At 66.6% G+C, this 57,671-nt stretch carries 53 protein-coding genes and 1 pseudogene (2 of these 54 cut by a window edge); 34 read left to right on the plus strand and 20 right to left on the minus strand.

What is annotated here, in order from left to right; genetic code table 11:
* On the plus strand, positions 1-670 hold the 3' portion of the coding sequence (gene whiA / locus MJO58_RS11210) for a DNA-binding protein WhiA (protein ID WP_090608811.1). 308 nt of this gene lie to the left of the window's left edge; only the last 670 of its 978 coding nucleotides appear in the window; the start codon falls outside the window, past its left edge; the stop codon is at positions 668-670.
* A 20-nt stretch (positions 671-690) separates the two neighbouring features.
* Positions 691-2,079, plus strand: a complete 1,389-nt coding sequence (locus MJO58_RS11215) for a WS/DGAT/MGAT family O-acyltransferase (protein ID WP_239722864.1) — start codon at positions 691-693, stop codon at positions 2,077-2,079.
* Here MJO58_RS11215 and MJO58_RS11220 read toward each other — a convergent pair.
* From MJO58_RS11220 to MJO58_RS11230, 3 genes are read right to left on the minus strand one after another with little or no spacing between them, the layout of a single operon-like run.
* Positions 2,076-3,332 carry an alpha/beta hydrolase gene (locus MJO58_RS11220; RefSeq protein WP_239722865.1) on the minus strand — a complete coding sequence of 419 codons (1,257 nt, stop codon included), beginning with the start codon at positions 3,330-3,332 and terminating at the stop codon, positions 2,076-2,078. The genes MJO58_RS11215 and MJO58_RS11220 overlap by 4 nt on opposite strands.
* Positions 3,332-4,960 carry an acyl-CoA ligase FadD12 gene (gene fadD12 / locus MJO58_RS11225; RefSeq protein WP_239722868.1) on the minus strand — a complete coding sequence of 543 codons (1,629 nt, stop codon included), beginning with the start codon at positions 4,958-4,960 and terminating at the stop codon, positions 3,332-3,334. Before fadD12 ends, MJO58_RS11220 begins: the two co-directional genes overlap by 1 nt.
* Before the next feature lie 3 nt (positions 4,961-4,963).
* The gene (locus MJO58_RS11230) at positions 4,964-5,704 is read right to left on the minus strand and encodes a lysophospholipid acyltransferase family protein (RefSeq protein WP_239723230.1); all 741 of its coding nucleotides are present in this window, start codon (positions 5,702-5,704) and stop codon (positions 4,964-4,966) included.
* A gap of 233 nt (positions 5,705-5,937) precedes the next feature.
* Between MJO58_RS11230 and MJO58_RS11235 the strand changes: the two genes are divergently transcribed.
* From MJO58_RS11235 to MJO58_RS11270, 8 genes are all read left to right on the plus strand, one after another.
* Positions 5,938-7,209, plus strand: coding sequence for an RsbRD N-terminal domain-containing protein (locus MJO58_RS11235; protein WP_239722869.1), 1,272 nt, complete (start codon positions 5,938-5,940; stop codon positions 7,207-7,209).
* A 351-nt stretch (positions 7,210-7,560) separates the two neighbouring features.
* On the plus strand, positions 7,561-7,854 hold the full coding sequence (locus MJO58_RS11240; RefSeq protein ID WP_239722870.1) for a hypothetical protein: 294 nt from the start codon (positions 7,561-7,563) through the stop codon (positions 7,852-7,854).
* Positions 7,855-8,021: 167 nt separating this feature from the next.
* Positions 8,022-9,041, plus strand: coding sequence for a type I glyceraldehyde-3-phosphate dehydrogenase (gene gap / locus MJO58_RS11245; protein WP_090601568.1), 1,020 nt, complete (start codon positions 8,022-8,024; stop codon positions 9,039-9,041).
* A 3-nt stretch (positions 9,042-9,044) separates the two neighbouring features.
* Complete coding sequence (locus MJO58_RS11250) at positions 9,045-10,295, plus strand: phosphoglycerate kinase (RefSeq protein ID WP_090601569.1); 1,251 nt, start codon at positions 9,045-9,047, stop codon at positions 10,293-10,295.
* Positions 10,292-11,077 carry a triose-phosphate isomerase gene (gene tpiA / locus MJO58_RS11255; RefSeq protein ID WP_239722871.1) on the plus strand — a complete coding sequence of 262 codons (786 nt, stop codon included), beginning with the start codon at positions 10,292-10,294 and terminating at the stop codon, positions 11,075-11,077. The genes MJO58_RS11250 and tpiA overlap by 4 nt, the downstream gene beginning before the upstream one ends.
* Before the next feature lie 54 nt (positions 11,078-11,131).
* Positions 11,132-11,365: a preprotein translocase subunit SecG gene (secG, locus tag MJO58_RS11260; protein ID WP_036468630.1), complete on the plus strand. Its 234-nt coding sequence runs from the start codon at positions 11,132-11,134 to the stop codon at positions 11,363-11,365.
* A gap of 52 nt (positions 11,366-11,417) precedes the next feature.
* Positions 11,418-14,237, plus strand: coding sequence for a phosphoenolpyruvate carboxylase (ppc, locus tag MJO58_RS11265; RefSeq protein WP_239722874.1), 2,820 nt, complete (start codon positions 11,418-11,420; stop codon positions 14,235-14,237).
* Between the two features lie 37 nt (positions 14,238-14,274).
* A complete protein-coding gene (locus MJO58_RS11270) occupies positions 14,275-15,087 on the plus strand; it encodes a DUF1206 domain-containing protein (protein ID WP_090601572.1) in 813 nt (270 codons plus the stop codon).
* A gap of 4 nt (positions 15,088-15,091) precedes the next feature.
* Here MJO58_RS11270 and MJO58_RS11275 read toward each other — a convergent pair whose 3' ends face one another.
* From MJO58_RS11275 to tkt, 7 genes are all read right to left on the minus strand, one after another.
* Positions 15,092-16,381 carry a cytochrome P450 gene (locus MJO58_RS11275; RefSeq protein WP_239722875.1) on the minus strand — a complete coding sequence of 430 codons (1,290 nt, stop codon included), beginning with the start codon at positions 16,379-16,381 and terminating at the stop codon, positions 15,092-15,094.
* A gap of 3 nt (positions 16,382-16,384) precedes the next feature.
* On the minus strand, positions 16,385-16,783 hold the full coding sequence (locus MJO58_RS11280; RefSeq protein WP_090608817.1) for an ATPase: 399 nt from the start codon (positions 16,781-16,783) through the stop codon (positions 16,385-16,387).
* A gap of 175 nt (positions 16,784-16,958) precedes the next feature.
* Positions 16,959-17,708: a 6-phosphogluconolactonase gene (pgl, locus tag MJO58_RS11285; protein ID WP_239722876.1), complete on the minus strand. Its 750-nt coding sequence runs from the start codon at positions 17,706-17,708 to the stop codon at positions 16,959-16,961.
* Positions 17,705-18,616, minus strand: a complete 912-nt coding sequence (opcA, locus tag MJO58_RS11290) for a glucose-6-phosphate dehydrogenase assembly protein OpcA (RefSeq protein ID WP_239723231.1) — start codon at positions 18,614-18,616, stop codon at positions 17,705-17,707. Before opcA ends, pgl begins: the two co-directional genes overlap by 4 nt.
* Positions 18,613-20,154, minus strand: coding sequence for a glucose-6-phosphate dehydrogenase (gene zwf / locus MJO58_RS11295; protein ID WP_090601575.1), 1,542 nt, complete (start codon positions 20,152-20,154; stop codon positions 18,613-18,615). The genes opcA and zwf overlap by 4 nt, the downstream gene beginning before the upstream one ends.
* On the minus strand, positions 20,151-21,269 hold the full coding sequence (gene tal / locus MJO58_RS11300) for a transaldolase (RefSeq protein WP_090601576.1): 1,119 nt from the start codon (positions 21,267-21,269) through the stop codon (positions 20,151-20,153). Before tal ends, zwf begins: the two co-directional genes overlap by 4 nt.
* 15 nt (positions 21,270-21,284) lie before the next feature.
* Positions 21,285-23,375 (minus strand): transketolase, encoded by a 2,091-nt coding sequence (tkt, locus tag MJO58_RS11305; RefSeq protein ID WP_090601577.1) that lies wholly within the window; start codon positions 23,373-23,375, stop codon positions 21,285-21,287.
* Between the two features lie 254 nt (positions 23,376-23,629).
* Between tkt and MJO58_RS11310 the strand changes: the two genes are divergently transcribed.
* Positions 23,630-24,556, plus strand: a complete 927-nt coding sequence (locus MJO58_RS11310; RefSeq protein ID WP_090601578.1) for a heme o synthase — start codon at positions 23,630-23,632, stop codon at positions 24,554-24,556.
* A 267-nt stretch (positions 24,557-24,823) separates the two neighbouring features.
* The gene (locus tag MJO58_RS11315; RefSeq protein ID WP_239722877.1) at positions 24,824-25,225 is read left to right on the plus strand and encodes a hypothetical protein; all 402 of its coding nucleotides are present in this window, start codon (positions 24,824-24,826) and stop codon (positions 25,223-25,225) included.
* A gap of 5 nt (positions 25,226-25,230) precedes the next feature.
* Here MJO58_RS11315 and MJO58_RS11320 read toward each other — a convergent pair whose 3' ends face one another.
* The gene (locus tag MJO58_RS11320; protein ID WP_239722878.1) at positions 25,231-26,205 is read right to left on the minus strand and encodes a quinone oxidoreductase family protein; all 975 of its coding nucleotides are present in this window, start codon (positions 26,203-26,205) and stop codon (positions 25,231-25,233) included.
* A 19-nt stretch (positions 26,206-26,224) separates the two neighbouring features.
* Between MJO58_RS11320 and MJO58_RS11325 the strand changes: the two genes are divergently transcribed.
* The gene (locus MJO58_RS11325; RefSeq protein WP_239722880.1) at positions 26,225-26,875 is read left to right on the plus strand and encodes a DcsG N-terminal domain-containing protein; all 651 of its coding nucleotides are present in this window, start codon (positions 26,225-26,227) and stop codon (positions 26,873-26,875) included.
* Here MJO58_RS11325 and MJO58_RS11330 read toward each other — a convergent pair.
* The 4 genes from MJO58_RS11330 to mptB all read right to left on the minus strand — a co-directional run bounded on the left by MJO58_RS11330 (position 26,822) and on the right by mptB (position 31,353).
* A complete protein-coding gene (locus tag MJO58_RS11330) occupies positions 26,822-27,805 on the minus strand; it encodes a COX15/CtaA family protein (protein WP_420845338.1) in 984 nt (327 codons plus the stop codon). The two genes, MJO58_RS11325 and MJO58_RS11330, sit on opposite strands and share 54 nt — an antisense overlap.
* A gap of 94 nt (positions 27,806-27,899) precedes the next feature.
* On the minus strand, positions 27,900-28,685 hold the full coding sequence (locus tag MJO58_RS11335) for an ABC transporter permease (protein WP_239722881.1): 786 nt from the start codon (positions 28,683-28,685) through the stop codon (positions 27,900-27,902).
* A complete protein-coding gene (locus MJO58_RS11340; protein ID WP_239723232.1) occupies positions 28,682-29,554 on the minus strand; it encodes an ABC transporter ATP-binding protein in 873 nt (290 codons plus the stop codon). The genes MJO58_RS11335 and MJO58_RS11340 overlap by 4 nt, the downstream gene beginning before the upstream one ends.
* A 74-nt stretch (positions 29,555-29,628) precedes the next feature.
* The gene (mptB, locus tag MJO58_RS11345; protein ID WP_090608831.1) at positions 29,629-31,353 is read right to left on the minus strand and encodes a polyprenol phosphomannose-dependent alpha 1,6 mannosyltransferase MptB; all 1,725 of its coding nucleotides are present in this window, start codon (positions 31,351-31,353) and stop codon (positions 29,629-29,631) included.
* 120 nt (positions 31,354-31,473) lie between these two features.
* On the opposite strand from mptB, the gene MJO58_RS11350 reads away from it, so the two are divergent.
* The 7 genes and pseudogenes from MJO58_RS11350 (at position 31,474) to MJO58_RS11380 (ending at position 37,784) form a co-directional block, all read left to right on the plus strand.
* Positions 31,474-32,223: a helix-turn-helix transcriptional regulator gene (locus MJO58_RS11350; RefSeq protein WP_434086340.1), complete on the plus strand. Its 750-nt coding sequence runs from the start codon at positions 31,474-31,476 to the stop codon at positions 32,221-32,223.
* Positions 32,224-32,274: 51 nt separating this feature from the next.
* A complete protein-coding gene (gene sufB / locus MJO58_RS11355) occupies positions 32,275-33,738 on the plus strand; it encodes a Fe-S cluster assembly protein SufB (protein ID WP_239722882.1) in 1,464 nt (487 codons plus the stop codon).
* The gene (sufD, locus tag MJO58_RS11360; RefSeq protein ID WP_239722883.1) at positions 33,738-34,922 is read left to right on the plus strand and encodes a Fe-S cluster assembly protein SufD; all 1,185 of its coding nucleotides are present in this window, start codon (positions 33,738-33,740) and stop codon (positions 34,920-34,922) included. The genes sufB and sufD overlap by 1 nt, the downstream gene beginning before the upstream one ends.
* Positions 34,922-35,719 carry a Fe-S cluster assembly ATPase SufC gene (gene sufC / locus MJO58_RS11365; RefSeq protein WP_090601584.1) on the plus strand — a complete coding sequence of 266 codons (798 nt, stop codon included), beginning with the start codon at positions 34,922-34,924 and terminating at the stop codon, positions 35,717-35,719. The genes sufD and sufC overlap by 1 nt, the downstream gene beginning before the upstream one ends.
* Positions 35,720-35,721: 2 nt before the next feature.
* On the plus strand, positions 35,722-36,975 hold the full coding sequence (locus MJO58_RS11370; RefSeq protein WP_239722885.1) for a cysteine desulfurase: 1,254 nt from the start codon (positions 35,722-35,724) through the stop codon (positions 36,973-36,975).
* An 18-nt stretch (positions 36,976-36,993) separates the two neighbouring features.
* Positions 36,994-37,456: pseudogene (gene sufU, locus MJO58_RS11375) on the plus strand (Fe-S cluster assembly sulfur transfer protein SufU); the annotation flags it as partial.
* On the plus strand, positions 37,437-37,784 hold the full coding sequence (locus MJO58_RS11380) for a metal-sulfur cluster assembly factor (RefSeq protein ID WP_096286845.1): 348 nt from the start codon (positions 37,437-37,439) through the stop codon (positions 37,782-37,784). The pseudogene sufU and the gene MJO58_RS11380, both read left to right, overlap by 20 nt.
* Positions 37,785-37,791: 7 nt before the next feature.
* On the opposite strand, the gene MJO58_RS11385 is transcribed toward MJO58_RS11380, so the two are convergent.
* Positions 37,792-38,313 (minus strand): DUF5666 domain-containing protein, encoded by a 522-nt coding sequence (locus MJO58_RS11385; RefSeq protein WP_239722886.1) that lies wholly within the window; start codon positions 38,311-38,313, stop codon positions 37,792-37,794.
* A 22-nt stretch (positions 38,314-38,335) separates the two neighbouring features.
* Between MJO58_RS11385 and MJO58_RS11390 the strand changes: the two genes are divergently transcribed.
* Together MJO58_RS11390 and MJO58_RS11395 are read left to right on the plus strand one after the other, a co-directional pair.
* Positions 38,336-38,548, plus strand: a complete 213-nt coding sequence (locus tag MJO58_RS11390; protein ID WP_239722887.1) for a hypothetical protein — start codon at positions 38,336-38,338, stop codon at positions 38,546-38,548.
* A 177-nt stretch (positions 38,549-38,725) separates the two neighbouring features.
* On the plus strand, positions 38,726-39,697 hold the full coding sequence (locus tag MJO58_RS11395) for a YihY/virulence factor BrkB family protein (protein WP_239723234.1): 972 nt from the start codon (positions 38,726-38,728) through the stop codon (positions 39,695-39,697).
* A 10-nt stretch (positions 39,698-39,707) separates the two neighbouring features.
* On the opposite strand, the gene MJO58_RS11400 is transcribed toward MJO58_RS11395, so the two are convergent.
* Positions 39,708-41,537 carry an acyl-CoA dehydrogenase gene (locus tag MJO58_RS11400; protein WP_239722888.1) on the minus strand — a complete coding sequence of 610 codons (1,830 nt, stop codon included), beginning with the start codon at positions 41,535-41,537 and terminating at the stop codon, positions 39,708-39,710.
* Between the two features lie 285 nt (positions 41,538-41,822).
* On the opposite strand from MJO58_RS11400, the gene trxA reads away from it, so the two are divergent.
* The 4 genes from trxA to MJO58_RS11420 all read left to right on the plus strand — a co-directional run bounded on the left by trxA (position 41,823) and on the right by MJO58_RS11420 (position 44,977).
* Positions 41,823-42,173, plus strand: a complete 351-nt coding sequence (gene trxA, locus MJO58_RS11405; protein ID WP_085221813.1) for a thioredoxin — start codon at positions 41,823-41,825, stop codon at positions 42,171-42,173.
* A 60-nt stretch (positions 42,174-42,233) separates the two neighbouring features.
* Complete coding sequence (locus MJO58_RS11410) at positions 42,234-43,043, plus strand: enoyl-CoA hydratase (RefSeq protein WP_090601590.1); 810 nt, start codon at positions 42,234-42,236, stop codon at positions 43,041-43,043.
* A gap of 21 nt (positions 43,044-43,064) precedes the next feature.
* Positions 43,065-44,687, plus strand: a complete 1,623-nt coding sequence (locus MJO58_RS11415) for an ABC-F family ATP-binding cassette domain-containing protein (RefSeq protein WP_239722889.1) — start codon at positions 43,065-43,067, stop codon at positions 44,685-44,687.
* A 116-nt stretch (positions 44,688-44,803) separates the two neighbouring features.
* The gene (locus MJO58_RS11420; RefSeq protein ID WP_175364626.1) at positions 44,804-44,977 is read left to right on the plus strand and encodes a helix-turn-helix domain-containing protein; all 174 of its coding nucleotides are present in this window, start codon (positions 44,804-44,806) and stop codon (positions 44,975-44,977) included.
* A 58-nt stretch (positions 44,978-45,035) separates the two neighbouring features.
* On the opposite strand, the gene MJO58_RS11425 is transcribed toward MJO58_RS11420, so the two are convergent.
* Positions 45,036-45,620 (minus strand): TetR/AcrR family transcriptional regulator, encoded by a 585-nt coding sequence (locus tag MJO58_RS11425; RefSeq protein WP_090601593.1) that lies wholly within the window; start codon positions 45,618-45,620, stop codon positions 45,036-45,038.
* A gap of 88 nt (positions 45,621-45,708) precedes the next feature.
* On the minus strand, positions 45,709-48,546 hold the full coding sequence (locus tag MJO58_RS11430) for an aconitate hydratase (RefSeq protein WP_139043264.1): 2,838 nt from the start codon (positions 48,544-48,546) through the stop codon (positions 45,709-45,711).
* Positions 48,547-48,807: 261 nt separating this feature from the next.
* Here MJO58_RS11430 and MJO58_RS11435 point away from each other — a divergent pair, with 261 nt between their 5' ends.
* From MJO58_RS11435 to MJO58_RS11460, 6 genes are all read left to right on the plus strand, one after another.
* Complete coding sequence (locus MJO58_RS11435) at positions 48,808-49,344, plus strand: Rv1476 family membrane protein (protein WP_090608837.1); 537 nt, start codon at positions 48,808-48,810, stop codon at positions 49,342-49,344.
* A gap of 240 nt (positions 49,345-49,584) precedes the next feature.
* The gene (gene ripA, locus MJO58_RS11440) at positions 49,585-51,021 is read left to right on the plus strand and encodes an NlpC/P60 family peptidoglycan endopeptidase RipA (protein ID WP_239722891.1); all 1,437 of its coding nucleotides are present in this window, start codon (positions 49,585-49,587) and stop codon (positions 51,019-51,021) included.
* A gap of 44 nt (positions 51,022-51,065) precedes the next feature.
* On the plus strand, positions 51,066-51,794 hold the full coding sequence (gene ripB, locus MJO58_RS11445; RefSeq protein WP_090601595.1) for an NlpC/P60 family peptidoglycan endopeptidase RipB: 729 nt from the start codon (positions 51,066-51,068) through the stop codon (positions 51,792-51,794).
* A gap of 165 nt (positions 51,795-51,959) precedes the next feature.
* Positions 51,960-53,093, plus strand: coding sequence for a chaperone MoxR1 (moxR1, locus tag MJO58_RS11450; protein ID WP_090608839.1), 1,134 nt, complete (start codon positions 51,960-51,962; stop codon positions 53,091-53,093).
* The gene (locus MJO58_RS11455) at positions 53,090-54,052 is read left to right on the plus strand and encodes a DUF58 domain-containing protein (protein ID WP_096286867.1); all 963 of its coding nucleotides are present in this window, start codon (positions 53,090-53,092) and stop codon (positions 54,050-54,052) included. Before moxR1 ends, MJO58_RS11455 begins: the two co-directional genes overlap by 4 nt.
* A gap of 46 nt (positions 54,053-54,098) precedes the next feature.
* A complete protein-coding gene (locus MJO58_RS11460) occupies positions 54,099-55,106 on the plus strand; it encodes a VWA domain-containing protein (RefSeq protein WP_090601597.1) in 1,008 nt (335 codons plus the stop codon).
* Here MJO58_RS11460 and qcrB read toward each other — a convergent pair.
* Positions 55,103-56,779: a cytochrome bc1 complex cytochrome b subunit gene (gene qcrB / locus MJO58_RS11465; RefSeq protein ID WP_239722892.1), complete on the minus strand. Its 1,677-nt coding sequence runs from the start codon at positions 56,777-56,779 to the stop codon at positions 55,103-55,105. The genes MJO58_RS11460 and qcrB overlap by 4 nt on opposite strands.
* A 200-nt stretch (positions 56,780-56,979) precedes the next feature.
* Here qcrB and MJO58_RS11470 point away from each other — a divergent pair, with 200 nt between their 5' ends.
* Both MJO58_RS11470 and fabG1 read left to right on the plus strand, forming a co-directional pair.
* Positions 56,980-57,588, plus strand: coding sequence for a TetR/AcrR family transcriptional regulator (locus MJO58_RS11470; protein ID WP_175364414.1), 609 nt, complete (start codon positions 56,980-56,982; stop codon positions 57,586-57,588).
* Positions 57,589-57,656: 68 nt separating this feature from the next.
* Positions 57,657-57,671 carry the beginning of a 3-oxoacyl-ACP reductase FabG1 gene (fabG1, locus tag MJO58_RS11475; protein ID WP_239722893.1) on the plus strand. The gene runs 741 nt beyond the window's last position, so 15 of the gene's 756 nt are visible here — the first part of the coding sequence; the start codon lies at positions 57,657-57,659; its stop codon lies off the right edge, out of view.

The following is a 57,671-nucleotide window of genomic DNA, read 5'->3' on the forward strand; positions in this document are numbered from 1 at the left end:
CATGCGGGGGCGTCCGGTGCGGGGGCTGCCGGCCCAGGTGGTCGGTGGCAGCATCGGGGATGCCGAAGCCGCGTGGCGCGGTGCCTTTTTGGCACACGGATCGTTGACCGAGCCCGGACGTTCGTCCGCGCTCGAGGTCAGCTGCCCCGGCCCGGAGGCGGCGCTGGCGTTGGTGGGCGCGGCGCGCCGCCTCGGCGTTAGCGCCAAGGCCCGCGAGGTGCGCGGTGCCGATCGGGTGGTGGTGCGCGACGGCGAGGCGATCGGCGCGCTGCTGACCCGGATGGGCGCCCAGGACACCCGGCTGGTGTGGGAGGAACGCCGGATGCGCCGAGAGGTGCGGGCGACCGCCAACCGGCTGGCCAACTTCGACGACGCCAACCTGCGGCGATCGGCACGGGCCGCGGTCGCAGCGGCGGCCCGGGTGGAGCGGGCGCTGGAGATCCTGGGCGATACCGTTCCGGACCATCTGGCCTCGGCCGGCAAGCTGCGCGTGGAGCACCGGCAGGCCTCGCTGGAGGAGCTGGGCCGGCTCGCCGATCCCCCGATGACCAAAGATGCTGTGGCGGGCCGCATTCGGCGGCTGCTGTCGATGGCCGATCGCAAGGCCAAGGTCGACGGCATCCCCGATACGGAGTCGGCAGTTACGCCAGACCTATTGGAGGACGCCTGACCGACGGCTACGGTCAGGTAATGAAACGGCTTTCGAGCGTTGATGCGGCGTTTTGGTCTGCAGAAACCGCAGGCTGGCACATGCATGTCGGTGCGCTGGCGATCTGTGATCCCAGCGGCGCGTCGGACTACAGCTTCGCCCGGCTTCGGGAAATGCTGATCGAGCGACTGCCCGAACTGCCGCAGCTGCGTTGGCGGGTCACCGGAGCGCCGCTGGGCCTGGACCGGCCGTGGTTCGTCGAAGACGAAGACCTCGACATCGACTATCACCTGCGGCGCATCGCCGTTCCCGCGCCGGGCGGGCGGCGCGAGCTCGAGGAGCTGATCGGCCGGCTGATGTCCTACAAGCTGGACCGGGCGCGGCCGCTGTGGGAGCTCTGGGTGATCGAGGGCGTCGACGGCGGCCGGATCGCGACGCTGACCAAGATGCATCACGCGATCGTCGACGGGGTGTCCGGAGCCGGGCTGGGCGAAATCCTGTTGGACGTCACGCCGGAACCTCGTCCGCCGCAACAGGAGACGGTGGGCTCGCTGGTGGGGCACAAGATTCCGGGGATCGAGCGGCGCGCGGTGGGCGCGCTGATCAACGTCGGCGTCAAGACGCCGTTCCGTATCGCCCGGCTGGTGGAGCAGACGGTGCGCCAGCAGGTCGCCGCGCTGGGTCTCACCAGCAGGCCGCCGCGCTTCTTCGAGGCGCCCAAAACCCGGTTCAACGCCCCGGTCTCGCCGCACCGGCGGGTGACCGGATGCCGCGTCGAGCTGGCCCGCGCCAAGGCCGTCAAGGATGCCTACGGCGTCAAGCTCAACGACGTCGTGCTGGCACTGGTGGCCGGTGCGGCCCGCGAGTATCTACAGAAGCGCGGTGAGCTGCCGGCCAAGCCGCTGATCGCGCAGATCCCGGTCTCCACCCGCACCGACGACAACAAGGACGACGTCGGCAACCAGATCAGCTCGATGACGGCGTCGCTGGCCACTGACATCGACGATCCCGCCGAGCGGCTGCGGGCCATCCACGAAAGCACGCAGAGCGCCAAGGAAATGGCGAAGGCGCTGTCGGCGCATCAGATCATGGGGCTCACCGAGACCACCCCGCCCGGCCTGCTGCAGCTGGCCGCGCGCGCGTACACCGCGACCGGCCTGTCGCGGAACCTGGCCCCGCTCAACCTGGTCGTGTCCAACGTTCCGGGTCCGCCGATGCCGCTGTACATGGCCGGTGCGAAGCTGGAATCGCTGGTGCCGCTGGGCCCGCCGGTGATGGACATCGCGCTCAATATCACCTGCTTCTCCTACACGGACTACCTGGACTTCGGTTTCGTGACGACACCGGAGGTGGCCAACGACATCGACGATATGGCCGATGCGATCGAACCGGCGCTGACCGAACTCGAGAAAGCGATCGACCGGGGCTAGTCGCGAGGCAGGTAGGTCGTCGCGTACACCCAGGACAAGAACCGCGCGACGGCCTCGGCCGATTTTTGCGCCCGCGGGGAACCGAAGATGTCGAAAGCGTGCTGGGCGTTGGGTAATTCGGCGTAGGCGACGGGCGACTTCGACACCGCCCGTAACTCTTCGACGAATTCGCGGGATTCGACCACCGGGATGAGTGAGTCGTCGGTGCCGTGCAGCACGAAAAACGGTGGTGCGTCGGCCCGTACATACCGGATCGGTGACGCATCGAAATAGATGTGCGAATGGGTACTCAGTTTGCGTTTGACGACCAATCTTTCCAGCACCTCGACGAACTCGGCGCGCCCCGGCTCATCGGTGGAATACCAGTCGTAACGGCCATAGAACGGCACGGCCGCCGCCACCGACGTGTCGGCCTCTTCGAAGCCGGGCTGGAACTTGGGATCGTTTGGAGTCAGGGCCGCTAGCGCCGTCAGATGGCCACCGGCCGAACCGCCGCTGATGGCAACGAAATTCGGGTCGCCGCCATAGGCCGCGATGTTCTCCTTGACCCACGCCAATGCCCGCTTGACGTCGACGATATGGTCGGGCCACGTGTACCGCGGAGCGACGCGGTAGTTCATCGACACGCAGATCCAGCCGCGCGAAACCAGGTGACTCATCAAGGGATACGCCTGCGGACGGCGCCACCCGATCATCCACGCACCGCCGGGCACCTGCAGCAGTACCGGCGCCTTGCCGTCGCGCGGCAGGTCGCGGCGGCGCCAGACGTCGGCCAGGTTGGAGCGACCGTGCGGGCCGTAGCGCACGATGTTCTCTTTCTCGACGAAGCGGCGCCGCGCCCCGGTGGTGCGCAGGGGTGGGTTGCGCCGGCCCCGGCGCGTGGGTTCGGCGGGCAACGCTTTGAGTTCTTCGGCGTAGTCTGCGCCGAGCTGTTCGGTCAGGCACGATTCCAGCACCGGGCCCGGCGTCGCGGCACCCCGGTAACCGATCACTGCCAGGATCGCCCAGGACGCGGCCGTCATCGCCAGCGCCGCTTTGCCTTTCGGTCCGGCGAAGTCCCCGCGGCGGGCGCGCCGCGCCGCATCCAGCATGGAGACGCCGGCGTACAGGCCCGGCACCTCCGAGGTGGGCCAGCCGAACCAGAACACCGCGACCGAGGCGTAGGGATTGCGGGTGACCGGATGTAATCCGTTGGCGGCGTTGAGCAGTTCGACTGCCGCGCGCACCAGCGGCCTTTTTTTGAAGACGCGCATCAGCCCCCCGCCCGTGATTGCAGTTCGGCCCGCTGGATCTTGCCGGTGCTGCCGCGGGGCAGCTCATCGAGAACCGAAATCTCGCGCGGCACTTTGTAGTTGGCGAGGTTGTCGCGAACGTGTTGTTTGAGCGTCTCGGGCGTGGCCGCCGAGCCGGGGCTCAGCACCACGAACGCCGCCAGCCGCTGGCCGTACTGCTCGTCGTCCACGCCGATCACCGCGGCCTCGGTCACGTCCGGGTGCGCGGCAAGCGTCTTCTCCACCTCGATCGGGTAGATGTTCTCGCCGCCGGACACGATCATCTCGTCGTCGCGGCCGACGACGAACAGCCGTCCGGCCTCGTCCAGATAGCCGACGTCGCCCGACGACATGAAGCCGGCGTGGAAATCCTTCGTGTTACCGGAGGTGTAGCCGTCGAATTGGGTGTCGTTGCGGACGTAGATGGTGCCGACCTCGCCGGTGGGCATCTCGTTGAATTCCCGGTCCAGGATCCGGATTTCGGTTCCACCGGCCGGCCTGCCCGCGGTGTCGGGCGCAGCGCGCAGATCCGCCGGTGTGGCCGTGGCGATCATGCCCGCCTCGGTCGCGTTGTAGTTGTTGTAGATCACGTCGCCGAACTGGTCCATGAACGCGATGACCACGTCGGGTCGCATTCGCGAACCGGACGCCGCTGCAAAACGTAATGACTTGCTGCTGTAGCGGTTTCGGACATCGTCGGGCAGTTCCATGATGCGGTCGAACATCACCGGAACCACGGCCAGGCCGGTGGCCTGATGGCGGTCGACGAGCTCCAGCGTGGCCTCCGGGTCGAACTTGCGCCGGGTGACGATCGTGCAGGCCATCGACGCGGCGAAGATCAGCTGCGAGAAACCCCACGCGTGGAACATCGGCGCGACGATCACGACGGTCTCCTCCGCGCGCCACGGCGTGCGGTCCAGGATCGCCTTCAGCGTGCCGATGCCGGCGCCGCCGCCAGATTGCTTGGCGCCCTTGGGACTTCCGGTGGTGCCCGAGGTCAGCAGGATCATCTTGCCCTTGCGTCCGGTGCGCTCGGGCCGCCGGCCGAGGTGATCGGCGATGAGCTTGTCGACCGTCACGTCGTGCGACTCATCGCGGAAAGCCACGATGCGGGTGGCGTCGGGCTTGTCGGCCAGCGCGCGGTCCACCGTCGCGGTGAACTCCTCGTCGTAGATCGCGGCGTCGACGCCCTCGCGGTTGACCACCTCGGCCATCGCCGGGCCGGCGAACGACGTGTTGAGCAGCACGACGTCGGAGCCGATCCGGTTGGCGGCTACCAGCGCCTCGATGAAGCCGCGGTGATTTCGGCACATGATCCCGATCACTTGCGGCTGGCCCGACGGCAGGGCCTGCAGCGCGGCGGCCAGTGCGTTGATCCGCTCGTCGAGTTGCCGCCAGGTCAGCGTGCCGAGTTCGTCGATCACGGCGGGGCGGTCCGGGCAGCGCTGGGCGGCGCCGGCGAAACCGACCGTCATGCCCATGCCCTCGCGACGCATCGCCGCAGCCATCTTCAGGTAGCGGTCGGGCCGCATCGGCGCGATCATTCGGGCGCGCCGCAACGTCGCCAAGACGCCCAAGACGCCACGAGCCTGGTCCAAGGGAGATGGCATGGCTCAGCCCAGAATCGGGAAACGGCGCTTGGCGGCGAGGTCTTTGAGAGCTTCCTGCATCACCGAGCGCACGTGCTCGTCGACCGCGTCGATGTCGGGGTCCTCGCCGAACTGCGCGGCGATGTCGATGGGTTCCAGCACCTGCGTGACGATCTTGGTGGGCAACGGCACATTCGGCGGCACGACGGCGCTGAACCCGAACGGGAAGCCGAACGAGACCGGCAGGATGGCGCTGCGCAGCAGCCGCTTGATCCCCAGCCGCTCGGCCAGCCAGGTGCCGCGGGTCAGGTACAGCTGGGTCTCCTGGCCGCCGATGGAGACCGCGGGAACGATCGGGACGCCGGCTTCGATCGCGGTGCGGACATATCCTTTGCGGCCGTTGAAGTCGATGACGTTCTCCGACGCGGTCGGCCGGTAGGCGTCGTAGTCACCGCCGGGAAAGACGACCACCACACCGCCGGACCGCAACGCTTTGGCGGCGTTCTCCCGGTTAGCCCGGATGTAGCCGGTGCGCCGAAACAGCCCGCCCGTCACGCCCAGGAACAAGATGTCGTGGCTCAGCGTGTAGACCGGCCGGTCGTACCCGAACTTCTCGTAGAAGTCGACGCTGAAGATCGGGACATCCATCGGGAACGTCCCCCCCGAGTGGTTACCGACCACCAGCGCTCCGCCCGGCGGGAAGGAGTCCAAGCCGTGCACCTCGGACCGGAAATACCTCTTCAAGACCGGGCGCATCACCGCCATCAGGCGCTGAGTCAGACCGGGGTCGAATTTGCCGATCTCGGGGTCGTCACTGTCGCTCGCGCCCACTTCGCTCACCGATGCCCCCTTTGGCGTCGCTCGAGAGTTCCCGCGTTGAGTCCCTCGATGGTAGCCAGGGCTTTGGATTGGATGGCTAACAGGCAAACACTCTTACCTTCGGAGTCCCGGTCACGCACAGTGGTGGGTGGGGCCTAACGGGATGGAAGGTGGCCGGCATGGTCGACGTCATTGCGGACCCGATGTCGGTGATCGCCCGGGAGATGGACCGCATCCGCGACGGCTTCATCGCCGAGGTCTTCGAAGAGATCAAGGCGGAGAACCGGGACCTCAACTACGACGCCGCCATGCTGGAGCTATGGCGGGCCAGCCTCACCGACAGCGTGGTCGCCGGCATCGAGTTCCTGGCCAAGGGTGCGCCGCCCGAGTGGTTCCAGGCCCCGGCGGCGTCCGTCGCCTACGTGCGTGCGGCCGCGCGGCGCGACGTTCCGTTGTCGGTGCTGGTGCGGGCGCACCGCATCGTGTACGCGCGTTTCCTGGAGGCGGCGACCCGGTTCGTGGCCCTGGTAGAGCCGGTACGGCAGGTGCCGACGATCGTCGATCTGGTGTCTCGCTCGGCGAGCTTTGTCGACGCGGTGGCCGATCAGCTGACGGTCTCCTATGAGCTGGAACGCGACGAATGCCTCGGCGACGGGGGCGGCCGTCAGCCGCTGTCGGACGAGCAGGCGCGCGACAACGTCCCGGTTGCCGCGCAAGTGGCCGACAGCGTCTTGACGTATCCGTTGCACGGTGTGCACATCGCCGCGGCGTTGTGGGTCGACGAGCTCGTGCCGGCCCTGGATGTGGTGTCGTCGTTCGATCGGGTGCGCCGCGCGGTCGCCGCCGCGGTGGGCGCGGTGAACGGCACATTGCTGGTGCCGACGCACCAGCGCGAGGCCCGGTTGTGGTTTGCGCTCGACGGTTCTGGCAAACCGGAGATCGACCAGTTCCGGGTGCGAACGGCTTTCGAGTCCGCAGGAGTTCGGGCCGGACTGGCATTTGGCCGTGTGGAAGAAGGGCAAAGCGGGTTCCGGGCATCGCTGAAACAGGCGGAGCGGGTGAAGGCGGTCGCTTTTGCCGGCCGAGGCCGATCGGATGCCCGGGTAATTTTCTACAGCGAGATCGCGCCAATTGCGTTGATGGCCGGCGACTTGGACGAACTGCGTTCCTTTGTCATCGATGTGCTCGGCGATCTCGGCCACGACGACGAGCGCTGCGGGTGGTTGCGCGAAACGTTGCGCGAATTTCTATCCAGAAACCGAAATCACGTCGTGACTGCTGAGGTAATGCGGTTGCCCCCCAACATCATTCAGGAAGCTGTGACGCGGGCCATGCAGCTGTGCGGCCACAGTCTCGGCGACCCCGACGCGATGTTGCAGGTGCAGATCGCGCTGGAGGCCTGCCGGTGGATGGCACCGGCGTTATTGCACATGGCCCACGAATGTCCTTAGCAGCCACCAGCTCTGAGCCGCCGAAGTAGTCGCCGCCTCCCAGCGGCTGACCTGGCGTTTATGCCGTGCTAGCAAAAGCGACCTAGGCTTCGTCGCCGAAGGATATGGCGCTGGTCGGATTCGGGGGGTTATGGTTACCGCGCTAAACACTGAACTGCCAGTTGAGAGAAAGAAGAGATGGACTTCGCTGGTTTGTCTGACGAGCGTGATGCGCGCTCGGTCGCAGCGCACAGCTCGAGTGGTGCCCGTGACCGTCGCGGGCACCACTCTCGCGGCGCCGCGGTCCGTCCTGGCCCGGGCCGCGTTCGTCAAGCGGGGTCGGCCGTGACCGCAGGCCGCACTGTCGGTGCTGTGAATCGCGCAACAGTGGTGGCCGACACCGCGGATCAGCGCCAGGCCGACTACTTTCTGCGTCTGCTGACTCAGAACCGCCGCCTGATCGCCCAACGGATCGAGGGCTACCACAAGGCGATTGCCGTCGCCGAAGCCAGGGGCGACGCCGAAAGCGCGGGTGTCTTTCGTCGCACCGCGCGCGCCGAGGAGCAGGAGCGTAAGACACTCGACAGCTTGATCGAGAACCTGCAGCGCCGATTTGTGGTCCAGCCGACAGCCGACCTTCGGGGACCGCGGCTGGTGGTCCGCTAGGGCCGCGATCACCGACCTCAATCGCCTGGCCCGCCTCGGCCGGCGCCTTCTAACTCGGCGTTTGGCCGTCGCGGGTTCGGGACTGTTACCAGTTCAGCAACCGTTGCCACTACTGATCTAGGCTGACGCCCAGGGGTTCAACACCAGACTTACCGAGGGAGACACCAGTGACAGTCCGAGTAGGTATCAACGGCTTCGGTCGAATCGGACGCAATTTCTACCGGGCGTTGCTTGCCCAGCGGGAGCAGGGCGGCGCCGACATCGAGGTAATCGCGGTCAACGATCTGACCGACAATGCCACCCTGGCGCATCTGCTGAAATTCGACTCCATCCTGGGCCGGCTGCCCCACGACGTGACCCTCGAAGGTGAAGACACCATCGTCGTCGGTCCGGCAAAGATCAAGGCGCTCGAGGTCCGCGAGGGTCCGGCCGCCCTGCCGTGGGGTGACCTGGGCGTCGACGTCGTCGTCGAGTCCACCGGCATCTTCACCAACGCGGCCAAGGCCAAGGGGCACCTGGACGCCGGCGCCAAAAAGGTGATCATCTCGGCCCCCGCGACCGACGAGGACATCACCATCGTGCTGGGCGTCAACGACGACAAGTACGACGGCAGCCAGAACATCATCTCCAACGCGTCGTGCACCACGAACTGCCTCGGTCCGGTCGCCAAGGTCCTCAACGACGAGTTCGGCATCGTCAGGGGCCTGATGACGACGATCCACGCCTACACCCAGGATCAGAACCTGCAGGACGGCCCGCACAAGGACCTGCGTCGCGCTCGTGCGGCCGCGCTGAACATCGTGCCGACCTCGACCGGTGCGGCCAAGGCCATCGGCCTGGTCTTGCCGGAACTGAAGGGCAAGCTCGACGGGTACGCGCTGCGGGTGCCGATCCCCACCGGTTCGGTCACCGACTTGACCGCCGAGTTGGCCAAGTCCGCCAGTGCCGAGGAGATCAACGCCGCGATGAAGGCCGCCGCCGAGGGCCCGCTCAAGGGCATCCTCAAGTACTACGACGCGCCGATCGTGTCCAGTGACATCGTCACCGACCCGCACAGCTCGATCTTCGACTCGGGCTTGACGAAGGTGATCGGCAACCAGGCCAAGATCGTGTCGTGGTACGACAACGAGTGGGGTTACTCCAACCGACTCGTTGACCTGGTCTCGCTGGTCGGCAAGTCGCTGTAAACCGTGAGCGTCCCAAACCTCGAAGACCTGCTGTCCGAGGGTGTTTCGGGTCGCGCCGTGCTGGTGCGCTCCGACCTCAATGTGCCGCTCAACGATGCCGGTGACATCACCGACCAGGGCCGAATCACCGCGTCGGTCCCGACGCTGAAGACACTGCTGGATGGCGGCGCCAAGGTGGTGGTGACCGCGCACCTGGGACGCCCGAAGGACGGGCCCGACCCGAAGCTGTCGCTGGCGCCGGTCGCGGCCGCGCTCGGCGAGCAGCTGGGCCGGCACGTGCAGCTGGCCGGGGACGTCGTCGGAACGGATGCGCTGGCGCGCGCCGAGGGCCTGACCGACGGCGACATCCTGTTGCTGGAGAACATCCGCTTCGATCCGCGCGAGACCAGCAAGGACGACGGCGAGCGGTTGGCGTTGGCCAAGAAACTCGCCGAATTGGTCTGGCCGGGAGGTGCTTTCGTCTCCGATGGCTTCGGCGTGGTGCACCGCAAGCAGGCCTCGGTGTATGACATCGCCACGCTGCTGCCGCACTACGCAGGCAAGCTGGTGGCCGACGAGATCGCGGTGCTCGAACAGCTGACGACTTCGACCAAGCGTCCCTACGCGGTGGTGCTCGGCGGGTCGAAGGTGTCGGACAAACTCGGCGTGATCGAGTCGCTGGCGACCAAGGCCGACAGCATCGTGATCGGCGGCGGGATGTGCTTCACTTTTCTTGCGGCACAGGGCTTTTCGGTAGGAAAATCGCTTCTCGAACAGCATATGATCGAGACTTGTCGTAGCCTGCTGGACACCTACGCCGACGTGTTACGACTGCCCGGCGACATCGTGGTGACCGAGAACTTCAGTGCCGATTCGCCACCACAATTCGTGGCCGCCAATGCCATTCCGGACGATCTGATGGGCCTGGACATCGGCCCAGGTTCGGTGAAGCGGTTCGCCACATTGCTGTCCAATGCTGAGACCGTGTTCTGGAACGGCCCGATGGGCGTCTTCGAGTTCCCGGCGTATGCGGCCGGCACCCGGGGGGTGGCCCAGGCGATCGCCACGGCCACCGGCAAGGGCGCCTTCAGCGTGGTGGGTGGTGGTGATTCCGCGGCGGCGGTGCGTGCGCTCGGGATCCCCGAGGACAACTTCTCGCACATATCGACCGGTGGTGGCGCGTCGCTGGAATACCTGGAGGGCAAGGAGTTGCCTGGCATCGAGGTGTTGGGACGTCCCCAGCCCGATCAGAACGAGGGGAGCGGAGACTCGTGAGCCGTAAGCCCCTGATCGCCGGCAACTGGAAGATGAACCTCAATCACTTCGAGGCCATCGCGCTGGTGCAGAAGATCGCATTTGCGTTGCCGGACAAGTACTTCGACAAGGTCGACGTCACGGTGCTGCCCCCGTTCACCAACCTGCGCAGCGTGCAGACCCTGGTCGACGGCGACAAGCTGCGGTTGACCTACGGTGCCCAGGACTTGTCGCAGCACGAATCCGGCGCCTATACCGGCGACATCAGCGGTACCTTCCTGGCCAAGCTGGGTTGCACCTTCGTGATCGTCGGGCATTCGGAGCGGCGCACCTACCACAACGAGGACGACGCGCTGGTTGCCGCCAAGGCCGCCGCCGCGCTCAAGTATGGCCTGACCCCGATCGTGTGTGTCGGCGAGCATCTCGACATCCGGGAGGCCGGCGAGCACGTCAGCCACTGCGAAAAGCAGGTGCGGGATTCGCTGGCCGGCCTGTCGGCCGAGCAGATCGGTCAGGTCGTGATCGCTTACGAGCCGGTCTGGGCGATCGGCACCGGCCGGGTGGCCAGTGCCGGTGACGCCCAGGAGGTCTGCGGGGCGATCCGCCGGCAGCTGGGCGAACTGGCGACACCCAAGATCGCCGACACGGTGCGGGTGCTCTACGGCGGCTCGGTCAACGCCAAGAACGTCGGCGAGATCGTCGCGCAGGACGACGTCGACGGCGGGCTGGTCGGGGGAGCGTCGCTGGAGGGCGAGCAATTCGCGATCCTGGCGGCCATCGCCGCCGGTGGACCCCTGCCCTGAACGCTTCGAGCGTCGGTTACGGCCGGTCCGGCGGTAGCCGGTAAGCTGTCGATCATGGTTTTGGCCCTACAGATCACCTTGGTGGTCACCAGCATCCTGGTGGTGCTGCTGGTGCTGCTGCACCGCGCCAAGGGTGGCGGCCTGTCCACGCTGTTCGGTGGCGGTGTGCAGTCCAGCCTGTCCGGCTCCACGGTGGTGGAGAAGAACCTGGACCGGCTGACGGTGTTCGTGGTCGGCATCTGGCTGGTGTGCATCATCGGCATGGCACTGCAGATCAAGTACCGCTGACCCGTCCCGTCTCGGCAGGCGGGTAACGCCGTCGGCACCGATACTGGATCGCATGGTTTCCGACCCGGCTGTTGAGCCCGCTTCCGACGCCGCGCTCGCGCCGATCGGTGCTGTGCAGCGGACCCGGGTCGGTCGCGAGGCGACCGAGCCGATGCGCGCGGACATCAGGATGCTCGGCAGCATCCTCGGCGACACCGTGCGCGAGCAGAACGGCGACGAGGTCTTCAACTTGGTCGAACGTGCCCGCGTCGAATCGTTCCGGGTGCGGCGTTCCGAGATCGATCGCGACGAGATCTCCCACATGTTCGACGGCATCGACATCCACCTGGCGATCCCGATCATCCGGGCGTTCAGCCACTTCGCGCTGCTGGCCAACGTCGCCGAAGACATCCACCGCGAGCGCCGGCGTCACATCCACGTCGACGCTGGCGAACCGCCGCAAGACAGTAGTCTGGCCGCCACCTACGCGAAACTGGATTCCGCGGAACTGGATTCGGCCACCGTGGCCGAGGCGCTCAAGGGTGCGCTCGTTTCGCCGGTGATCACCGCCCACCCCACCGAGACTCGCCGGCGGACCGTCTTCGTTGCGCAGCACCGGATCACCGAGCTGATGCGACTGCACGCCGAGGGGCACCGGGAAACCAGCGATGGCCGCAGCATCGAGCGTGAGCTGCGCCGCCAGGTGCTCACGCTCTGGCAGACCGCGCTGATCCGGCTGTCCCGGCTGCAGATCACCGACGAAATCGAGGTCGGCCTGCGGTATTACCAGGCCGCGCTGTTCGAGGTGATCCCGCAGGTCAATTCGGAGGTTCGCGCCGCGCTGCGCGCCCGCTGGCCCGGCACCGAGCTGCTTTCGGCGCCCATCCTGCAGCCGGGCTCGTGGATCGGCGGCGACCGCGACGGCAACCCGAATGTCACCGCCGAAGTCGTGCGGCGGGCCACCGCCAGTGCCGCGTTCACGGCGCTGGCGCATTACCTCGCCGAGCTCACCGACCTCGAGCAAGAGCTCTCGATGTCGGCGCGATTGATCAGCGTCACACCGGAATTGACGGCGCTGGAGCGCAGCTGCCCGGAGCAGGCCAGGGCCGACGAGCCGTATCGGCGGGCCGTGCGGGTGATTCGTGGCCGGCTCAGTGCGACCGCCGCCCAGATCTTGGACGACGAACCGCAGCACCTGCTCGACCTCGGCTTGGAACCGTATGCCACGCCGGGCGAGCTGCGGGCCGAACTCGACACCATCGACGCGTCGCTGCGCACGCACGGCAGCGCGCTGCTGGCCGAGGACCGACTCGGCCTGCTGCGAGAAGGCGTGCACGTCTTCGGGTTTCACCTCAGTGGCCTGGACATGCGGCAAAACTCCGACGTCCACGAGGAAGTGGTCGCCGAGCTGCTGGCCTGGGCCGGGGTGCATCCGGACTACCGTTCGCTGCCCGAAGACGAGCGAGTCGAGCTGCTGGCCGACGAATTGACCACGAGGCGCCCGCTGCTCAGCGACCGCGCGGAGTTATCCGAGCTGGCCCACCAGGAATTGAGTGTGGTCGAGGCCGCCGCGTTCGCCGTCAAGCGGTACGGCCCGGCGGCGGTGCCCAACTATGTCATCTCGATGTGTCAGTCCGTCTCGGACGTGCTGGAGGCCGCGCTGCTGCTCAAGGAGACCGGGCTACTGGATGTCTCCGGACCCGAACCCTATTGTCCGGTGGGAATTTCCCCACTGTTCGAGACGATCGACGACCTGCACAACGGAGCCGAGATCCTGCACGCGATGCTGGAACTGCCGATCTATCGAGCGATGGTCGCCGCCCGTGGCGACAGCCAGGAGGTGATGCTTGGCTACTCCGACTCGAACAAGGACGGCGGTTATCTGACCGCCAACTGGGCGGTGTACCGGGCCGAGCTGGCGCTGGCCGAGGTGGCCCGCAAGACCGGAATTCGGTTGCGGCTCTTTCACGGCCGAGGCGGCACCGTGGGCCGCGGCGGCGGCCCCAGCTATCAGGCCATCCTGGCGCAGCCGCCCGGTGCGGTGAACGGTTCGCTGCGCCTCACCGAGCAGGGTGAGGTGATCGCGGCTAAGTACGCCGAACCGCTTCTGGCGCAACGGAATCTGGAAAGTCTGGTGGCGGCGACCTTGGAGTCGACGCTACTGGACGTGGAGGGCCTCGGCGACGAGGCCGAGCCGGCGTACACGGTGTTGGAGGAGGTCGCGAGGCTGGCCCGTGAGGCATACTCCGAATTGGTCCACCACACACCGGGTTTCGTCGAGTACTTCAAGGCCTCCACGCCGGTCAGCGAGATCGGCTCGTTGAACATCGGCAGCCGTCCGACATCGCGCAAGCCCACCGAGTCGATCGCCGATCTGCGCGCCATTCCGTGGGTGCTGGCATGGAGCCAGTCGCGGGTGATGCTGCCCGGTTGGTACGGCACCGGGTCGGCATTCGAGCAGTGGATCGCGGCCGGCGACGAGGATGAGCGAGTCGCAGTCCTGCACGACCTGTACCAGCGGTGGCCGTTCTTCCGCAGCGTGCTGTCCAACATGGCACAGGTGCTGGCCAAAAGCGACCTCGGGCTGGCGGCGCGATACGCAGAACTGGTCGCCGACGAATCGTTGCGGCGCAGGGTGTTCGACAAGATCGCCGACGAGCATCAGCGGACGATCGCGATGCACAAGTTGATCACCGGTCAAGACGACCTGCTTGCCGACAACCCGGCGCTGGCGCGGTCGGTGTTCAATCGTTTCCCCTACCTGGAGCCGCTGAACCATCTCCAGGTCGAGCTGTTGCGGCGGTACCGCTCGGGCGATGACGACGAGTTGGTGCAGCGAGGAATTCTGTTGACGATGAACGGACTGGCAAGCGCGTTACGGAACAGCGGATAACGGGCATAGGGCAGGGGTGGGAGCTCAGCCTGACTCGATGTCGTCGCGCGAATCGTCGTCTGCCGTCCCGGCCCGGGTAGCCCAGAACGAGATCTTCGAACGGCTGGCCCGCGCCGGATTCGTCGTGAGCGGACTGCTGCACCTGGTCGTCGGCTACCTCGCCATCCGGATCGCTTTCGGCGAGGGCGGCACCGCCGATCAAACCGGCGCGCTGGCGGCCCTGGCGGGCACGCCGGGAGGCCCCGTCGCACTGTGGTTCGCCGCCGCCGCTCTGCTGCTGCTCGGCCTGTGGCGGCTCGTCGAGACCGCGCTCGGCCGATCCAGTGACCGGCAGGACGGCGCGTCGTCAAGCGCACTGGATCGGGCCAAAGCATTCTCGCTCGCGGTCGTCTATGTCGCGCTGGCGTATTCGGCCCTCGGTTTCGCGCGCGGCGCCGGCAAGTCTGCCGGTCAGCAGAATTCGACGATCAGCGCTCGGTTGATGCAGAGCACGGTCGGCACGATTGCGCTGGTGGTCTGCGGCGTGATCGTCGTCGCGGTGGGTGGCTACCACGTCTACAAGGGTGCCAGCCGCAACTTCCTCGATGATCTGAAAGGCAAGTCCGGCAACGTGGTCCGGCGTCTGGGCATCGTCGGCTACATCGCCAAAGGGGTGGTGATCGCCGGCGCGGGCGTGCTGGTCGTCGTCGCCGCATTGTTCTCGCAGCCGGAGAAGGCCACTGGGCTGGATGCGGCCCTCAAGACGCTGGGCGCTCAACCGTACGGCCGGGTTCTGCTGGCCGCCGCCGGTCTGGGCATCATCACCTACGGTTTCTACAGCTTCGCGATGGCCCGACTGACCAAGATGTAGCCGCTCACGGGGCCTTCACATAGTCGACCGGGCACGGCCCGGCCGCCCTGGCTACGCCACCGATCTGGGCGCCGACGGGCTGCGGATGTGACGTCCATCGCGGCGTCATCCGGTAGGCGCCCAGCAGATGAGTCATGGCGGCCGTCATCGCCGACAGCGAGAACGGCTGGGCCGGGCAGGAGTGCCTGCCGTGCCCGAAGGCCGTGACGAGCATCGGCGAAGGAAGAGCGTCCTTGTCGGTCAGATGGTGGCGGGTCCATCGATCGGGGTCCCAGTGCTGTAATCCCGGCGCCGCCGAGGTGTTGAGCAAGGGGAGCAGGGTGGCGATGGTCCAGCCCGGCGGCACCCGGTAGGTAATGGCCCCGGTGTCCAGCGAGACCGGCGACAGCACGCTGCGAGACATGATGGAGCGTTGCGCGATACGCGTCGACTCCAGCGCGCAGCTCTGGGCAAAGGCATTGTCGCCCAACCGTACTCGCCGCAGCTGGGCCGGGTGCTCGAGCAGGTCGACCAATGCCCAGCCCAGCGCGGCGGCCAGGTTTGACATGGACGCGATGTGGATCAGCGCGACGTCGAACGCGATCCCGCGCAGCCGGGAAGGCGGCGACGCAGTCGACCAGGCGTCCACGATCCGGCCGAAGAGGTCATGATCCCGTAGGTCCCCGTCGTCGAATCTGCGCACCGCGGCGGCGATGGCATCGGCAATCTCCTCGAGGGCGGCGCGCTCGGCACGTTTGTCGGTCGCCGCCACTGCCGCCATCCGATCGGGGTGGACGAATGCGTCGGAGCCGTCCAGGGTGTCGAAGGCCCGCACCAGACGCTCGAAGATCTCGCCGTCGGCCGACCCGGGTCCGGCCCACGAGGCCAGCCCCATCCGGTGGCCGAGCCGTCGCATCAGATCGAACACGTCGAACGATCCCGCCGATCCCAGCTCGGTCTGCTCGAGCGCGCGGTCCAGGTTGATCAGATAGGTGGCCACGTCGTCGCGGCGAAACAGCATGTTCGGCAGGGTGCGTCGCCCGGCAAAGATCTCGTCGGGCAGCTTGCGCCGCAGCATCAGGTAGTCGGCGACGCCTTTGCTCGCGGTCTCCTCGGTCAGCGCGTAGAACGATTCGACGCCGGTAGGCGAGAAGGTGAACAGGTAGCGATCGGGGCCGCTTTTCACGGCGAAGGTGTCGCCGAGTTGGGCCCGGGCGGCGGCGATCACCGCGACGGCGTCGGTGACGGGGACGTCCCACGGCAGACCGGTGCCGTCGGCGTAGGGCGGTGCGGGCACCGGCTCGGCGCCGGTCACGGCCTACCGCGGTGTCCGGATTCGCAGCCGGTCCACCACACCGCGGACCGCGTGCTCGGTCATCGATACCGGTGACATGATCGTCTCGCCCACGCTCACGATGTAGTCGATGCGCTTGACGATCGACTCCACCGGCTCGACCACCGCGATGAGTCGTTTGGCGAGCTCGTCCAGGCTTTCCAGGGTCCCTTCCAGGTGGTCCAGGCCGCCTTCTAGGCGCTCGACCGTGCCGTTCAGCCGGGTCAGGGAACTGCTCAGCTCGTTCATGGTCCTGCCGAGGCTGTCGAGGACGTCCTCGACCTGCTCGACCGTCTTGTCGGCGTTCAGAGCGGCCTGAGTGAGCGTCTTGATCCGGTTTCGCTCAGGCCCGTTGCGCACCGTTCGGTCTGCCATGTCCGTAATTATGACCGGGACGGAACCCGGGAAAACCCTTGTACATCGAATTTGATGTGCAAAGACAACACTGTGACGGTGGCCGGCGTAGCGGCCTGACCCGGGGCTGCGCGTGCGAGGTGACGCAACGACTGGCGGAGTACGCGGCCGGCTATGCCGACCGGAAGGCCCAGCGGGCTGGGTCCTAGGGCCGGGCGGGTAGTTTGGCGGCGGCGTCCTCGTCGAGCAGCCAGAGCGTCGTCTCGAGCCCGATGGCACCCGCGGCCGGGATATCCACCGGCTGGGCGCCGGCGATGGCGGCGGCGGCCGCGTCGCCCTTGGCGGCTCCCGAGACCATCAGCCACACCTCGCGGGAATGCCGGATCGCCGGGATCGTCAAGGTGATTCGCTGCGGCGGCGGTTTCGGGGAGTCGTCGACGGCCACCACCATGCGGGTGCTCTCACGCACCGCCGCGGTGTGGGGGAACAGCGAGTTGATGTGGCCCTCAGGTCCCATGCCCAGCAGATGGACATCGAAATTCGGTACCTGCTCACCGGCCTCGGCATTGGCGGCCAACAGTTGTTCGTAGGCCAGCGCCGCGGCGACCAGATCGCTGCCGAATTCGCCGTCGCTGGCGGCCATCGGGTGCACGTTGCTGGACGGGACGTCGATGTGATCGAGCAGGGCCTCTCGGGCCTGCTTCTCGTTGCGCTCGCTGTCGGCTAAAGGGACATAGCGTTCGTCGCCCCAGAAGAGGTGCACTTTCGGCCAGTCGATCTGATCGGCCTGGGCGCGCAGATATTTGAGCAGCCCGATGCCGTTACCGCCGCCGGTCAGCACGATCAGGGCGCGTCCGCGCGCCGCGATGGCGGCGTGGATGGTCTCGACGAGCCGACGGCCCGCCGCCTCGACCAGGCGGTCGCCGTCCGGGAAAACTTCTACGGTTGTGCTCACGCGTATTGCACCTTATCGATTCCTTCGAGCGCGCTGAAGTAGACCTCGTCGGGGTCCAAGCGACGCATGTCTTCGGCCAGGCATTCACGGGTTTCCCTGCGCGCCAACGGAACTAGAGCATCCGGTCGGCCGGTTCGGCTCAGGGTGGCCGTCGTACCCTCTTGCGGCCTGCTCAGGGTGATGGTTTCGCTCTTGCGCTCCAGCTCGACCTTGAGCTCGCCGACCTCGCGGCGTACCGGTCCGTCGATCCGGCTGGCCAACCAGCCGGCCAGGACGTCGAGCGAGGGTTCGGTGCGCAGACCGGAAACCAGCGCGGATTCGATCTTCTCGTGCGGTTTCTGGTCGACCGCGGAGGTGAGCAACGCCCGCCAGTAGGTGATCCGCGCCCAGGCCAGATCGGTGTCCCCGGGGGTGTATCCGGGCAGCCTGCTCTTGATAACCGACAACGGGTCGTCGGTGTTGGTCGCGTCGGTGATGCGGCGAATCGCTAACTTGCCCAACGGGTCCCGAGCGGGAACCGCAGGAGCGACATCGGGCCACCACACCACGACCGGGATATCGGGAAGCAGGAAGGGAATCACGACGCTCGCCGCGTGACCGGACAACGGGCCGGACAGCCGCAGCACGACGACCTCGCCGGCGCCGGCGTCGCCGCCGACTCGAACCTGAGCATCCAGGCGCGCATCGCGGGCGTCGGTGTCACCGGCCGCCACGACCAGGACTCGGCTGGGGTGTTCGTGGCTGGCGGCGTTAGCGGCCACGATGGCCTCTTCGAGCAGAGTGTCGTTGTCCGACTTGATGATCAGCGTCCCGACCCGGCCCATCATGACCACACCGGCCTCTTCGCGGAGCGCGTCGAGCTTCTTGTTGACCGCGGTGGTGGTGGTGTCCAGCAGATCGACGATCACGGCCGCCGCCATTCGCGGCCGGTGCGACGCAACATCTCATCCGCCGACGCCGGCCCCCAGGTGCCCGACTCATATGGGTCGGGCTTTCCGTCCGACGCCCAATGGTCGAGGACGGGATCGATTATCTGCCAAGCCAATTCGACCTCCTCGTTCACCGGGAACAGCGACGGCTCACCGAGCAGCACGTCCAGGATCAGCCGTTCATAGGCCTCGGGGGAGTCTTCGGCGAATGCCGAGCCGTAGGAGAAGTCCATGTTGACGTCGCGGACTTCCATCGCGCCCGGGACCTTGGAGCCGAACCGCAGCGTGATGCCCTCGTCGGGCTGTACCCGGATGACCAGCGCGTTGGCGCCGAGCTCGTCGGTCATGGTGGCGTCGAACGGCAGATGCGGGGCCCGTTTGAAGACCAGGGCGATCTCAGTCACCCTGCGGCCCAGTCGTTTCCCGGTGCGCAGGTAGAACGGCACCCCGGCCCAGCGGCGGGTGTCGACCTCGAGCGTGATGGCCGCGAAGGTCTCGGTGGTGGAGTCCTTCGAGAAGCCGTCTTCGTCGAGCAGTCCCACCACCTGCTGACCGCCCTGCCAACCGGCCGCATATTGGCCGCGGCTGGTGGTCTCGTCGATCGGCTGGGCGAGTTGGGTGGCCGAGAGCACCTTGATCTTCTCGGCCTGCAACGCCTTCGCGTTGAAGCTGACCGGCTCTTCCATCGCCGTGAGGGCCAGCAGCTGCATCAAGTGGTTCTGGATGACGTCGCGGGCCGCGCCGATGCCGTCGTAGTAACCGGCGCGTCCGCCCAGCCCGATGTCCTCGGCCATCGTGATCTGCACGTGGTCGACGTAGTGCGCGTTCCAGATCGGGTCCCAGAATTGATTGGCGAAGCGCAGCGCCAAGATGTTCTGGACGGTCTCCTTGCCGAGATAGTGGTCGATGCGGAATACCGACTCCTCCGGGAAGACCGAGTTCACCACGTGGTTGAGGTCGCACGCGCTCTTCAGGTCGTGGCCGAACGGCTTCTCGATGACGACCCGGCTCCATCGGTCTTCTTGGGGCCGCGCCAGCCCGGAGGCGTGCAGCTGTTCGCATACCACCGGGAAGGACTTCGGCGGAATCGCCAGGTAGAACGCGTGATTGCCGCCGATGCCGCGCTCGGCGTCGAGCTTGTCGAGCGTCTCGGCCAGCCGTACGAACGCGGCATCGTCGTCGAAGGCGCCCGACACGAACCGCAGCCCCTCGGCCAGCCGTTCCCAGATGGCCTGCCGAAAGGGGGTGCGGCAGAACTGCTTGACGTCGTCGTGGATTACCTGGGCGAACGCGTCGTGATCCCAGTCACGGCGGCCGAAGCCGACCAGCGAGAAGGTCGGTGGCAGTAACCCGCGGTTGGCCAGGTCGTAGACCGCGGGCACCACCTTCTTGTGCGCCAGGTCGCCGGTGACGCCGAAAAGCACCATGGCGCACGGGTCGGCGATCCTGGGCAGCCGCTTATCGTCCTTGTCCCGCAATGGGTTACGCCACTGCGCGCCAATAGCGCCCGCCGTCATTTGGAAAGAGAGCTCAGCTGTTTCTGTGTCTCGTCCAGCAGCTCGGTCCACGATTCGACGAACTTCTCCACGCCCTCGTTCTCCAGGACCAAGAACACGTCGGTCACGTCGATCCCGACCGCCGACAGTTTGTCGAACACGCCCTGGGCCGCGTCGGCGGTGCCGGTGATCGTGTCACCTGTGACGACACCGTGGTCGGCTACGGCATCAAGCGTCTTCTCCGGCATGGTGTTCACCGTGTTCGGCGCGACCAGCTCGGTGACATAGAGGGTGTCGGAGTAGTCCGGGTTCTTCACACCGGTCGACGCCCACAGCGGGCGCTGCACCCGGGCTCCGTTGGCCGTGAGCGCCTGGAAACGCTGCCCGCCCTCGAAGACCTCCTGGTACGCCGCGTACGCCAGCCGGGCGTTGGCGACGCCGGCCTGGCCGCGCAGGCCAATCGCCTCTTCGGAGCCGATCTTTTCCAGTCGCTTGTCGATCTCGGAGTCCACCCGGGAGACGAAGAACGATGCGACCGAGTGGATCTTGGACAGGTCGTGTCCGGCCTCGCGGGCCTTCTCCAGGCCAGCCAGGTAGGCGTCCATCACCTCGCGGTGCCGCTCGACGGAGAAGATCAGCGTGACGTTGACCGAAATGCCTTCCGCCAGAACGGCGGTGATGGCTGGCAGGCCGGCCTTGGTGGCCGGGATCTTGATCAGCAGGTTCGGCCGGTCGACGATCTTCCACAGCTCGATGGCCTGCGCGACGGTCTTGTCGGTTTCGTTGGCCAGCCGCGGGTCGACCTCGATGGAAACCCGGCCGTCGATCCCGTCGGAGGACTCCCATTGCGGCGCAAGCACATCGCACGCGGTGCGCACGTCGTCGGTGGTGATGGTGCGGATGGTGGCGTCGACGTCGGCGCCACGGTCGGCCAGCTCGGCGATCTGGGAGTCGTACGAGTCGCCGTCGGCGAACGCCTTCTGGAAGATCGACGGGTTGGTGGTCACCCCGACGACGCTCTTGGTGTCGATCAGTTCTTGTAGGTTGCCGGACTTCAGCCGCTCGCGTGACAGGTCGTCAAGCCACACGGATACGCCTGCGGCGGCCAGCGCCGCGAGGTTGGGGTTCTGGGTCATCTGAATCAGCCTTTCTCAGTTGTCGACTACTTCTTCCGCGGCGGCAGCGACGGCCTCCGCGGTGAAGCCGAACTCACGGAACAATGTCTTGGCGTCGGCGGACGCCCCGTAGTGCTCGATCGACACGATCTTTCCGGTGTCGCCGACCAGTTTGTGCCACGGTTGCGCGATGCCCGCCTCGACGGCCACCCGCGCCGAGACCGACGGCGGCAGCACGCTGTCGCGGTACTCGGCCGGTTGCGACTCGAACCATTCCACGCACGGCATCGACACGACCCGCGTGATAATGTCCTTGTCCGCCAACAGCTTTGCGGCCTCTACCGCCAGCTGGACCTCAGAGCCGGTAGCGATCAGCACGACGTCGGGCTCTTCGTCGCCGGCCTCACCCAGCACGTAGCCGCCCCGGGCGACACCTTCGATATTGGTCCCCTCAAGCACCGGAACGCCCTGGCGGGTCAGGATCAGTCCGACCGGGCCACTGCCGTTGCCGCGCGCCAAAACCGTGCGCCAGGCGTAGGCGGTCTCATTGGCATCGGCCGGACGCACCACCGAGAGCTGCGGAATGGCCCGCAGCGCCGCCAGGTGCTCGATCGGCTGGTGGGTCGGGCCGTCCTCGCCCAGGCCGATCGAGTCGTGCGTCCACACGTAGATGGTGTCGATGTCCATCAATGCGGCGAGTCGCACGGCCGGGCGCATGTAATCGGAGAACTGCAGGAAGGTGCCGCCGTAGGCGCGGGTCGGCCCGTGCAGCACGATGCCGGACAGGATCGACCCCATCGCGTGCTCACGGATCCCGAAGTGCAGGGTGCGCCCATACCAGTCGGCCGTGTAGTCCTTCGTCGAAATCGACGGCGGACCAAAGGATTTCACGCCATCCATGGTGGTGTTGTTGCTGCCCGCCAGGTCGGCCGAACCGCCCCACAACTCGGGGAGTTTCGACGCCAGCGCGGACAGCACCTTGCCGGACGCGGCACGGGTCGCCAACGGCTTGGAGCCGGGTTCCCAGTGCGGAATGTCGGCGTCCCACCCGTCGGGCAGCTTCTGGGCCAGCAGCCGGTCGAGCAGCGCCTTGCGTTCGGGTTCGCGCTGCGCCCAGGCATCGAACGACGACTGCCACTTCTGGTGGGCTTCCTTGCCGCGATCCACCAGCTTGCGGGTGTGTGCGATGACCTCGTCGCGAACCTCGAAGGTCTTGTCCGGGTCGAACCCGAGAATCTTCTTGACGGCCGCGATCTCCTCGTCGCCCAGGGCCGCGCCGTGCGCTTTGCCGGTGTTCATCAACTTCGGCGCCGGGTAGCCGATGATGGTGCGCAGCGAGATGAACGACGGCTTGTCGATGACGGCCTTGGCGTTGGCGATGGCCTCCTCGATCCCGACGACGTTCTCGCCGCCCTCGACCTCTTGCACGTGCCAGCCGTAGGCGCGGTAGCGCGCGGCGGTGTCCTCACACAACGCGATGTTGGTGTCGTCCTCGATCGAAATCTCGTTGTGGTCGTAGAACACGATCAGGTTGCCCAGCTGCTGCACGGCCGCCAGCGAAGACGCTTCGGAGGTCACACCTTCTTCGATGTCGCCATCGGAGGCGATCACGTAGATGTAGTGGTCGAACGGGCTTTCTCCCGGCGCCGCGTCCGGGTCGAACAGACCGCGCTCGTAACGCGCTGCCATCGCGAAGCCGACGGACGACGCCAGTCCCTGGCCGAGCGGGCCCGTGGTGATCTCCACACCCTTGGTGTGCCGAAACTCTGGATGCCCGGGGGTCTTAGATCCCCAGGTCCGCAGCGCCTCGATGTCGGCGAGCTCCAGACCGAATCCGCCCAGGTACAGCTGCAGGTACAGAGTGAGGCTGCTGTGGCCGGCCGACAGCACGAACCGGTCGCGGCCCAGCCAGTGCTCATCGCTCGGATCGTGGACCATGGCGCGCTGGAAGAGGGTGTAGGCCAACGGCGCCAGACTCATTGCGGTCCCGGGATGGCCATTACCGACCTTCTGAACGGCATCGGCGGCGAGTATTCGCACCGTGTCCACGGCGGCCGAATCGATTTCGGTCCAGTCGTCGGGGTGGTGGGGATCGGTAAGCGTGGAGATCTCTTCGATTGTGGTCACAGACTCATTCCTTGGCTGACGAAGCTGATCAATGCCCACCCTAGTGCGCGAGTGGCGGCGTTTGCAGTGCGGGATTGCGGGTATTCCAGGCCGCCCGCCTGGATATGACGTGCGGACGTCTCAGAGCTTGCGGCCAGTGCCGCCTTCGGGAAATTCTGTGTGAATAGACCCTCGAGGCTGGCCGCGGTGACAACGCGGTCTACCATCGTGCGTAGTAGATCCTGCGCCCCGCTGCGACCCCAAGGAGTTATTGCGTGAGCGTTCGCGGGCGCCTAGGGCCAACCCGAGCGTCGAGCCGAGTACGCGGCACGGTGCTTGCTTACGTGGCGCTGACGAAGCCGCGCGTCATCGAGCTGCTACTGGTCACCGCGATACCCGCGATGCTGCTGGCTCACCGCGGCCACGTCGACCCGCTGCTGATCCTCAACACGTTGATCGGCGGGATGCTGGCGGCCGGCGGCGCCAACACGCTCAACTGCGTGGCCGACGCCGACATCGACAAGTTGATGAAGCGGACCGCGCGCCGGCCGCTGGCCCGGGCCGCGGTTCCGACGCGAAACGCCCTGGTCCTAGGGCTGGTGCTGACCGTGGGCTCGTTCTTCTGGCTCTGGTGGACGACGAACCTGCTCTCGGGGCTGCTGGCGGTCGCCACCATCGCGTTCTACGTGTTCGTCTACACGTTGCTGCTCAAGCGCCGCACGTCGCAAAACGTCGTGTGGGGCGGTGCGGCGGGGTGCATGCCGGTGATGATCGGCTGGTCGGCCGTCACCGGCACCATTGGCTGGCCGGCGCTGGCGATGTTCGCGATCATCTTCTTCTGGACGCCCCCGCACACCTGGGCGCTGGCGATGCGGTACAAGGACGACTACAAAGCGGCCGGTGTTCCGATGCTGCCCGCCGTGGCCACCGAGCGTCAGGTCACCAAGCAGATCCTGATCTACACCTGGCTGACCGTGCTGGCGACGATGGTGCTGGCGCTGGCCACCGGCTGGCTGTACACGGCGGTCGCCGTGGTGGCCGGGGTGTGGTTCCTGGCGATGGCCCACCAGCTCTACGCCGGGGTCCGCGCCGGCGAGCCGGTCAAGCCGCTGCGGCTGTTCTTGCAATCGAACAACTACCTCGCGGTGGTCTTCTGCGCGCTGGCGGTCGACTCGGTGATCGCCTTGCCGACGCCGCTCTGAGCCGACGGGAACCCCACTTCGGTACCGCCGAAGTGACGACACCCTGTTTCGAAATCCGATAGCACATCCGATATCGCATTTGAAAACAGGCGTGTCCTGCTCCCACTGAGGCCACTGAGGCAGCTGTGGCGTGATTCTTGGGATCGGTAGCCGATCGTCGCGCATGTAATAGGCCGACCGATTTGCATAGCCAAAACCTATGCAGCACAACGGGCGCAGTTCGATACTGACTCTCAGCAGCAAAGCCTGCAGAAAAGGACGTGGGCCATGGCACGCATGCGCATCGTCAAGAAGGTGATCGCCGCGGCGCTGTTGTCGGGCGGTCTAGCGCTATCCGATTTCGGCCTTACCGCGGCCATCGCCGGGGCTCAACCGGGGCCGGTGCCGTTGGATGCCTGGCCCGGCTGTCCGAACGACCACCCGTCCGGGCCGTGCCATTGGTGCCCGGGGCAACCCTTGCCGCCGACCGGCAATCACGTCACCAACCCGGTTGTGTGGGACAACAACATTTGCCACACCTACTATTACGTGTATTTCGGGCAAGGCAATGTGGCCCAGAACATTTGGGACGGCGAGAATCCGCCGCCGCCACCTCCACCACCGCCGCCAGGCCTGATCAACAAAGACAACTGCCAGCAGATTCTCGGAATTTTTTGCCCTAAGGCGTGAATCGCTTACGGCAGCAGCACAATCGATCCGGCGGTCTTGCGGCCCTGCAGGTCCTGATGGGCGCGGGTCGCTTCGGCCAGCGGATAGCGGCCCCCGACTTCGATCTTGATGGATCCGCCGGCCACCGCCTCAAACAATTCGTCGGCGCGCCAGGTGAACTCCTGGCCGGTGCGCATGAAGTGCACCAGCGCCGGGCGGGTCAGGAATACCGAGCCCGCGGCGTTGAGCCGCTGCGGATCCACCGGCGGTACCGGCCCGCTGGAAGCGCCGAACAACGCCAGGGTCCCGCGCACGGCCAGGCTGGCCAGGCTGGCGTCGAACGTGGTGGCTCCGACGCCGTCGTACACCGCGGCCGCACCGAGACCTCCGGTGAGTTCACGAATCCGCTGGCCGAACTGCGCGGCGTCGTCGGGGTAGGACAGCACCTCGTCCGCGCCGGCCTTCTTGGACATCTCGGCCTTTTCAGGCGTGGAGACGGTGGTGATGACCCGGGCGCCGAGTAGGCGTGCCCATTGGGTGAGGATCAGCCCGACGCCGCCGGCCCCGGCGTGCACCAGCACCGCGTCACCGGCCTGCACCGGATACACCGACTTCAGCAGGTAGTGCGCCGTCAGACCCTTCAACAGCACCGAGGCCGCGATCTCGGAGCTGACACCGTCCGGCACCTTAGCAGTCAAATGTGCTGGTGCAGCAGAGAATTCAGCGTATGCTCCGGACGCGGCCGCGGACACCACCCGGTCGCCGACGCGGAAGTCGTCGGTTGCATCGCCGACGGCCGCGACGGTGCCGCACACCTCGGAGCCCAGGACGAACGGCAGCTCGCGCGGGTACTGCCCGGATCGGAAATACGTGTCAATGAAGTTGACGCCGATGGCCTCGGCCTGGATCAGCAGCTCGCCGGGCCCCGGCGAGGGTTGTGATGTGTCGACGTAACGAAGGACCTCGGGGCCGCCAGTTTCACTGACTTCGATTGCGTGCATGTGGATATCATGCCCGGGCATGAAGCTTGCCCGCCCGGACGTCTTTCACCCCCGCATTGTGCTGGCCGGATGTCGGCAGCACCCTGACGACGCCGGCCTGGTATCCGCGCTACGAACGCGGGGCCTGCACGCTCGCCGGCTGGAGTGGGACGACCCGGAGACCGTCGGCGCCGACCTCGTGATCCTGCGCCAAACCGCGGACGCCGACCGGCGCGACGAGTTCCTCGCCTGGACTCGCCGCGTGAAGAACCTGCTGAATCCGCCGGCGATGGTCGCCTGGAATCTGGATGCGCGGTACCTGGACGACATCGAGAAAGCGGGTGTGCCAACGCTGCCGGGCGCGCCGGCACAGTCGGTCTTGATCTTCTTCGGTGGGCAACCGTCCCACGCTTGGCCGGTCGAGCCGGAGTTCGAGACATGGGAGCTCGGTCATGCGGCGATGGCGGCGGCGGCCGGACGCGCCGATATCCGCACCAGCGAGCTGCTCTATGCGCGCGTGGACGTCAGCGACGCACGGGTGACCGCACTCGATGTGGTGGCGCCGTCGCTGGGCTGGGGACAGCTGGATGCCGGGGCTCGCGAGCTGGCCCAGCGCGCATTCGCCCTGGCCGTGGAATCAGCGTGCGAGCGGCTCGGCCTCGGCCCGTTCTCGCAACCGTTCTCGCATTGAGGCCCACAGCGCCGCGGTGGCGGCGGTACACGCCGCAGCGCCTGCCACGTGGATGGCGACCAGGGCGGCGGGAACACCGGTGAAGTACTGCGCGGTACCGACCGCCGCCTGTAAGCACACCAGCCCGAGCAGCACCCCCAGCCGCACCAGGATCGGCCGCGCCGCGCCGATCGCCAGCAGCCCGAAGCCCAGCCCGACCAACAGCGCGAGATAGGCGACCAGCAGCGACGAATGCAGGTGCACCAGCGTGGTGACCTCGACTTTCAGCCGTGGCACGGTCCGGCTGGGACTGCGGTCTCCCGCGTGCGGTCCGGCGGCGGTCACCAGCGTGCCGGCGACCAGCACCGCCGCCAGGTTCACCCCGGTCAGCGCCGTGAGTAGGCGCAGCGGCCTGGCCACCCGCTCGCGCACGACGCCGTCGTCCGGCTCGCCGATCTTGACGTAGAGCAGCACGGACAGCCACACCATCGTCATCGACACCAGCAGATGGATGGCCACCGTCCACCACAGCAGTCCGGTGCGCACGGTGATGCCGCCGATCACGGCCTGGACCACCGTCGACACCGGCATCAGCCACGCGTAGGCCAGCACCTCGGGCCGCCGGCGGGCCCGGTGTACGGCCAGTACCGCCAGCGCCGCGGTGACCACCACCGCGAGGCTGAACAGCCGATTGCCGAACTCGACGGCCTGATGCACTAACGGCACCTCGGCGACCGCGACCGGGACGAAACTGCCCGGGAAACACTGCGGCCAGGTCGGGCAACCCAGCCCCGACGCGGTGACCCGCACGATCGAACCGGTGACCGCGATGCCGCCCTGAGAAACGATCACGGCGGCGGCAATGATCCGCTGGACGCGCAGGCTGGGGTCGGGGAGCAGGTCCACCAACCGCATCAGCACTCGTCTTGCCACCGCCCGATCGTAAGCCAATGAAAACTACGAGATGTAGTAGGGCCACCAGCGCCGAGGCGGTGATTTCGCAGGTCGTGACGTGTCGGTGGCGTGGAGTGTCGCGGGCGGTCGCTCAGGTGAAGCGGAACCAGCGCAGCGCGCCGAGCGCGGCCACCGCGCCCCACACCGCCAGGACGACGACGCCGAACCAGTCGACCGACAGCGTCATCGCCTGCGACAGCGCCTCGGTCAGCGCGCCGGACGGGGTGAGCCGGGCCGCCCATTTGACCGCGGTCGGGATCATGTTCGTCTCGAGGGTCAGCGCGCCCAGCCCGGCGAAGACGAACCACATCAAGTTGGCGACCGCGAGGACGATCTCGGCGCGCAGCGTGCCACCGAGCAGCAGGCCGAGCGCGGTGAAGGCGGCGGTGCCCAGCGCGATGACGGCCGCGCCCAGCACAAGAGCCAGCGGTGCGGGCCGCCAGCCCAGCGCAAAACCAATGGCGCCCAGAATCATTGCCTGCAGGAACACCACCGTAATCACGGCCAGGGACTTGCCGGCGATGATGCCCCAGACCGGAAGTGGCGTGGCCCCAAGCCGTTTCAACGCCCCATACCTGCGGTCGAACGCGATCGCGATCGCCTGCCCGGTGAATGCCGTCGAAATCAGAGCCAGGGCCATGATGGCCGGCACGAACGTCGCGGCGCGGTTGTGGCCGAATGACCCGAACGGCAGCAGCGTCAGCCCGACCAGCAGCGTGATCGGGATGAACATGGTCAGCAGCAGCTGTTCTCCGTTGCGCAGCAACAGCTTCAGCTCCAGCCCGAACTGGGCGGCCAGCATTTTCGGCACGGCGCTGGGACGCGGATCGGGAGTGAAGGTTCCGGGGGGAAACACCGGGGTGTTGGTGTCGGTCACGATCGCAACTTCCGGCCGGTGAGCTCCAGGAACACATCTTCGAGGCTGCGTTGCTCGACGCGCATATCGGTTGCCAGCACGTCGATTTGGGCGCACCACGCCGTCACGGTCGCCAACACCTGCGGGTCGACCGGGCCCTCGACCAGGTACTCACCCGGGGTCACCTCGGTGGCCTTGTAGTCGTCCGGCAGTGCAGAAGCCAAGAGCGACAAGTCGAGTCGCGGCGGCGCGGTGAAACGCACCTGGTCTTTCGCGCCGGAGCGCATCAGCTCCGCCGGCGTGCCTTCGGCGACCGTCGCCCCCCGGTCGATGATCACGATCCGGTCGGCGAGCTCCTCGGCCTCCTTGAGTTGGTGCGTGGTCAGCACCACTGTCACGCCGTCGCGGCGCAACGCGTCGATCAGTTCCCACACCAGGAGCCGGGCATGCGCGTCCATGCCGGCGGTCGGCTCGTCGAGGAACACCAGTTCCGGACGTCCGACCAGCGCGCAGGCCAGTGCGAGCCGTTGCTGCTGCCCGCCCGAGAGTCGGCGGTAAGTGGTGCGGGCTGCATCGGTGAGGCCCAGGGTCGCCAGCAGCCACTGCGGGTCCAGCGGGTCGGCGGCGTACGAGGCCACCAGGTCGAGCATTTCGCCGGCGCGGGCGGCCGGGTATCCACCGCCGCCCTGCAGCATCACCCCGATACGGGCGCGCAGCCTGGTGTTGTCGGCGACCGGGTCCAACCCCAGCACCTCGATCGTGCCGGCGTCCGGGCGGACGAAGCCCTCGCACATCTCGACCGTCGTCGTCTTGCCGGCGCCGTTGGGCCCCAGCAGCGCCAGCACCTCCGCGGCGCGCACTTCGAGATCGAGATTGGCGACCGCGGTCATCGAGCCGTAGTGCTTACTCACCCCGCGCAGCCGCACCACTGTTCCGGGGGCTTGGGGGTCTTGGGGGCCCGAACTCACGTCGAGTCAGCGTAGGCGTCGGGTGCCGACTCGGATCGAGGGGTGGCCCGCGGGGTCTGGACGGTCGCGGTGGGCTCGGCGCCGGGCGGCCCCTCGTGGTTCGTTTCGCCGTTGTCGGTCGGCATGGACTGCAGTGGCCGCCACGGCAGGCGGGTGTAGGTCAGCGCGACCAGCACGGCCATCACCGCGGCGCTGGCCAGGGTGGCATCCAGGATCTGGAACAGCGCAAAGCGGTCGCCGTTGGCGGTCGGTCCGAAAATCCCGACGACGAGCGTGATGACGATGACCGTCTCGCGGAAGCCGGTGCGCGTCGCCCAGCAGGCCAGCGGAATGATCGCCCACAGCAGGTACCAGGGCTGCACGACCGGAAACAGCAGCACGCAGATGCCCAGCGCGACGCCCAGGCCGCCGATCGGGTGCAGCCGGCCGCGGAGAACCGCGACCAGCAACCAGCTGACCAGGACCATGATGATCAGCACGCCGATAAAGCGGGTCAGGGCCAGCACTGCGGTGGTGTGATCGCCCAGGCCCAGCAGAATTCCGACCTGCCCGGTGGCCAGGGCCAGCAGCGTTGGGGGCGACATCCAGCTGCGCACGACGTTGGCGGTGCCCAGCGTGAACATCCAGCCGAATCCGAGCCCGCTGGCCCAGCCCACCAGGCCCATCACCGCCAGCGACAGCGACCCGATCCCGCCGCCGGCCAGCAGCAGCGCGCGCAGGTTGCCGCCCCAGCGGTGAGCCAGCGCCATCGTGACGAATCCCAGCGCCAACAGCGAGGGCAGCTTCACCTGCGAGGACAGCGTGATCAGGATGGATCCGGCCAGCAGCATGCCCAACGGCTCCCAGTCGGGGCCCAACCGGCGCCACGAGGCCGGCCGCAGCCGCGGCGCATCGATACCGCGCAGTGCGTACTCGGCGCCGATCAGCATCAACCCGAGCATCAGCGCCTCGTTGTGGATGCCCGCGACCAGATGCATCAGCAACAGCGGATTGGCCACGCCCAGCCACAGCGCGCTGACCTCGGCGACGCCGCAACGCCGGGCCAGCCGCGGTACGGCCCACACGATCATCGCCACACCGGCCAGCACCACCAACCGGTGACAGAGCACTGCGGCGACGATGTTCTCGCCGGTCAGCGCCGAGATACCGCGCCCGATCCACAGGAACAACGGCCCGTAGGGGGCCGGCGTCTCGCGCCACACGCTGGGCACCGACAGGGTGAACACATGGCCGAGACCCAGCCCGGATGCCGGGCCGACCCGGTATGGGTCGAGGCCTTCCAGCGAAATCTGGCTCTGCGCCAGGTAGGAGTAGACGTCCTTGCTGTACATCGGCGGCGCGATCAGCAGCGGCAGCATCCACAGCACCAGGGTGCGATCCAGGTCGCCGCGCGACATCTGCCGCTTGCCCAGCGCGAATCGGCCCAGCATCAGCCAGGCCAGCGCCATCATGACCGCCCCGACCGTGGTCATCGTCAACGACACCGTCTGGATCCGCGACGGCAGGTTCAGCAGCCGCACGCCGAACGTGGGGTCCTGGACGACGGGACGGGCCCCGGCGCCCAGGGCGCCGATCCCCATCAGGACCGTTCCGGTGGCGCCGAACAGCCGGGTGCGCCGAACTGCGGTGAGTTCGGTCTCATTCAGCGGTGAGCCCACGGGCTTCTCGTCGCCGTGCAACGCGGCGATCGACGAGCTCAGCGAGTGGTGGCGCTCTGCCATCAGTGCAGCGTAGCGGCATGTCGCGAAGCCGCGGCCCGGTGCTCGCCGCGCGATCGGCATGATCCGCCACTGAGGGCAGCCTTGCTGGACCGTTTTCCGGAATTGCGTCACACTGGTGTTGTGAAAATCCGGACCGCAGCGGAAGCCCAGGAAGCCGGCGTCGCGCCGGCAACCGGTGCCGCGGCTCCTGCCGTCATGCCGGACGGTCACACCCGCCGCGCCATCGTGCGCCTGCTGCTCGAATCCGGGTCGATCACCGTCAGCGAGATCTGTGACCGGCTGGGTCTGGCGGCCGCGGGCGTGCGGCGTCACCTGGACGCGCTGATCGAGGCGGGTGACGCGGAATCGGCGGCGGCCGCGGCATGGCAGCAGGCCGGACGCGGGCGCCCCGCGAAGCGTTTCCGGCTGACGGCGGCCGGCCGGGCCAAGCTCGACCACTCCTACGACGATCTGGCGGCCGCGGCGATGCGCCAACTGCGCGAGATCGGCGGCCAGGGCGCGCTGCAGACGTTCGCCCGGCGCCGTATCGACACGATCCTGGCCGACGTCGCGCCCGCCGACGGCGCCGACGACGCCGCCGTCGAGGCCGCCGCCGAGCGGGTGGCCGGTGCGCTGACCAAGGCCGGTTACGTCGCCACCACGACCCGGGTGGGCCCGCCGCTGCACGGCGTGCAGATCTGCCAGCATCACTGCCCGGTATCGCATGTCGCCGAGGAATTCCCGGAGCTGTGCGAGGCCGAGCGGGAAGCCATGGCCGAAGTTCTCGGCACTCACGTGCAGCGGTTGGCGACGATCGTCAACGGCGATTGCGCCTGTACCACCCATGTCCCGCTCGCACCGGTTGCGAGCAGGGCACCCAGCCAGACCTAGCATCAAGCGGCGCCCAGTCCGCGCCGGCACCAACACCAAAGGAGCGTCCGAATGGCACTCACGCCAGAGGCAACCACGCCCCCGGTTACCGGAGCGCCCGCAGAGCCGCTGACCCAGGAGCAGGCGATCGCATCGCTGGGCAAGTACGGCTACGGCTGGGCCGACTCCGACGTCGCCGGCGCCTCGGCCCGACGGGGTCTTTCCGAGGCGGTCGTCCGCGACATCTCGGCGAAGAAGAACGAGCCGGACTGGATGCTGGAGACTCGGCTCAAGGCGCTGCGCATCTTCGAGAAGAAGCCGATGCCCAACTGGGGCTCGAACCTCGAGGGCATCCACTTCGACAACATCAAATACTTCGTGCGCTCCACCGAAAAGCAGGCCGCCACGTGGGACGACCTGCCCGCCGACATCAAGAACACCTACGACAAGCTCGGGATCCCGGAGGCGGAGAAGCAGCGCCTGGTGTCGGGCGTCGCGGCTCAGTACGAGTCCGAGGTGGTCTACCACCAGATTCGTGAGGATCTGGAAGCCCAGGGCGTCATCTTCCTGGACACCGACAGCGGTCTGCGCGAACACCCGGAGATCTTCAAGCAGTACTTCGGCAGCGTGATCCCGGCCGGTGACAACAAGTTCTCCGCGTTGAACACCGCGGTGTGGTCGGGTGGTTCGTTCATCTACGTTCCGCCGGGCGTGCACGTCGACATCCCGCTGCAGGCCTACTTCCGGATCAACACCGAGAACATGGGCCAGTTCGAGCGGACCCTGATCATCGTCGACGAAGGTGCCTACGTGCACTACGTCGAGGGCTGTACCGCGCCGATCTACAAGAGCGACTCGCTGCACTCCGCGGTGGTCGAGATCATCGTGAAGCCCGGTGGCCGTTGCCGCTACACGACTATCCAGAACTGGTCGAACAACGTGTACAACCTGGTCACCAAGCGGGCCCGCGCCGAAGCCGGCGCCACAATGGAGTGGGTCGACGGCAATATCGGGTCGAAGGTGACCATGAAGTACCCGGCGGTCTGGATGACCGGTGAATACGCCAAGGGCGAGGTGCTGTCGGTGGCGTTCGCCGGCGAGGGTCAGCACCAGGACACCGGTGCCAAGATGCTGCACCTGGCGCCCAACACGTCGAGCAACATCGTCTCCAAGTCGGTGGCACGCGGCGGTGGGCGCGCGTCCTACCGTGGCCTCGTGCAGGTGAACAAGGGCGCCCACGGGTCGCGCTCCAGCGTGAAATGCGATGCGCTGCTTGTCGATACGGTCAGCCGCAGCGACACCTACCCGTACGTCGACATCCGCGAGGACGACGTGACGATGGGTCACGAGGCGACCGTGTCCAAGGTCAGCGAGGACCAGCTCTTCTACCTGATGAGCCGCGGCATGACCGAGGACGAGGCGATGGCGATGGTCGTGCGCGGCTTCGTCGAGCCGATCGCCAAGGAACTGCCGATGGAGTACGCGCTGGAACTCAACCGGCTGATCGAGCTGCAGATGGAAGGTGCGGTCGGTTAGTGACGAATGTGACTGAAGCGGTTGAGGGTTCGGCCCTCACCGCTGCCAATAAGGGTGGGCTGTTCGCGTCGTTCGACGTGGATGCCTTCGAGGTGCCCAGCGGTCGCGACGAGATCTGGCGGTTCACCCCGCTGCGTCGGTTGCGCGGCCTGCACGACGGTTCGGCGGTCGTCAACGGCAAGGCACAGGTCAGTGTCGCCGAGCAGCCCGGCGTACAGACCGAAATCGTGCGCCGCGGCGACGAGCGTCTTGGTCAGGGCGGTGTTCCCGCCGATCGTGTTGCCGCCCAAGCCTTCTCGTCGTTCAACTCCGCGACGGTGGTGACCGTCGCGCGTGATACCGAGGTCGCCAAGCCGATCGAGATCACCATCACCGGGCCCGGCGAGGGTGCGGTCGCCTACGGCCATCTGCAGATCCGCGTCGAGGAACTCGCGCGCGCGATCGTCGTCATCGACCTGCGCGGCAGCGGGACCTACGCCGACAACGTCGAGATCATCGTCGGCGATGCGGCGGCCCTCGGGGTGATCTGGATCGCCGACTGGGCCGACGACATGGTGCACGTGAGCGCGCATCATGCACGGCTGGGCAAGGATTCGGTGCTCGGCCACGTCAACGTGACGCTCGGGGGCGACCTGGTGCGTACGTCGACGACGGTGCGATTCACCGCGCCGGGTGGCGACGCCCAGCTGCTCGGTACCTACTTCGCCGACGACGGCCAGCACTTCGAGTCGCGGTTGCTCGTCGACCACGCGCACCCCAACTGCCGCTCGGACGTGTTGTACAAGGGTGCGCTGCAAGCCGATCCGGAGTCCGGCCGTCCCGATGCGCACACCGTCTGGGTGGGCGACGTGCTGATCCGCGCGGAGGCCACCGGAACGGATACCTTCGAGACCAACCGCAACCTGTTGCTCACCGACGGCGCCCGCGCCGATTCGGTGCCAAACCTCGAAATCGAGACGGGCGAGATCGTCGGCGCCGGACACGCAAGTGCCACCGGAAGATTCGACGACGAGCAGCTGTTCTACCTACAGGCTCGCGGCATCCCGGAAGACCAGGCCCGCCGTCTGATCGTGCGAGGTTTCTTCGGCGAGATCATCCAGAAGATCGCCGTTGCGTCTGTGCGCGACCGGCTCACCGAGGCGATCGAACACGAACTTGAGTTAACCGAAGGAATCAAGAACTGATGACCACGCTCGAAATCAAGGATCTGCACGTCAGCGTCTCGCCCGCCAATGACGCCGAGGCCATCCCGATCCTCAAAGGTGTTGACCTCACCGTGAAGTCGGGAGAGACACACGCGCTGATGGGCCCGAACGGATCCGGCAAGTCCACCCTGTCCTACGCGATCGCCGGGCACCCGAAGTACGAGGTGACGTCCGGTTCGATCACGCTGGACGGCGAGGACGTGCTGGCGATGAGCGTCGACGAGCGGGCGCGGGCCGGCCTGTTCCTGGCCATGCAGTACCCGATCGAGGTGCCCGGGGTGTCGATGTCGAACTTCCTGCGCACTGCGGCCGCGGCCGTACGCGGTGAGGCGCCCAAGCTGCGGCACTGGGTCAAGGAAGTCAAGGGCGCGATGGACGACCTGGGCATCGACCCGGCGTTCTCCGAACGCAGTGTGAACGAAGGCTTTTCCGGTGGCGAGAAGAAGCGCCACGAGATTCTGCAGCTGTCGCTGCTCAAGCCCAAGATCGCGATCCTCGACGAGACCGACTCCGGACTCGACGTCGACGCACTGCGGGTGGTCAGCGAGGGAGTGAACCGCTACGCCGAAGCCGGCTGGGACGATGGCACCGGCCAGCCGGTGCGTGGCGGCGTTCTGCTGATCACCCACTACACCCGGATCCTGCGCTACATCCAGCCGCAGTTCGTGCACGTGTTCGTCGGCGGGCGCATCGTCGAGGCCGGCGGTCCCGAGCTGGCCGACGAGCTCGAAGAGCACGGCTACGAACGCTTCACCGCGGCGGCCACGGGGGCATAGCGATGACGGCCTCCGTGAATCCACTGGACCTCGCGGCGATCCGTGCCGATTTCCCCATCCTCAAGCGCATCATGCGCGGGGGAAAGCAGTTGGCGTACTTGGATTCCGGTGCGACCTCGCAGCGGCCGTTGCAGGTGCTGGACGCCGAGCGGGAGTTTTTGCTGACCTCCAACGGCGCGGTGCACCGTGGTGCACACCAGCTGATGGAGGAGGCCACCGACGCCTACGAGCAGGGCCGGGCCGACATCGCCGCGTTCGTCGGCGCCGACGCACAAGAGCTGGTCTTCACCAAGAACGCCACCGAATCGCTGAACCTGGTTTCATATGTGCTGGGCGACAAGCGATTCGACCGGGCTGTTGGTGAAGGCGACGTCATCGTCACCACCGAGCTCGAACACCACGCCAACCTGGTTCCGTGGCAGGAGCTGGCCCGGCGCACCGGGGCGACGCTGCGCTGGTACGGCCTGACCGACGACGGGCGTATCGACCTGGACTCGCTGGAGCTCGACGAGCGCGTCAAACTCGTTGCGTTCAGCCATCACTCGAACGTGACCGGCGCGGTGGCGCCGGTCGACGAGCTGGTCGATCGGGCGAAGGCGGTAGGCGCGCTGACCGTGCTGGACGCCTGCCAGTCGGTGCCTCACCAGCCCGTCGACTTCCATGCTCTCGACGTCGACTTCGGCGCGTTCTCCGGTCACAAGATGCTGGGCCCCAACGGGATTGGTGTGCTGTATGGGCGTCGTGAGTTGCTCGAGGCGGCGCCGCCGTTTATCACCGGTGGTTCGATGATCGAGACGGTCACGATGGAAGGCACGACGTATGCCGCGCCCCCGCAGCGGTTCGAAGCGGGTACCCCGATGACGTCCCAAGTGGTGGGGCTGGGCGCGGCGGCACGCTACCTGAGCCGGCTCGGCATGGACGCCGTGCAGGCCCACGAGAACGAGCTGGTGGCCGCGGCCCTCGACGGTCTGTCCGGAATCAGCGCGGTGCGCATCGTCGGACCCAATTCGATGGAAAACCGGGGATCACCAATCGCATTCGTCGTCGACGGCGTGCACGCTCATGACGTTGGGCAGGTGCTCGACGACGAGGGAGTCGCGGTTCGGGTCGGGCACCACTGCGCGCTGCCGTTGCACCGTAGGTTCGGGGTGGCCGCCACGGCGCGGGCGTCGTTCGCGGTGTACAACACCGCCGACGAGGTCGACCGGCTGGTGGCCGGCGTGCGCCGGTCCATCGATTTCTTCGGCGGAGCGTGAGCCGTGCGGCTGGAGCAGATGTATCAGGACGTGATCCTCGATCACTACAAACACCCGCAGCATCGCGGACTGCGCGAGCCGTTCGGCGCGCAGGTCTATCACGTGAACCCGATCTGCGGCGACGAGGTCACGCTGCGGGTGACGTTGTCCGACGACGGCCAGACCGTCACCGATGTTTCCTATGACGGACAGGGCTGTTCGATCAGCCAGGCGGCCACCTCCGTGCTCACCCAGCAGGTGATCGGCCAGAGCGTGGGGGAGGCGCTGAAGACCATCACCGCGTTCACCGAAATGGTGTCGTCGCGGGGAACAGTCGAGGGCGACGAGGATGTGCTGGGCGACGGCATCGCCTTCGCCGGAGTTGCCAAGTACCCGGCGCGGGTGAAATGTGCTCTGCTGGGGTGGATGGCTTGCAAAGACGCACTGGCCCAGGCCAGCCATGCTTTCGAGGAGGACCAACGATGAGCGAAACCACCGCACCCGACCAGGAATTCATCGCCGACCTCGAGGAGGCGATGCGCGACGTCGTCGACCCCGAACTCGGGATCAATGTCGTCGATCTGGGGCTGGTCTACGGCCTCAACGTCGAGGACGGCGACGAGGGGAAGGTCGCGACCATCGACATGACGCTGACGTCGGCGGCCTGCCCGTTGACCGATGTGATCGAAGACCAGTCGCGCAGCGCGCTGGTCGGCAGCGGTTTGGTCAACGACCTGCGGATCAACTGGGTGTGGAACCCGCCGTGGGGCCCGGACAAGATCACCGAGGACGGACGCGAGCAGTTGCGCGCCCTCGGCTTCACCGTCTAACCGCGGCTCAGCCGCCGAGCCCGCGGTGGCCCGACGGTTTGTGGCCGCCCCCGCACTTGCCGTCGTGGGCGGGCCGCAGGTCGATGGTCGTCGCTTGTAACGTACCGCTGCCGTCCTGAATGCCTTGCGCCGTCATGCATTTGCCTTGCGCGATCGCCTGAGTGTCCGCACCGGCCTGCTTGCTGTACCGCGTCTGGCCGGTGACCGTAACGGGAGTCTGCGCACTGGCGCCGTTGGCGTCGGTGCTCGTGACGGTGATCGTGTTACCCGCGACGGACGCGACGGTGCCCCGCACCGGCGGGTGCTTGGCCGCAGGGCCGGGCGGGGGAGTTGTCGAGCCGCCGGGGGCGTTGCCGGGCGGGCATTTCCCGTCGACGGCGGGGCTCACCCGCACGGACGCCGCGGTCAGTGGTTGGCCGGGCTGGGATTCCTGGTGTGCGGGTCGCACGCTGACGCAACTTCCGGCGGTGACGTCACTCAGCGCGGCCGCGGTGACCTCGGTGACCTTAGTCGACGTCGTGAAAGCCACGGCGACGTTACCTTTTTCCTCGGTGACCGCAGCGGTGTTTCCCGAGACCGATGCGATCAGGCCACGCACGCGGGCCTGCCCGGTCGCCGGTGACGAGGTAGACGTCGTCGCCGGTGACGCCGCAGGACTTGATGAACCAGGGCTCGATGTGTTCGACGAACCACACGCCACGACGGATGCCGCGGTGACTCCGGCGACCGCGAGCAAGGCGAACCGGGCGAGCCGAGAAGGGTGAGAGCTGGCAGCCATGAACGTTTCTCCAATCGTGAGGTCGGTCCCAACGACGGGTCTACCGGATCCAGCTGTGCCGGACCTATGAGTCGTGCGGCCGCGCAAGGTGGTTGGTCGTCGCCGAATTGGGGTATGCCCCGCTCATCCCATGTTGGGTTTCCGGGGGGATGAGTGATTGACGATGGTCGGCTGGCTGGACGATTTGCAGCGACGGAACCGCGGCGTGAGCGTGACCGTCGCGGTCATCTACAAATATCTCGATGATCAAGGCGGTTATCTGGCCGCCCTGATCACCTACTACGGCTTCGTGTCGATGTTTCCGATGCTGTTGTTGTTGACCACCGGGCTGGGTGTGGTGCTTGCCGGTCACCCCGACCTGCAGGAGCAGGTACTACACAGCGCCCTGAGTCAGTTCCCGGTGATCGGCAGCCAGCTGCATCAGCCCGAAGGACTCAGCGGGGGTACGGTCGCCGTCGTGGTCGGGATCCTGGGAGCGCTCTATGGCGGGCTGGGCGTCGGCCAAGCCGTGCAAAACGCCATGGACTCCGTGTGGGCCGTGCCGAAGAACAAGCGTCCCAACCCGATTCGTGCCCGCGTGCGCAGCTTCGGATTACTGTTCGTGCTCGGCTCGGCGGTGATCGCGGCGACCGTGCTGTCCGGGATCGCCCAAACGACCCGGGAATTGGGCGTCTTCGGAAAGATCGGTGTCACGCTCACCGCCGTGGCGATCAACGCGCTGATCTGCCTGGTGGCCTTCAAGATGACCACCGCAAAGGAACTCACCTACCGGCAGGTGCTGCCCGGAGCCGTTGCGGCAGCGCTTATTTGGCAGATACTGCAGTGGTTCGGCGCCGGCTACATCCAGCACACGGTCAAGACGGCCAGCGCCACCAACAGTGTCTTCGCCCTGGTGCTGGGGTTGCTTGCCTTCCTATATCTGGTATCGACCACGCTGGTGCTGTGCGCCGAGCTGAACGTCGTCCTGGTCGAGCAGCTGTACCCGCGCGCGTTGCTCAGCGCGTTCAGCGACGAGGCCGAACTGACGCCGGCTGATCGCCGGATCTACGCCAAGCGGGCGAAAGCCGAACGCGTCAAACGGCTCGAGCGGGTGATCGTCAGGTTTAACGACGTCAACAGACCCGTGACGCCGTAGCCGCGCCAGCTCAGAAAGCGTCTTCGGAAATGCGCATGATGTCGTCGTCGATGGATTCGATGACGCGGCGCAGCGAGGTCAGTTTCGGCAGCATGTTCTTGCCGAAGAACGCCGACGTCGCGATCTTGCCCTGATAGAACGCAACGTCCTTCTTGGCAGGGTTGTCGGCCAGCGCCGCATGCGCGACCCCGGCCTGCACCAGCAGTCGCCAGCCGATCAGCAGGTCGCCGACCGCGAGCAGGTAGCGCACCGAACCTAGCCCCACCTTGTAAATCTCGGTCGGGTGCTGCGTCGCGGACATCAGATAACCGGTCAACGCGCCCGTCATCGCGGTGACCTCGTCGAGGGCGGTTTGCACCGCCTGCGCTTGCGCTTTCAGCGCCTCGTCGCAGTTGTCGATCGTGTTGCTGATCTGAGCGGTGACAAATTGCAGCGCCGCGCCGTGGTCGCGGACGATCTTGCGGAAGAAGAAGTCCAGGGCCTGGATCGCGGTGGTGCCCTCGTAGAGCGAATCGATCTTGGAGTCGCGGATGTACTGCTCCAGCGGGTAGTCCTGCAGGAAGCCCGAGCCGCCCAGCGTCTGCAACGACTCGGTCAGGATCTCGTAGGCTCGCTCCGAGCTCACCCCCTTGACGATGGGCAGCAGCAGATCGTCGACGCGGTGCGCCATTTCATGGTCGGCGCCCGAAACCTGTTGTGCCAGAGCATCATCCTGATGCGCCGCGGCATACATGTAAAGTGCCCGCAATCCTTCGGCGTAAGCCTTCTGGGTCATCAGACTGCGACGCACATCGGGGTGGTGCATGATCGAGACCCGCGGTGCGGTCTTGTCGGTCATCTGGGTCAGATCGGCACCCTGCACCCGCTCCTTGGCGTAGGCCAACGCGTTGAGGTAGCCGGTGGAAAGGGTGCCGGCGGCCTTGACGCCGATGGTCATGCGCGCGTGCTCGATCACGGTGAACATCTGCGCGATCCCGTTGTGCACGCCGCCGACCAGGTAACCCACCGCCGGCACCTCCGTGGCGCCAAACGTCACCTCGCAGGTCGGAGACGACTTGATGCCCATCTTGTGTTCGAGCCCCGTCACGAAAACCCCGTTGCGGGAACCGAGTTCGAACGTGTCGGGGTCGAACAGATAGTTGGGCACGTAGAACAAGCTCAGGCCCTTGGTGCCGGGGCCGGCACCCTCCGGGCGGGCCAGCACGAGATGAAAAACGTTGTCGGCGGTGTCGCCTACGTCGCCGCCGGAGATGAACCGCTTGACGCCCTCGATGTGCCAGGTGCCGTCGGGTTGCTCGATCGCCTTGCTGCGTCCGGCGCCGACATCGGAGCCCGCATCTGGTTCGGTGAGCACCATCGTGGCGGCCCAGCCGCGCTCGACGCCCTCTGCCGCCCAACGCTTCTGCTCCTCGTCCCCCTCGACGTAAAGCGCTTGCGCCATAAAGGGACCCAGGCAGAAGAAGCTGGCAGATGGGTTGGCGCAGAAGATCATTTCGTTGACCGCCCACGCCAGCGGCGGCGGCGCGGGCATGCCGCCGATGTCTTCGGCCAGGCCCAGCCGCCACCACTCGGCGTCCTTGATCGCCTGCACCGTCTTGGCCAATTCGGGCGCCACGCTGATCGTGTGCGCGTCGGGATCGAAGACCGGTGGGTGGCGGTCGGCGAACGCGAAGGTTTCGGCGACAGGGCCCTCGGCCAGGCGAGCGGCTTCGGACAGGATGGTCCGTACCGTGTCGGCGTCCAGCTCGCTGTACTGCCCGGCGCCGAGAACAGCGTCTACCTCGAGGACTTCGAAGATGTTGAACTCGAGATCACGGACGTTAGCGATGTAGTGGCCCAAGACATCTCCCTCGACTGGTCCGTCCGGCGACGGATCATCAGCCCTAAGTCTGTCCGAGCGGGGAAAACCTCCGCAACCGTAACCTCGGAGCACTCATCGCCGTCGCCCGCAAACGAAAACCCAACTGTTCATGGGTCAGATCGACCCGCGTCACTGTGCCGCCGGTGCGCACCGTCGCGCTGGCCAATCGCTGCTGGCGGGAGCAGTATGGGGGGTGCGCCAGTGGTCGACAGTGCTCGACATTCGCGCGGGAACATCCAAGCAGTACCCGGCGTTAGGCGAATTGTGACAACACAGGATCTCACTGCGGAGCAGTTCAACGCGACCATCGAAAACAACGACATCGTGCTGGTCGACTTTTGGGCTTCCTGGTGCGGGCCGTGCCGCCAGTTCGGACCGACTTTCCAGGCGTCGTCGGAGAAGCACCCCGACATCGTCCACGCCAAGGTCGACACCGAGGCCGAACAACAGCTCGCCGCTGCCGCTCAGATTCGGTCTATTCCGACGCTGATGGCGTTCAAGAAGGGCAAACTGCTGTTCAACCAGCCCGGGGCACTGCCGCCGGCGGCGCTGGAAGACCTAGTGCAGCAAATCAGAGACTTCGACGTCGAGGCGGCTCAGGCAGATCAAGCCTGAGCCAAGCTCGATCCAAGCCGCCGAATAGGTCTCTAGCAACGTCCGCGATACCGTTCACGAGTGAGTTTGGTACTCGTTGAACACCCGCGGCCCGGTGTGGCCCTAATCACCCTCAATCGGCCTGAGCGGATGAATTCCATGGCGTTCGACGTCATGGTGCCGCTGAAGGCGGCCCTCGAAGAGGTCACCTACGACAACTCCGTGCGGGTGGTCGTGCTGACCGGGGCGGGTAAGGGATTCTCCTCGGGTGCCGATCACAAGTCCGCTGGCACGGTGCCGAATGTGGACGGGCTGACCCGCCCGACGTATGCGTTGCGCTCCATGGAGCTGCTCGACGACGTCATTCTGGCGCTGCGGCGGATGCACCAGCCGGTCATCGCGGCGGTCAACGGCGCGGCCATCGGCGGTGGTTTGTGCCTGTCGCTGGCCGCCGACATCCGGGTGGCCTCCACCAACGCCTATTTTCGGGCCGCGGGTATCAACAACGGTCTGACCGCGAGCGAACTCGGTTTGTCCTACCTGTTGCCCAGGGCCATCGGCGCGTCGCGGGCGTTCGAGATCATGCTCACCGGTCGCGACGTGACCGCCGAGGAGGCCGAGCGCATCGGGCTGGTGTCGTGCCAGGTGCCCGAGGGTCAGTTGCTGGACACGTGCTACGCGATCGCCGCGCGGATCGCCGCGTTCTCGCGGCCCGGAGTCGAGTTGACCAAGCGCACACTGTGGAGTGGACTGGACGCCGGTAGCCTGGAGGGGCACATGCAAGCCGAAGGCTTGGGACAGCTTTTCGTCCGCCTGCTCACCGCGAACTTCGAAGAAGCGGTTACTGCGCGCGCAGAGCGGCGGCCCCCGGTATTCACCGACGAGAAATAACGTGCCCAGAGGAGAGCGATCGTGATCACAGCCACGGACCTTGAGGTCCGCGCTGGGGCGCGCATCTTGCTCTCACCCGACGGCCCCGACCTCCGGATCCAGCCCGGCGACCGCATCGGGCTGGTCGGGCGCAACGGGGCGGGCAAGACCACTACCCTGCGCATCCTGGCCGGGGAAAGCGAACCGTACGCCGGATCGCTTTCCCGCACCGGCGAAATCGGTTACCTGCCACAGGATCCCAAAGAAGGCGATCTCGACGTGCTGGCCCGCGACCGAGTGCTGTCGGCGCGCGGACTCGACGTCCTGCTCACCGATCTGGAGAAGCAGCAGGCGTTGATGGCCGAGGTCGCCGACGACGAGGCGCGCGACCGCGCGATCCGCCGGTACGGCCAACTGGAGGAGCGGTTCGTCGCGTTGGGAGGCTACGGCGCCGAAAGCGAGGCCGGCCGGATCTGCGCGAGTCTCGGTCTGCCGGAACGGGTCATGACGCAGCAACTGCGCACCCTGTCCGGCGGTCAGCGCCGCCGGGTAGAGCTGGCGCGCATCCTGTTCGCCGCCTCCGACAGCGGCTCGTCGACCACCCTGCTGCTCGACGAACCGACCAACCACCTCGACGCGGATTCCCTTGGCTGGCTGCGGGATTTCCTGCGGTCCCACACCGGCGGCCTGGTGGTCATCAGCCACAACGTCGACTTACTTGCCGACGTCGTCAACCGGGTGTGGTTTCTGGACGCCGTGCGCGGCGAGGTCGACGTCTACAACATGACGTGGCAGAAGTACCTCGATGCCCGGGCCACGGATGAACAGCGTCGCCGCCGCGAGCGCGCGAATGCCGAACGTAAGGCCACCGCGCTGCGTTCGCAGGCCGCCAAGCTCGGCGCGAAAGCCACCAAAGCCGTTGCGGCCCAAAACATGTTGCGACGTGCCGATCGGATGATGGCCTCGCTCGACGAGGAGCGGGTCGCCGACCGGGTGGCCCGGATCAAGTTTCCGACCCCGGCCCCGTGCGGGCGCACCCCGCTGGTGGCCAAGGGGCTGAGCAAGTCCTACGGATCGCTCGAGGTTTTCACCGGTGTCGACCTGGCGATCGACCGGGGCTCCCGGGTGGTGGTGCTGGGGCTCAACGGTGCGGGCAAGACGACGCTGCTGCGCCTGCTGGCCGGCGCCGAGACGCCCGACACCGGAGGGCTAGAACCCGGACACGGTTTGCGGATGGGCTATTTCGCGCAGGAGCACGACACCATCGACAACGACGCGTCGGTGTGGGAGAACATCCGGCACGCCGCACCTTCGTCGGGCGAGCAGGACCTGCGCGGGCTGCTCGGCGCCTTCATGTTCAGCGGTCCGCAGCTCGACCAGCCGGCGGGCACCTTGTCCGGTGGTGAGAAGACGCGACTCGCGCTGGCCGGTCTCGTGGCATCCACCGCCAACGTCTTGCTGCTCGACGAACCGACCAACAACCTCGATCCGGCGTCGCGGGAACAGGTGCTCGACGCGCTGCGCAGCTATCAAGGCGCGGTGGTGTTGGTGACCCACGATCCTGGAGCGGCCGAAGCCTTGGACCCGCAACGCGTTGTCTTGCTGCCCGACGGCACCGAGGACTTTTGGTCCGAGGAATACCGGGATCTGATCGAGCTCGCCTGAGCAAGTCATTGCAGGCAAATTCGGCGAAATCGACCCGCATTCGACAACGGGTTCTTACTCTTGGTGCTTGGGTTTGAGTTCCAAGCGTGGAGGGGTCAGTGTCTAAGTCTAAAGAGATGCGCACCGAGTTATTGGACGAGCTGCGCACCGCCTACGAGAGTGGGGCGAGCATTCGGACGCTCGTTGCCAATACCGGCAGGTCATACGGGTCGATTCACAGTATGTTGCGCGAGTCGGGTACCACGATGCGCAGCCGCGGCGGGCCCAACCACACGGCTCGGCACCGCTAGACCTCGGGGGCATCGCCCTTACCAACGGCACTGCGAGCGACTGCGCAGTGCCGTTTGCTTAGCCCTGCCGAGGCCCAGAATCGTTGCGGCGCAGCGAGTTCTCCACCAGGTCGAGAACGGCGGCCAGTCGCCGCGGGTCTTCGCCGGAGGCCAGCCGGGCCACCAATCCGTCCAGGACCAGTTCCAGGTAGCACTGCAACACGTCACCGGGTACGTCATCGCGCACCCGGTGTGCTTGCTGCTGCCGTTGCAGGCGATCGTGTGTCGCGGCCGCCAGTTCCGCGGAACGCTCCGCCCATCCCCGGCTGAACGCCGGATCGTTGCGCAGCTTGCGCGCGATCTCCAACCGGGTGGCCAGCCAGTCGAACTGCTCAGGTGCGGCGAGCATGTCGCGCATCACCTGGATCAGCCCTTCGCGTGACGCGACGTCGGCCATCCGCTCGGCGTCCTCGTGCGCGAGCGCGAAAAACAGCGCGTCCTTGTCCCGGAAGTGGTGGAAGATCGCGCCACGCGACATCCCAATCGACTGCTCCAGCCGCCGAACCGTGGCTCTGTCATAGCCGTGTTCGGCGAAACAACGGCGAGCACCATCAAGGATCTGACGCCGCCGAGCCGCCAGATGGTCCTCGCTGACCTTGGGCACGGCTCGACTCAGATCTTCCGGTGTCGAACCGCTGCGCCCGGTCGCCCGCGAGCAGGTGGTACCCCCAGCGCCGGGGTTGCGATGGCCACTAGGCGGACTTGAGCATGTTGCGCAGCACGTACTGCAAGATGCCGCCGTTGCGGTAGTAGTCGGCCTCACCGGGGGTGTCGATGCGCACCACGGCGTCGAACTCGATGTCGTTCCCAGCGTCCTTGGCGGCCTTGACGTGCACCGTCTTCGGTGTCTTGCCGTCGTTGAGCGCGTCGATCCCGGTGATCTCGAAGACCTCGGTGCCGTCCAGCCCGAGCTCTTGGGCCGTCTTGCCCGCGGGGAATTGCAGTGGGATGACGCCCATGCCGATCAGGTTGGAGCGGTGGATGCGCTCGAACGACTCGGCGATCACCGCCCGCACGCCCAGCAGCCGCGTTCCCTTGGCGGCCCAGTCTCGCGACGAGCCCGACCCGTACTCCTTGCCGCCCAGCACTACCAACGGAATGTTTTCTGCCGCATAGTTTTGCGCAGCGTCGTAAATGAAGGCCTGCGGAGCACCGTCCTGGGTGAAGTCGCGGGTGTAGCCGCCGGACACGTCGTCGAGCAGCAAGTTGCGCAGTCGGATGTTGGCGAACGTGCCGCGGATCATCACCTCATGGTTGCCGCGCCGTGACCCAAAGGAGTTGTAGTCCTTGCGGTCCACGCCATGCTCGTCGAGGTACTGCGCCGCCGGAGTGCCCGGCTTGATGCTGCTGGCGGGGGAGATGTGGTCGGTGGTCACCGAATCACCCAGCAGCGCCAGCACCCGGGCGCCTCTGATGTCACCGACCGGCTCGGGCTCGGCAGGCATGCCCTCGAAGTAGGGGGGCTTGCGCACGTAGGTCGAATCTGGGTTCCACTCAAAGGTATTGCCGCTCGGGGTGGGCAGGTTGCGCCACCGTTCGTCGCCCTTGAACACGTCGCCGTAGTTCTTGGTGAACATTTCGGAGTTGATCGCCGAGGCGATGGTGTCGGAGACGTCTTTCTGTGACGGCCAGATGTCCTTGAGGAAGACATCGTTGCCGTCTTTATCTTTCCCGAGCGGCTGCCGATCGAAGTCGAAGTCCATGGTCCCGGCCAGCGCGTAGGCCACCACCAGCGGCGGTGAAGCCAGGTAGTTCATCTTCACGTCCGGGTTGATGCGGCCTTCGAAGTTCCGGTTGCCCGACAGCACCGCGGTCACCGAAAGGTCGTTGTCGTTAATGGCTTTCGAGACCTCTTCGGGCAGCGGGCCGGAGTTACCGATACACGTGGTGCACCCGTAGCCGACCAGATAGAAGCCGAGCTTCTCCAGGTACGGCCACAGGCCGGCCTTGTGGTAGTAGTCGTTGACGACCTGAGAACCGGGGGCCATCGTGGTCTTCACCCACGGCTTGGAAGTCAGGCCCTTCTCGACCGCGTTGCGGGCCAACAGCGCTGCGCCCAGCATCACCTCCGGGTTGGAGGTGTTCGTGCACGACGTGACCGCGGCGATCACCACCGCGCCGTGGTCGAGCACGAATTCGCCACGCTCGTCGGAGCGCACCGTTACGGGGTTGCTGGGGCGCCCCTTGGAATGCGATGCGGCCGAATGCACCTGGGGCACGTCGTCGGCATGTCCGTTCGACACCGCGCCGGGATCGCTGGCCGGGAAAGTCTCCTCGACTGCCTCGTCCAGTTTCGAGTAACCCTGCTGGCCGTCCTCGTCGCCGTCGACGTAGCTGAGGATCTGCTCGCGGAAGGTTGCCTTGGCGTGCGACAACGGGATTCGGTCCTGCGGGCGCTTAGGACCGGCGATCGACGGCACCACCGTGGAGAGGTCGAGCTCGAGGTACTCCGAGAACGCCGGCTCATGCGTTGGGTCGTGCCACATGCCCTGCTCTTTGGCGTAGGCCTCGACCAGCGCCAGTTGCTCGTCGGTGCGGCCGGTGAACTTCAGGTAGGAGATTGTCTCCTCGTCGATCGGGAAAATCGCTGCAGTGGAACCGAATTCGGGACTCATGTTGCCGAGTGTGGCGCGGTTGGCCAACGGCACTTCCGACACGCCCTTGCCGTAGAACTCGACGAACTTGCCGACCACTCCGTGCTTACGCAACATCTCGGTGACGGTGAGCACGACATCGGTGGCGGTGACGCCCGGCTGAATCTCGCCGGTCAGCTTGAAACCAACGACGCGTGGAATCAGCATCGACACGGGCTGGCCCAACATCGCGGCCTCGGCCTCGATGCCACCCACGCCCCAGCCGAGCACGCCGAGGCCGTTGACCATCGTGGTGTGCGAGTCGGTGCCCACGCAGGTGTCGGGGTAGGCGGTGATTGTTCCCGCGCCGTCTGCGCGGGTCATGACCACGCTGGCCAGATATTCGATGTTGACCTGGTGCACGATGCCGGTGCCCGGCGGGACGACCTTGAAGTCGTCGAAAGCGCCCTGCCCCCAGCGCAGGAATTGGTAACGCTCGCCGTTGCGTTCGTACTCGATTTCGACGTTGCGCTCGAAGGCGTCGGCGGTGCCGAACAGGTCCGCGATCACCGAGTGGTCGATCACCAGGTCGGCCGGCGCCAGCGGGTTGACCTTCTCCGGCTTGCCGCCCAGGTCGCCGATGGCCTCGCGCATCGTCGCCAGGTCGACGATGCACGGCACGCCGGTGAAGTCCTGCATGACCACCCGTGCGGGGGTGTATTGGATCTCAATGCTGGGCTCCGCGTTGGGATCCCAATTCGCGATCGCCTCGATGTGGTCCTTGGTGATGTTGGCGCCGTCTTCGTTGCGCAGCAGGTTCTCGGCAAGAACCTTCAGGCTGTAGGGGAGTTTCTCGGTATTGGGTACTGCGTCGAGACGGTAGATCTGGTAACTCTTGTCGGCGACCTTCAGGGTGTCGCGAGCTCCGAACGAGTTCACAGATTCTTTGCTGGTCACATCAACTCCCTGGGATTAAGTTCTTCCGCCGACGGGGCTGTGGCGGCGGATCGTCCAACAACCATGCCAACTTTAACAGTACGCTTGTCCTGCAATACAGCGGCACACCAATTTTCAGTCTTGTCGGCTAGGGGCCGGGTTGAAACCCCTTTTCCCTACTGTTCGCGTACGGTGCCTGTAGCACTTGGGCTGTTCAGTGGGAGGAGGCACACCGTGACCGCGCAAGGTTCGTTCGAGCAACTACCTCAGACCACCTTCTTTTTGCAGCCGGTTCTGCCTGCCTACATTCCGCAAGACGTGGACGTGACGGCCATCAAGGCGCAGGTCGCCGCGTCCGGGGTCAGCGCGCCTCCCGACGTCATGCCGGCCCTGCTCGTCGTTGTCGACCAAGCGCATGCCAGCGGCATCAACCTGAAAATCGTGTTGCTCGACCACAACCCGCCGAACGACACGCCGCTGCGCGATATCTCCACGGTGGTCGGCGCCGACTATCACGACGCGACCGTCTTGACGCTCAGCCCGAACTTCGTCGGCACCTACAGCACGCAGTTCCCGCGCGTCACGCTCGAGGCCGGCGAAGACATCGCCAAGACCGGCAATCCGGTGGTCTCGGCGCAGCATTTTTTGCACGAACTCCAAACCCCCGAATTCCCGTGGACCGGGCTGACTATTTTCCTGCTAGTCGGCGTGCTCGCCGCGGCCGTCGGCGCCCGCTTCCTGCAGTTGCGCGCCAGGCGGTCAGCAACCTCGGTCGACGCCGCGGCAACTTCCGACGACGAAGCCGCCGAGGGCGTCTAACCACGCACATCCGACCCGGCCGATTCGGCACGGGTGAACTCACGACGCTGCCCGGCAAACCGCGTAGGTCACCGTTCGGTCACATTAAACGCACGTAGAGGGTTGCGATTTGTGACGACCATATCTTCGCGGACCCCTGTGACGTACGGTGCAAATGATGCTCGTGTTGTCTTTGGCGCTAAGAGAGAAAATCGGGGCTGGCGCCGCCGTCCGCGTTGAGCCCAAGGGGAGCTAAGTCGAATGAGACGCACACGCCGGGGCCCTGCTGCGCGACCGTTCGCCAGGCTGGTCAGTCCGGTCATTCCCACGGTCCTGAGTCTGGCCATGCTGGTCACCACACCTGGTCTGGCGCAGGCTGATCCGAACGCCGACAGCCTCGGCGCGCTGATCGCCAACGTCGCCAAGGCCAACCAGCGGCTGGAGGACCTGAGCGCCGAAATCCAGGGCGAGCAAGAGGCCGTCAACAAGGCCCTGGTCGACGTCGAGACCGCCCGGGACAACGTGACCGCGGCCGAGCACGACCTTGAGGTCAGCCAGCAGTCGGTCAAGGATGCCAATGCGGCAATCGCGGCGGCCCAACGTCGTTTCAACACGTTCGCCGCCGCCACCTATATGAATGGCCCGTCGGGCAGCTACCTGACCGCACGCAGCCCCGAAGACATCATCGCGACCGAAAGCGCATCGAGGACCCTGGCGGCCAGTGCCCAGACGGTGCTCGACAACCTGCAGCGGGCCCGCACCGAGCAGGTGAACAAGGAGTCCGCGGCGCGGCTGGCCAAGCAGAAAGCCGAAAAGGCCGCTGCCGACGCGAAATCCAGCCAGGACGCCGCGGTGGCCGCGCTGACCAACTCGAAGCACAAGTTCGAAGAACAGCGTGAGCAGATCACCCGCCTGGCCGCCGAGCGTGACGAGGCTCAGGCCAAACTTCAGCAGGCCCAACTCGCGTCCGCCCATTGGTCGACCGGGGGCGGCGGCGATGTCCCGACGTCGGGTGACCGGTGGGATCCGGGAGCACCGGCCGCGCAAGCCCCGTCCGGCGGACGGCACTGGGACGGTTGGGATCCCACGCTTCCGATGGTGCCGAGTGCCAACGTGCCGGGTGACCCGGTCGCCGTGATCAACCAGGTGCTGGGCATCTCGGCCACCTCCACGCAGGTGACCGCCAGCATGGGGAAGGGCTTCCTGCAGTCCATCGGCATCCTCAAGCCCGACGACACCGGGATCACCAACGCCTCACCGGGTGGGGTAGGTGGACGCATCCCGCGCGTCTACGGTCGGCAGGCGTCCGAATACGTGATCCGGCGCGGCATGTCGCAGATCGGCGTGCCCTACTCCTGGGGCGGTGGCAACGCGGCCGGCCCGAGTAAAGGTATCGACTCCGGCGCCGGGATCACCGGCTTCGACTGCTCGGGCCTGGTCTTGTACTCCTTCGCCGGGGTGGGCATCAAGCTGCCGCACTACTCCGGTTCGCAGTACAACCTGGGCCGCAAGATCCCGTCCTCCCAGATGCGTCGCGGCGACGTCATCTTCTACGGCCCGGGCGGTAGCCAGCACGTGACCATCTACCTCGGTCAAGGCCAGATGCTCGAGGCCCCCGACATCGGTTTGAAGGTGCGTGTTGCGCCCGTGCGCACCAGCGGCATGACGCCGTACGTGGTTCGCTATATCGATTATTAACCGAGGATGACTACCAATCGAGGATGACTACCAAACGAGGAGCTATGCGGCACAAGCGTTTTCGCCTGTTCAACTTGGCCTGGATCACCGCTTTGGTGACCGGGCTGATGTTGTCTGTCGCCGCCCCGGCCAACGCCGACCCCGGAGCGTGGGATCCGACGCTGCCGGCGACGATCAGCGCCGGCGCCCCGGGCGATCCGCTCGCCGTCGCCAACGCGTCGCTGCAAGCCACCGCGCAGGCCACCCAGACCACGATGGACCTGGGCAGGCAATTCCTCGGTGGTCTGGGAATCAACATCCTGGGTGATCCCGCCCCGGCCGCCTCCGCCACGCCCACCAACCCGGGCGCCAAGATTCCGCGGGCGAACGGCCGCCAGGCCATCGAGTACGTGATCAAACGGATGGGATCGCAGATGGGCGTGCCCTATTCGTGGGGTGGCGGTTCGCTGCAGGGCCCCAGCAAGGGCATCGACGACGGCGCGAACATCACCGGGTTCGACTGCTCGGGTCTGATGCGGTACGGGTTCGCCGGCGTGGGGGTGCTGATCCCGCGGTTCTCCGGTGACCAGTACAACGCCGGCCGCCACATCCCGCCCAGCGAGGCCCGGCGCGGCGACCTCATCTTCTACGGCCCGGGCGGCGGCCAGCACGTCACCATGTACCTGGGCAACGGCCAGATGCTGGAGGCATCTGGAAGTGCGGGCAAAGTGACCGTGAGCCCCGTGCGCAAGGCCGGTATGACGCCGTACCTGACTAGGATCATCGAGTACTGACCCGGGTGTGCCGTCGGATCGTGGCTCGTCAGCGAAGGCGTGGCGTCGACGGAATCCCAAGGGCCTGGAATAGTTGGACCAAGGCACGTGGCTGCCCCACGACATTCGTCGTGATGGCAGATGTGTCATTGAGCTGTGTCGGTTGAGCTGAAGAGAGAGATGTTGATGACAGCAGCAGGTGGGCCGCCCCCGGGCGCCAGCGGTTACTCGGGTCCGGGCGGGCAGTCTGGCCCCGGAGCCCATGCGGCGCCGTCAGGTGGCGCCGATGGATTGGCTGCCGAAGTACACACCCTGGAACGGGCCATCTTCGAGGTCAAGCGCATCATCGTGGGCCAGGACCAGCTCGTGGAGCGGATGCTGGTCGGTCTGCTGTCCAAGGGCCACGTGCTGCTCGAAGGTGTGCCCGGCGTCGCCAAGACGCTGGCCGTCGAGACGTTTGCGAAGGTCGTTGGCGGCACGTTCGCGCGTATCCAGTTCACTCCCGACCTGGTGCCCACCGACATCATCGGTACCCGCATCTACCGGCAGGGCAAGGAAGAGTTCGACACCGAGCTCGGCCCGGTCGTGGTCAACTTCCTGCTCGCCGACGAGATCAACCGTGCGCCCGCTAAGGTGCAGTCGGCGCTGCTGGAGGTCATGGCCGAGCGTCAGGTGTCGATCGGCGGTAAGCGATTCCCGTTGCCCAACCCGTTCCTGGTGATGGCGACGCAGAACCCGATCGAGCACGAGGGGGTCTACCAGCTGCCCGAGGCGCAGCGCGACCGCTTCCTGTTCAAGATCAACGTGGGCTACCCCTCGCCCGAGGAGGAGCGCGAGATCATCTACCGGATGGGCGTCAAGCCGCCGCAGCCCAAGCAGATCCTGGACACGGGCGACCTGCTGCGGTTGCAGGACATCGCGGCCAACAACTTCGTCCACCACGCGCTGGTCGATTATGTGGTGCGCGTCGTCACTGCCACTCGCAACCCCGAGCAGCTCGGCATGAACGACGTCAAGACCTGGATCTCGTTCGGTGCGTCCCCGCGCGCGTCGTTGGGCATCATCGCGGCTGCGCGCTCGCTGGCGTTGGTGCGCGGTCGCGACTATGTGATCCCGCAAGACGTCGTCGAGGTCATCCCCGACGTGCTGCGTCACCGGCTGGTGCTGACCTACGACGCACTGGCCGACGAGATCTCGCCCGAGATCGTCATCAACAGGGTCCTACAGACCGTTTCGCTTCCGCAAGTGAATGCCGTTCCGCAGCAAGGGCATTCGGTTCCGCCGGTGATGCAGGCTGCGGGCGCGGCCAGTAATCGGTGACCGATCCGAATCCCGCCGCAAAGCCTGCGGCCCTGCACCCGCCGTCGTTTCAGCGCGGGCAGATCGACGATCCGAAATTGTCGGCGGCGCTGCGCACACTCGAGCTCACGGTTCGGCGCAAGCTCGACGGTGTCCTGCACGGCGACCATCTCGGCCTGATCCCCGGGCCGGGTTCGGAGCCGGGGGAGTCGCGCGAGTATCAACCCGGCGACGACGTCCGGCGGATGGACTGGGCCGTCACCGCGCGCACCACCCACCCGCACGTCCGGCAGATGATCGCCGACCGCGAGCTGGAAACCTGGATGGTGGTCGACATGTCGGCCAGCCTCGACTTCGGGACTACCGTCTGTGAGAAGCGGGACCTGGCAGTGGCCGCCGCGGCCGCGATCACGTTCCTCAACAGCGGTGGCGGCAACCGGCTCGGTGCGCTCGTCACCAACGGGGCGACGACGGTCCGGGTGCCGGCCCGGTCGGGGCGCCAGCACGAGCAGACGCTGCTGCGCACAATCGCGACGATGCCCAAGGCGCCGACGGGCGTGCGCGGCGATCTGGCGGTTGCCATCGACGCATTGCGGCGGCCGGAACGCCGCCGCGGGATGGCCGTGATCATCAGTGACTTCCTCGGGCCGATCAACTGGATGCGCCCGCTGCGCGCGATCGCGGCCCGCCACGAGGTGCTGGCCATCGAGGTGCTCGACCCACGTGATATCGAACTGCCCGATGTGGGCGACGTCGTGTTGCAGGACGCCGAGACCGGCGTGACCCGCGAATTCACCGTCGATGCACAACTGCGCGACGACTTCGCCAAGGCGGCCGCGGCGCATCGTGCCGACGTGGCCCGAACGATACGCGGTTGCGACGCACCGGTTTTGACGCTGCGCACCGACCGAGACTGGATCGCCGACATCGTCCGCTTCGTGGAGTCCCGCCGGCGCGGGGCTATGGCGGGGCGCCAGTGACTCGCGCTTTTTCCAAGGCGGTCATCCACGGTAAGACGGGTCTGCTATGACGATGCCCTTGCTCGGCGCGATGTCGCTGTCCGGGTTCGCACACGCATGGTGGTTCCTCTTCCTGTTCGTCGTGGCCGGGTTGGGCGTGCTGTATGTGGTGATGCAGCTGGCCCGCCAGCGGCGCATGCTGCGGTTCGCCAACATGGAGCTGTTGGAAAGCGTCGCCCCCAAGCGGCCCGCCAAGTGGCGGCACCTGCCGGCGATCCTGCTGGTGGCATCGCTGGTGCTGTTGACCGTCGCGATGGCCGGGCCGACGAACGACGTCCGGATTCCGCGCAACCGGGCGGTGGTGATGCTGGTGATCGACGTGTCGCAGTCGATGCGTGCCACCGACGTCGAACCCAACCGGATGGCCGCCGCGCAGGAGGCCGGTAAGCAGTTCGCCGACGAGCTCACCCCGGGCATCAACCTCGGGCTGATCGCTTACGCGGGGACCGCGACGGTGCTGGTGTCGCCGACGACCAACCGCGAGGCGACCAAGATCGCGCTGGACAAGCTGCAGTTCGCCGACCGCACCGCCACCGGGGAGGGGATCTTCACCGCACTGCAGGCCATCGCCACGGTCGGCGCGGTCATCGGCGGCGGCGACAAGCCGCCCCCGGCCCGCATCGTGCTGTTCTCGGACGGCAAGGAGACGATGCCGACCAACCCGGACAATCCCAAGGGGGCGTTCACCGCCGCGCGGACCGCCAAAGACCAGGGCGTGCCGATCTCAACGATCTCGTTCGGCACCCCCTACGGCTTCGTCGAGATCAACGACCAGCGCCAGCCGGTCCCGGTCGACGACGAGACCCTGAAGAAGGTGGCCCAGCTCTCCGGCGGCAATTCCTTCAATGCCTCGACGCTGCAGGAGCTCAAGCAGGTCTACGCCTCGCTGCAACAGCAGATCGGCTACGAGACGATCAAGGGCGACGCCAGCGTGGGCTGGCTGCGACTCGGTGCGCTGGTGTTGGCGCTGGCGGCGCTGGCGGCGTTGCTGATCAACCGACGGCTGCCGACCTAGCCTTCGCCGGCCGGCGGTGAGGCCGGATGGTTCCCGTTGGGGGCGTTGCCATCGGCTCCCGCGCCGTTCTGGCGCTCGCGCAGCGCCGTCAGGGCGCGCTGTTCGCGCGCGTGGGCAGCGCGCAGGAGCGCGGCCGCTTCGGCCGGTGGGTCGGTGAACAGGAAGCTGCCCGAGCCTGGTTGCCCTCCCATGCCGAGTTTGTTCAGCCGCTTGGGAACTGGGGCGCCTTGGTACTGCAGCGGGGTGGGGTGGCCGTGTTGGTCGACGGGGCCCAGCGGTTGGTGCAGCTCGATGTACGCGCCGTGCGGCAAGCGTCGGATGATCCCGGTTTCGAGGCCGTGCTCGAGCACCGCGCGGTCGCTGCGCTGCAGGCTGACACACCAGCGATAGGTGACGAAGTACACGATCGGTGGCAGCACCACCATCCCGATGCGCCCGATCCACGTCATCGCGTTCAGGGAGACGTGGAACTGGTAGGCGATGATGTCGTTGAACGACGAGAACGTGAGCACGATGTAGAACGCGATCGCCATCGCACCGATCGACGTGCGCACCGGAACGTCGCGGGGACGCTGCAGCAGGTTGTGGTGAGCGCGGTCGCCGGTGAACCGCCGCTCGAGGAACGGATACACGATGAGCGCGGCAAAGATGACGCCCATCAAGACCGCGACGGCCACCGCAGCCGGAATGGTGTGGTGCCCGAAGTAGAACTCCCACGCCGGCCATAGCCGGACCAGCCCATCGGTCCACATCAGGTAGAAGTCGGGCTGCGAGCCCGCCGAGACCTGAGAAGGGTTGTAGGGACCCAGGTTCCAGATCGGGTTGATCTGGAGCAGCCCACCCATGAGGCCCAGCACGCCGACGATGGCGGCGAAGAAGCCGCCGGACTTCACGGCGAACACCGGCATCACCCGCACGCCGACGACGTTGCGCTCGGTGCGTCCGGGCCCGGGGAACTGGGTGTGTTTCTGGAACCACACCAACGCCAGATGCAGCCCGATCAGCGCCAGCATGATGCCCGGGAAGATCAGGATGTGAATGGCGTAGAGGCGCGGGATGATGACGTCGCCGGGGAAGTCCCCACCGAACAACGCCCAGTGCAGCCAGGTGCCGATCACCGGGATTCCCAGGGTGATCGAGGAGAACGCCGCCCGCAGGCCGGTGCCCGAGAGCAGGTCGTCGGGCAGCGAGTAGCCGAAGAAGCCCTCGAACATGGCCAGGATCAACAGCAGCGACCCGATCACCCAGTTGGCCTCGCGCGGCCGGCGAAAGGCCCCGGTGAAGAAGACCCGGGCCAGGTGCACCATGATCGCGGCCGCGAACATCAGCGCGGCCCAGTGATGGACCTGGCGCACGAACAACCCGCCCCGCACCTCGAAGGAGATGTCGAGCGCCGACGCGTACGCCTTGGACATCTCGACGCCCCGCAGCGGTTGATACACGCCGTTGTAGGTGACCTCCGTCGTCGACGGGTCGAAGAACAACGTCAGGTACACGCCGGTGATCAGCAACACGACGAAGCTGTACAGCGCCACCTCGCCGAGCAGGAACGACCAGTGCGTCGGGAAGACCTTGTTCAGCTGGCGGCGAATCGCCGCCGCCGGGTGGTAGCGGGTGTCGATCGCCTCGGCTTGGTGCGCGAGGACCGTGCTCGAGTCGATTCCGGAACTCATCTGGTTTCCCCCTGCGGGTGTGGGTCGATCCGGCGTGCCGGTCGGCCCAACCTTCGAACGTGCTGGACAGGATGGAACAGACAGTACACTAATGGACAATTCGTGCAGTAGTGGTTGTGATGAACATTTCTGATCGAGTCGTTTGTCGGGTAATTTTGAGCAACACCTGTCAGACGTGCGGGCGGAGAAGGGCGCGATCGATGACACCTGCCCACAGCGGCCACCCGGACGAGCAGGGCGAGGACGCCCGGATCATCCGGACCCGGGCGGACGTCGCGCGCACGGCCTTCGACGTGCTCGTCGAGGAAGGCTCCGAGGCGCTCACGCACGCCCGGGTCGCCGAGCGCGCCGGCTACTCCAAGACAACGCTCTACAAGCACTGGCCGTCGAGGTCCGACCTGGCGGCCATGGCCCTGCTGGCGGTTCGGGACTTCAAGCATCCCGAGCCCACCGGCGACCTGCGCGCCGACCTGATCGGGGAGCTGACGGCTTTCCGGCAGGGGGTCGTCGACCTGCGGCTCGACCGGGTGCTGTCCGCGATGGCGCAGTGGGCGACGGTCGACACGATGAGCCGCATCCGCAACGAGATCAACTCCGAGGGTCAGCGACCGATCCGGGCGATTCTCGCCGAGGCATTTGACGGCCCGGAGCTCGACGCGGCGGTCTCGATGCTCTCCGGCGTGGTCGCCTGTCCGTCGCTGATGTTCGGGACGGTGCCCGACGATGCCGTCATTGAGGCGGCCGTAGACATCGTGCTTCGGGGGGCGCAGGGCGCGCCCGATCGCCCGCGTGGTGGCACCCCGAGTTGACCGCAATCCGACCGCGCGGATATTGGCCCCATGTCGGCCGCGTCCCGGCGAAGCGCTAGGTTGGCCGGGTGACTGACGTAGCC

Source organism: Mycobacterium lentiflavum, assembly GCF_022374895.2.
Classification (GTDB): Bacteria; Actinomycetota; Actinomycetes; order Mycobacteriales; family Mycobacteriaceae; genus Mycobacterium; species Mycobacterium lentiflavum.

What these genes read in the sequence shown, in the direction of transcription:
- zwf (WP_090601575.1), bottom strand. Translation starts at nt 20,154, where the DNA reads ATGACGGCGGGCGCTATTGGCGCGCAGTGGCGTAACCCATTGCGGGAC.
- MJO58_RS11340 (WP_239723232.1), bottom strand. Translation starts at nt 29,554, where the DNA reads ATGACCGCGGTCGCCAATCTCGATCTCGAAGTGCGCGCCGCGGAGGTG.
- MJO58_RS11380 (WP_096286845.1), top strand. Translation starts at nt 37,437, where the DNA reads ATGAGCGAAACCACCGCACCCGACCAGGAATTCATCGCCGACCTCGAG.
- MJO58_RS11315 (WP_239722877.1), top strand. Translation starts at nt 24,824, where the DNA reads ATGGCACGCATGCGCATCGTCAAGAAGGTGATCGCCGCGGCGCTGTTG.
- ppc (WP_239722874.1), top strand. Translation starts at nt 11,418, where the DNA reads ATGGTTTCCGACCCGGCTGTTGAGCCCGCTTCCGACGCCGCGCTCGCG.
- MJO58_RS11325 (WP_239722880.1), top strand. Translation starts at nt 26,225, where the DNA reads ATGAAGCTTGCCCGCCCGGACGTCTTTCACCCCCGCATTGTGCTGGCC.
- MJO58_RS11460 (WP_090601597.1), top strand. Translation starts at nt 54,099, where the DNA reads ATGACGATGCCCTTGCTCGGCGCGATGTCGCTGTCCGGGTTCGCACAC.
- mptB (WP_090608831.1), bottom strand. Translation starts at nt 31,353, where the DNA reads ATGGCAGAGCGCCACCACTCGCTGAGCTCGTCGATCGCCGCGTTGCAC.
- fadD12 (WP_239722868.1), bottom strand. Translation starts at nt 4,960, where the DNA reads ATGCCATCTCCCTTGGACCAGGCTCGTGGCGTCTTGGGCGTCTTGGCG.
- qcrB (WP_239722892.1), bottom strand. Translation starts at nt 56,779, where the DNA reads ATGAGTTCCGGAATCGACTCGAGCACGGTCCTCGCGCACCAAGCCGAG.
- MJO58_RS11230 (WP_239723230.1), bottom strand. Translation starts at nt 5,704, where the DNA reads ATGGCGGTGATGCGCCCGGTCTTGAAGAGGTATTTCCGGTCCGAGGTG.
- MJO58_RS11320 (WP_239722878.1), bottom strand. Translation starts at nt 26,205, where the DNA reads ATGCACGCAATCGAAGTCAGTGAAACTGGCGGCCCCGAGGTCCTTCGT.
- sufC (WP_090601584.1), top strand. Translation starts at nt 34,922, where the DNA reads ATGACCACGCTCGAAATCAAGGATCTGCACGTCAGCGTCTCGCCCGCC.
- ripA (WP_239722891.1), top strand. Translation starts at nt 49,585, where the DNA reads ATGAGACGCACACGCCGGGGCCCTGCTGCGCGACCGTTCGCCAGGCTG.
- sufB (WP_239722882.1), top strand. Translation starts at nt 32,275, where the DNA reads ATGGCACTCACGCCAGAGGCAACCACGCCCCCGGTTACCGGAGCGCCC.
- tal (WP_090601576.1), bottom strand. Translation starts at nt 21,269, where the DNA reads ATGACCCAGAACCCCAACCTCGCGGCGCTGGCCGCCGCAGGCGTATCC.
- MJO58_RS11235 (WP_239722869.1), top strand. Translation starts at nt 5,938, where the DNA reads ATGGTCGACGTCATTGCGGACCCGATGTCGGTGATCGCCCGGGAGATG.
- MJO58_RS11220 (WP_239722865.1), bottom strand. Translation starts at nt 3,332, where the DNA reads ATGCGCGTCTTCAAAAAAAGGCCGCTGGTGCGCGCGGCAGTCGAACTG.
- MJO58_RS11395 (WP_239723234.1), top strand. Translation starts at nt 38,726, where the DNA reads ATGGTCGGCTGGCTGGACGATTTGCAGCGACGGAACCGCGGCGTGAGC.
- secG (WP_036468630.1), top strand. Translation starts at nt 11,132, where the DNA reads ATGGTTTTGGCCCTACAGATCACCTTGGTGGTCACCAGCATCCTGGTG.
- MJO58_RS11215 (WP_239722864.1), top strand. Translation starts at nt 691, where the DNA reads ATGAAACGGCTTTCGAGCGTTGATGCGGCGTTTTGGTCTGCAGAAACC.
- MJO58_RS11420 (WP_175364626.1), top strand. Translation starts at nt 44,804, where the DNA reads ATGCGCACCGAGTTATTGGACGAGCTGCGCACCGCCTACGAGAGTGGG.
- MJO58_RS11270 (WP_090601572.1), top strand. Translation starts at nt 14,275, where the DNA reads ATGTCGTCGCGCGAATCGTCGTCTGCCGTCCCGGCCCGGGTAGCCCAG.
- ripB (WP_090601595.1), top strand. Translation starts at nt 51,066, where the DNA reads ATGCGGCACAAGCGTTTTCGCCTGTTCAACTTGGCCTGGATCACCGCT.
- MJO58_RS11370 (WP_239722885.1), top strand. Translation starts at nt 35,722, where the DNA reads ATGACGGCCTCCGTGAATCCACTGGACCTCGCGGCGATCCGTGCCGAT.
- moxR1 (WP_090608839.1), top strand. Translation starts at nt 51,960, where the DNA reads ATGACAGCAGCAGGTGGGCCGCCCCCGGGCGCCAGCGGTTACTCGGGT.
- MJO58_RS11470 (WP_175364414.1), top strand. Translation starts at nt 56,980, where the DNA reads ATGACACCTGCCCACAGCGGCCACCCGGACGAGCAGGGCGAGGACGCC.